Source organism: Pseudomonas sp. B33.4, from assembly GCF_034555375.1.
GTDB lineage: Bacteria > Pseudomonadota > Gammaproteobacteria > Pseudomonadales > Pseudomonadaceae > Aquipseudomonas.
The window spans coordinates 6,526,005-6,582,585 of record NZ_CP140706.1 but is presented as its reverse complement, the minus strand read 5'-3'; the positions used below and the strand labels follow the sequence as shown (position 1 = coordinate 6,582,585).

Sequence of the window (56,581 nt, the reverse complement as noted above, 5' to 3'; positions counted from 1 at the left end):
GATAGTCTGAGCGTGATGTCGTTCATCGAAAACGGTCGCTGGCTCGACGTCGGCAGTGGCGGCGGTATGCCGGGGATCCCGTTGGCGATTCTGTATCCGGATTCGCAAGTGACCTGTCTGGACAGCAACGGCAAGAAAACCCGCTTCCTGACCCAGGTCAAACTCGAACTCAAACTGGATAACCTGCAAGTTATCCACAGTCGTGTCGAAGCCTTCCAGCCTGCGCAACCGTTCAACGGGATCATTTCCCGGGCGTTCAGCAGCATGGAGAACTTCACCAACTGGACTCGCCACTTGGGCGATGCAGATACACGCTGGCTGGCAATGAAGGGCGTTCATCCGGCCGATGAGCTGGTAGCATTGCCGGCAGACTTCAAACTCGATAGCGAACACGCCCTGGCCGTACCCGGTTGCCAAGGCCAACGCCATCTGCTGATACTGCGCCGCACGGCATGATTGGGAACACAAGCAAGAATGGCTAAGGTATTCGCGATAGCGAACCAAAAGGGTGGTGTGGGCAAGACCACCACCTGCATCAACCTCGCAGCATCCCTGGTCGCGACCAAGCGCCGGGTGCTATTGATCGATCTCGATCCACAGGGCAACGCCACCATGGGTAGCGGTGTGGATAAACACGGCCTGGAAAACTCGGTCTACGACCTGCTGATCGGCGAATGCGATCTGGCCCAGGCCATGCACTATTCCGAGCACGGCGGTTACCAACTGCTGCCGGCCAACCGCGACTTGACGGCGGCCGAAGTGGTGCTGCTGGAAATGCAGATGAAGGAAAGCCGTCTGCGCAGCGCGCTTGCGCCGATCCGTGAAAATTACGATTACATTCTGATCGACTGCCCGCCGTCGCTGTCGATGCTTACGCTGAACGCATTGGTCGCCGCCGATGGGGTAATTATCCCCATGCAGTGCGAGTACTTCGCGCTCGAAGGCTTGAGCGACCTTGTGGATAACATCAAACGCATCGCTGAACTGCTGAACCCAAACCTGAAAGTCGAAGGCCTGCTGCGGACGATGTACGATCCGCGCCTGAGCCTGATGAACGACGTTTCGGCGCAGCTCAAGGAACACTTCGGCGAGCAGCTCTACGACACGGTGATCCCGCGCAACATCCGTCTGGCCGAAGCGCCAAGCTACGGCATGCCGGCGCTGGCCTACGACAAGCAATCGCGCGGCGCCCTGGCTTATCTGGCCCTGGCAGGCGAGATGGTTCGTCGTCAGCGCAAAAACTCACGCATCGCCGCCGCTCAGGCAACTTAAGGAATCCCCATGGCCGTCAAGAAACGAGGTCTCGGACGTGGACTGGATGCACTGCTGAGTGGTCCAACCGTCAGCGCGCTGGAAGAACAAGCCGCGCAAGCTGACACCCGTGAATTGCAGCACTTGCCGCTGGACCTGCTGCAGCGCGGCAAATACCAGCCGCGCCGGGACATGGATCCGCAGGCGCTGGAAGAACTGGCGGCGTCGATCAAGGCCCAAGGCGTGATGCAGCCGATCGTGGTGCGCCCTATTGGCGGTGGCCGCTTCGAGATCATCGCCGGTGAACGTCGCTGGCGTGCGAGTCAGCAAGCCGGGCAGGAAACCATCCCGGCGATGGTCCGCGATGTGCCGGATGAAACTGCAATCGCCATTGCGCTGATCGAGAACATCCAGCGCGAAGACCTCAACCCGATCGAGGAAGCGGTGGCCCTGCAGCGTTTGCAGCAGGAATTCCAGCTCACTCAGCAGCAGGTTGCCGAGGCTGTGGGTAAGTCCCGCGTCACTGTGGCTAACCTTTTGCGGCTTATTGCACTGCCGGAAGTCATCAAGACCATGCTGTCCCACGGCGACCTGGAAATGGGTCATGCCCGTGCTTTGCTCGGTCTGCCGGACAATCAGCAGGTGGAAGGGGCGCGACATGTTGTCGCACGCGGCCTCACCGTGCGCCAAACTGAGGCACTGGTTCGCCAGTGGTTGAGTGGCAAACCGGAGCCTTTGGAAGCGACCAAACCCGACCCGGATATCGCCCGTCTCGAACAGCGTCTGGCCGAGCGCCTAGGCTCTGCGGTGCAGATTCGCCATGGCAAGAAGGGAAAGGGTCAGTTGGTGATCGGTTATAACTCCCTCGATGAGCTTCAAGGTGTGCTCGCACACATCCGCTGAAACATTTCCTCATGTAGCGCGCAGTCGGAAATCACTACCTGACAGTTGAATAGGGGCAGAACCGCCCCTATACTCTGCGCGCATTTTGTCGGCACAAATTATGCCAAGTTATTGAATTCTGGCAGCCGACCATTGGAGAGCAATAGTGATGGAAACCCGCAAGCCAAACCGCCTGCCGTTCCATCGCCTGGCGGTTTTTCCGGTGTTGATGGCTCAATTTGTCATTTTGCTCATTGCCGCTTTGGCGCTCTGGCAGTGGCATGGAGTCGTTGCCGGATACTCGGGACTTTGCGGAGGCCTGATAGCCTTGCTGCCCAATGTTTATTTCGCTCACAAGGCATTTCGGTTTTCCGGCGCCCGAGCAGCCCAGTCCATCGTTCGGTCTTTTTATGCCGGCGAGGCAGGCAAACTGATTTTGACGGCAGTGCTCTTTGCACTGGTGTTTGCAGGTGTGAAGCCACTGGCGCCGATAGCTGTATTCGGCGCGTTCGTGCTGACTCAGTCGGTCAGCTGGTTCGCTCCCCTGCTGATGAGAACAAGACTTTCGAGACCTTAGGGCGTTTGAGGCAACCATGGCAGAAACAACCGCTTCGGGCTATATCCAGCACCACTTGCAGAACCTGACCTTCGGTCAGCTACCTAACGGCGGCTGGGGCTTTGCCCATACCGCAGCAGAAGCCAAAGAAATGGGCTTCTGGGCTTTCCACGTCGATACTCTCGGCTGGTCGGTCGCGTTGGGTCTGATCTTCGTACTTCTTTTCCGCATGGCGGCAAAGAAAGCGACTTCGGGTCAGCCGGGTGCTTTGCAGAACTTCGTTGAAGTATTGGTCGAATTCGTCGATGGCAGCGTGAAAGACAGCTTCCATGGCCGTAGCCCGGTGATTGCACCGCTGGCACTGACCATCTTCGTCTGGGTGTTCCTGATGAACGCCGTCGACCTGGTACCGGTCGACTGGATTCCTCAGCTGGCCATCCTGATCACCGGCGACCACCACATCCCGTTCCGTGCCGTGTCGACTACCGACCCGAACGCGACGCTGGGCATGGCGTTCTCGGTTTTCGCACTGATCATTTTCTATAGCATCAAGGTCAAGGGCCTCGGCGGCTTCATCGGCGAGCTGACCCTGCACCCGTTCGGCAGCAAGAACATCTTCGTTCAAGCGCTGCTGATCCCGGTGAACTTCCTGCTGGAATTCGTGACCCTGATCGCCAAACCGATCTCTCTGGCTCTGCGTCTGTTCGGCAACATGTATGCCGGCGAGCTGGTGTTCATTCTGATCGCTGTGATGTTCGGCAGCGGTCTGCTCTGGCTGAGCGGCCTGGGCGTTGTTCTGCAGTGGGCGTGGGCTGTGTTCCACATCCTGATCATCACCCTGCAGGCGTTCATCTTCATGATGCTGACCATCGTCTACCTGTCGATGGCGCACGAAGAAAACCATTAAGGCCAGTCTCGACTAGTCTGATGTCCTTCCCGGTCAAACGGGAAGGGGCTCTTCACAGGGCACCTGAAACGATTTGTTTTACCGCTTTAATCTAAAAAACCTAAACCATACGACGTAAAAGTCGGGAGGAAAGATGGAAACTGTAGTTGGTCTAACCGCTATCGCTGTTGCACTGTTGATCGGCCTGGGCGCACTGGGTACCGCAATTGGTTTCGGCCTGCTGGGCGGCAAGTTCCTGGAAGGCGCAGCGCGTCAGCCAGAAATGGTTCCAATGCTGCAAGTTAAAATGTTCATCGTTGCCGGTCTGCTCGACGCCGTAACCATGATCGGTGTTGGTATCGCTCTGTTCTTCACCTTTGCGAACCCGTTCGTTGGTCAGATCGCTGGCTAATTACCCGGATTCTTCCGAGTAATTTGATGTGATGGACAACGTAACTGCGAGGTGTTGGCGTGAACATTAATGCGACCCTGATTGGCCAGTCCGTTGCGTTCCTGATTTTTGTACTGTTCTGCATGAAGTATGTATGGCCTCCGGTCATCGCTGCTCTGCACGAACGTCAAAAGAAGATCGCTGATGGTCTGGACGCTGCCAGCCGTGCAGCTCGCGACCTGGAGTTGGCCCAAGAAAAAGCGGGTCAGCAACTGCGCGAAGCGAAAGCTCAGGCAGCTGAAATCATCGAGCAAGCCAAGAAACGCGGTAACCAGATTGTCGAAGAGGCCGTTGAAAAGGCCCGTGTCGATGCTGACCGTGTGAAGGTTCAGGCTCAAGCCGAGATCGAACAGGAACTGAACAGTGTCAAAGACAAGCTGCGCGCCCAAGTGGGTTTGCTGGCTGTCGGCGGCGCCGAGAAGATCCTGGGTGCCACAATCGATCAAAACGCGCACGCAGAGCTGGTTAACCAACTGGCTGCTGAAATCTAAGCGAGGGCGATCATGGCAGAACTGACCACGTTGGCCCGACCTTACGCTAAGGCGGCCTTCGAGCACGCTCAGGCCCACCAGCAACTGGCCAATTGGTCAGCCATGCTCGGCCTGGCTGCAGCGGTGTCACAAGATGACACCATGCAGCGCGTGCTCAAGGCCCCGCGACTGACGAGCGCAGAAAAGGCCGCCACGTTTATTGACGTGTGCGGCGACAAGTTTGATGCCAAGGCACAGAACTTCATCAATGTCGTTGCCGAAAACGACCGTCTCCCGCTTCTGCCGGAGATTGCCGCTCTTTTCGACCTGTACAAGGCCGAACAAGAGAAGTCGGTAGACGTTGAAGTGACCAGTGCTTTTGCATTGAACCAAGAACAGCAAGACAAACTCGCCAAGGTTCTCAGTGCACGACTCAACCGGGAAGTGCGCCTGCAAGTTGCGGAGGATGCTGCCCTTATAGGTGGTGTCGTTATCCGCGCCGGCGACCTGGTTATCGATGGCTCGATTCGCGGCAAAATCGCGAAACTTGCCGAAGCATTGAAATCTTGAGTTTGAAGGGGCAGCAGAGCAATGCAGCAACTCAATCCTTCCGAAATAAGTGAAATTATCAAGGGCCGCATCGACAAGCTCGATGTGACCTCCCAAGCCCGTAACGAAGGCACTGTCGTCAGCGTATCTGACGGCATCGTGCGGATTCACGGTCTGGCCGACGTAATGTACGGCGAGATGATCGAGTTTCCGGGCGGCGTCTACGGTATGGCCCTCAACCTGGAGCAAGACTCCGTAGGTGCCGTTGTACTGGGCGCTTACCAGTCTCTGGCTGAAGGCATGAGCGCCAAGTGCACCGGCCGCATCCTCGAAGTTCCGGTTGGTAAGGAACTGCTGGGTCGCGTAGTCGACGCACTGGGTAACCCTGTTGACGGCAAAGGTCCACTGGGCAACACCGAGACCGACGCGGTCGAGAAAGTTGCTCCGGGCGTGATCTGGCGTAAGTCGGTAGACCAGCCTGTACAGACTGGCTACAAGGCTGTCGATGCCATGATTCCTGTCGGCCGTGGCCAGCGTGAGCTGATCATCGGTGACCGTCAGATCGGTAAAACCGCTCTGGCGATCGACGCGATCATCAACCAGAAAGACAGCGGCATTTTCTGCGTCTACGTAGCTATTGGTCAGAAGCAATCGACCATCGCCAACGTGGTTCGCAAGCTGGAAGAAAACGGCGCCCTGGCCAACACGATCATCGTGGCTGCCAGTGCTTCGGAATCTCCTGCGCTGCAATTCCTGGCACCGTACTCCGGTTGCACCATGGGTGAATTCTTCCGCGACCGCGGTGAAGACGCGCTGATCGTTTATGACGATCTGTCCAAGCAAGCAGTGGCTTACCGCCAGATTTCCCTGCTGCTGCGCCGTCCACCAGGCCGTGAAGCTTACCCAGGCGACGTGTTCTATCTCCACTCCCGTCTGCTGGAGCGCGCATCCCGCGTTTCGGAAGAATATGTAGAGAAGTTCACCAACGGCGCAGTGACCGGCAAAACCGGTTCCCTGACCGCACTGCCGATCATCGAAACCCAGGCTGGCGACGTTTCCGCGTTCGTTCCGACCAACGTGATTTCCATCACCGACGGTCAGATCTTCCTGGAATCGGCCATGTTCAACTCGGGCATCCGCCCTGCAGTGAACGCCGGTGTTTCGGTATCCCGTGTGGGTGGTGCCGCTCAGACCAAGATCATCAAGAAGCTGTCCGGTGGTATCCGTACCGCTCTGGCTCAGTACCGTGAACTGGCGGCATTCGCCCAGTTCGCTTCTGACCTGGACGAAGCGACCCGTAAGCAACTTGAGCATGGTCAGCGCGTTACCGAGCTGATGAAGCAGAAGCAATACGCACCAATGTCGATCGCTGACATGGCGCTGTCGCTGTATGCCGCTGAGCGTGGGTTCCTGACTGACATTGAAATCGCCAAGATCGGCAGCTTCGAACAAGCGCTGATTGCTTTCTTCAACCGCGATCACGCCGATTTGATGGCCAAGATCAACGTTAAAGGTGACTTCAATGACGAAATCGACGCTGGCATGAAAGCCGGTATCGAGAAGTTCAAGGCCACCCAAACCTGGTAAGCCGCAGCGGGAGCCGCGAGGCTCCCGCTTGCTAACCTGATAGGTGTTACATGGCAGGCGCAAAAGAGATTCGCAGTAAGATTGCGAGCATCAAAAGCACGCAAAAGATTACCAGCGCCATGGAAAAAGTGGCGGTCAGCAAAATGCGCAAGGCACAAATGCGCATGGCTGCTAGCCGTCCTTATGCGGAGCGTATCCGCCAGGTAATTGGGCATCTGGCCAACGCCAACCCGGAATACCGCCACCCGTTCATGATCGACCGCGAAATCAAGCGTGTTGGTTATGTCGTTGTGAGCAGTGACCGTGGTTTGTGCGGTGGCTTGAACACCAACCTGTTCAAGGCCCTGGTCAAGGACATGGCGGTAAACCGCGAAAACGGCGTCGAGATTGATCTGTGTGTTGTTGGTAGCAAGGGTGCGGCCTTTTTCCGCAACTTCGGCGGTAACGTCGTTGCAGCTATCAGCCACCTGGGTGAAGAGCCGTCGATCAATGATCTGATCGGCAGCGTCAAGGTGATGCTGGATGCCTACCTGGACGGCCGTATTGACCGCCTGTCCGTGGTGTCCAACAAGTTCATCAACACCATGACGCAACAGCCTACCGTGGAGCAGTTGATTCCACTGGTGGCCACCCCGGATCAGGATCTCAAGCACCACTGGGACTATCTCTACGAACCGGATGCCAAAGAGCTGCTTGACGGCTTGATGGTCCGCTACGTTGAGTCGCAGGTCTACCAGGCGGTGGTCGAGAACAACGCGGCTGAACAAGCTGCGCGGATGATCGCGATGAAGAACGCTACCGACAACGCCGGTGATTTGATCAGCGATTTGCAGCTGATCTACAACAAGGCGCGTCAGGCTGCGATCACCCAAGAGATCTCGGAAATCGTCGGCGGCGCTGCCGCGGTTTAACGGTTCAAATATTCAGAGGATCCAGCTATGAGTAGCGGACGTATCGTTCAAATCATCGGCGCCGTTATCGACGTGGAATTTCCACGCGACAGCGTACCGAGCATCTACAACGCTTTGAAAGTAAAAAGCGATGCCGGCACCACTCTGGAAGTTCAGCAGCAGCTGGGCGACGGCGTGGTTCGTACCATTGCGATGGGTTCCACCGAGGGCTTGAAGCGCGGTCTGGAAGTTACCGACTCTGGCGCAGCCATCTCCGTACCGGTCGGTAAAGCGACCCTGGGCCGGATCATGGACGTCCTCGGTAACCCGATCGACGAAGCTGGCCCGATCGACACCGAAGAGCGTTGGGGCATTCACCGTCCAGCGCCTTCGTTCGCTGAACAGGCAGGCGGCAACGACCTGCTGGAAACCGGCATCAAGGTTATCGACCTGGTTTGCCCGTTTGCCAAAGGCGGTAAAGTTGGTCTGTTCGGTGGTGCCGGTGTAGGCAAAACCGTAAACATGATGGAACTGATCCGTAACATCGCCATCGAGCACAGCGGTTATTCCGTGTTCGCCGGTGTGGGTGAGCGTACTCGTGAGGGTAACGACTTCTACCACGAGATGAAGGACTCCAACGTTCTGGACAAAGTGGCACTGGTTTACGGTCAGATGAACGAGCCGCCGGGTAACCGTCTGCGCGTAGCACTGACCGGTCTGACCATGGCCGAGAAGTTCCGTGACGAAGGTAACGACGTTCTGCTGTTCGTCGACAACATCTATCGTTACACCCTGGCCGGTACTGAAGTATCCGCACTGCTGGGCCGTATGCCTTCGGCAGTAGGTTACCAGCCGACCCTGGCTGAAGAGATGGGCGTTCTGCAAGAACGTATCACTTCGACCAAGGAAGGTTCGATCACCTCGATCCAAGCGGTATACGTACCTGCGGATGACTTGACCGACCCGTCGCCAGCGACCACCTTCGCCCACTTGGACGCCACCGTCGTTCTGTCCCGTGACATCGCTTCCCTGGGTATCTACCCGGCAGTAGATCCACTGGATTCGACTTCGCGCCAGCTGGACCCGAACGTAATCGGCCAGGACCACTACGACACCGCTCGCGGCGTTCAGTACGTTCTGCAACGTTACAAAGAGCTGAAGGACATCATCGCGATCCTGGGTATGGACGAGCTGTCGGAAGCCGACAAGCAGTTGGTAAACCGTGCTCGTAAGATCCAGCGCTTCTTGTCGCAGCCGTTCTTCGTGGCTGAAGTCTTCACCGGTGCTTCGGGTAAATACGTTTCCCTGAAAGACACCATTGCTGGCTTCAAAGGCATCCTCAACGGTGACTACGACCACCTGCCAGAACAAGCGTTCTACATGGTTGGCGGCATCGAAGAAGCGATCGAGAAAGCCAAGAAACTGTAATCCCGGCGCCCGGCAACGGGCGCTAATTTAGGTTGAGGCAATCAGATGGCTATGACAGTCCATTGCGATATCGTCAGCGCGGAAGGGGAAATCTTTTCCGGCCTGGTCGAGATGGTGATTGCGCACGGTGCACTGGGTGATCTTGGTATCGCTCTGGGTCACGCGCCGCTGATCACTAATCTGAAGCCAGGTCCGATCCGCCTGATCAAGCAAGGCGGGGAAGCCGAGGTGTTCTACATCTCCGGTGGTTTCCTCGAGGTTCAGCCGAACATGGTCAAAGTGCTTGCCGATACCGTGCAACGTGCCGCCGACCTGGATGAAGCTCAGGCTCAAGCAGCTCTCAAGGCTGCCGAGCATGCTCTGCATGAAAAAGGCGCTGATTTCGACTACAGCGCTGCGTCAGCACGTCTGGCCGAGGCTGCAGCTCAGCTGCGCACCGTCCAGCAGATCCGCAAGAAGTTTGGCGGTTAATCCGTCAGCCGCTTGTTGTGCGATTGATAAAAAAGGGTAGCCTCGGCTACCCTTTTTTCTTTTCCGAATTCCCGAAACCCGGTCGCAGTTGCTGACCACCCAGGATTGGTAGCCAGTCATGTCTCTTGAAATCGTTATCCTCGCGGCCGGTCAAGGCACTCGTATGCGTTCGGCCCTGCCGAAAGTACTGCATCCGATTGCCGGCAATTCCATGCTGGGCCATGTTATCCACAGCGCCCGCCAACTCGATCCACAACGCATTCACGTGGTCATCGGCCATGGCGCTGACGTAGTGCGTGAACGTCTGGCTGCTGACGATCTGAATTTCGTCCTTCAAGACAAACAACAGGGCACTGGCCACGCCACAGCCCAGGCTGTGCCATTCATTACTGCCGACACCGTACTGATTCTCTACGGTGACGTGCCGCTGATTGAAGTCGAAACCCTGCAGCGCCTGCTCAAACATGTCGTGCCTGGGCAGATGGGGTTGCTCACCGTCGAGCTGGAAGACCCTACCGGTTACGGCCGCATCGTGCGTGATGCCGACGGCAAGGTGGCCGCAATCGTCGAACACAAAGACGCAAGCGAAGCGCAACGCGCGATCACTGAAGGCAACACTGGCATTCTCGCAGTCCCGGCCAATCACTTGGCCGACTGGATGAGCCGCTTGTCGAACAACAATGCCCAAGGCGAGTACTACCTGACCGACGTGATCGAGATGGCGGTGAGCGATGGTCTGGTGGTGGCCACCGAACAACCGCACGATCCGATGGAAGTGCAGGGCGCCAATGATCGCAAGCAGCTGTCCGAGCTGGAGCGTCATTACCAGTTGCGCGCTGGCCGTCGTCTGATGGCGCAAGGTGTCACCTTGCGGGATCCGGCACGTTTCGATGTGCGTGGCGAAGTGACCGTGGGTCGTGACGTGCTGATCGACATCAACGTGATTCTCGAAGGCAACGTGGTCATCGAAGATGATGTGGAGATCGGTCCGAACTGTGTGATCAAGGACAGCACCCTGCGCAAAGGCGTGGTGATCAAGGCCAACTCGCACATTGAAGGTGCGGTGCTCGGCGAGGGCAGTGATGCCGGACCGTTCGCGCGCCTGCGTCCAGGCACCGTGCTCGAAGCTCGTGCGCATGTGGGTAACTTTGTCGAGCTGAAAAACGCCCATATGGGTGAGGGCGCCAAAGCAGGACACCTGACTTATCTGGGCGATGCCGAGATCGGTGCGCGTACCAACATTGGCGCCGGCACCATCACCTGCAACTACGATGGCGCCAACAAGTGGAAAACAGTGTTGGGTGCGGACGTGTTCATCGGCTCCAACAACTCGTTGGTAGCACCTGTGGATATCTCCGCCGGTGCGACCACGGCGGCGGGGTCGACCATTACGCAGAATGTGGATAACGCGCAGTTGGCCGTGGGCCGAGCGCGGCAGAGAAACATCGATGGCTGGAAGCGACCGGAGAAGATCAAGAAAAGCTGAGTTATCCACAGCGGCATTTTGAAGATCAAAAGATCGCAGCCTTCGACAGTTCCTACGGGGAATGTTGGGGTTGCGATTTTTTTTGGGATGACGGCTTGACGATTTATGGCTGATAGGTTTTGATTGCTTCCGTTATCTTTCGAATCGAAACTTAAGTCGCTATGTCGAAACGCAACACGCCGCAACGCCGCCACAACATCCTCGCCTTGCTCAACGAGCAGGGCGAAGTCAGTGTGGATGAACTGGCCAAGCGCTTCGAAACCTCCGAAGTTACGATTCGCAAGGATCTCGCCGCGCTGGAAACTCATGGTCTGTTGCTGCGCCGCTACGGCGGGGCGATCACTATGCCGCAGGAACTGGTCGCGGAAACTGCGCAGAGCGTTTCCAAATACAAACAGGCGATTGCCCGCGCGGCGGTGAAACGCATCCGCGAACATGCGCGCATCATCATCGACAGCGGCAGCACCACCGCCGCGATGATCCCGGAACTTGGACAACAGCCCGGTCTGGTGGTGATGACCAACTCCCTGCACGTCGCCAACGCCTTGAGCGAACTCGAGCACGAGCCGGTGCTGCTGATGACCGGTGGCACCTGGGATCCGCATTCGGAATCCTTTCAGGGCCAGGTTGCCGAGCAGGTACTACGCTCTTACGACTTCGACCAGTTGTTCATTGGCGCCGATGGCATCGATCTGGTTCGTGGCACCACCACCTTCAATGAGCTGCTCGGTTTGAGCCGGGTCATGGCTGAAGTGGCGCGGGAAGTCATCGTCATGGTCGAGGCCGACAAGATCGGTCGCAAGATCCCCAATCTGGAACTGCCGTGGAGCAGCGTCCATACCCTAATTACCGATGATCGCCTGCCTAGCGAGGCACGCGATCAGATTCAGGCCCGCGGTATCACCGTGATTTGCGCGGCTGTCAGTCAGGAGAAATAAGCATGTGTGGAATTGTCGGCGCAGTTGCTGAACGTAATATCACCGCCATCCTGCTCGAAGGCCTCAAGCGCCTTGAATACCGCGGCTACGACAGCGCCGGTGTCGCGGTCTTCACCAACGACGAAACCCTCGAGCGCATGCGTCGCCCGGGTAAAGTCAGCGAACTCGAAGCGGCGCTGGCCGAACACCCGTTGGTCGGCCGTCTGGGCATTGCCCACACCCGCTGGGCAACCCACGGCGCACCCTGCGAACGCAACGCCCACCCGCATTTCTCCGGCGACATCGCGGTGGTGCACAACGGCATCATCGAAAACCACGAAGCCCTGCGTGAACAACTGATAGCGCTGGGTTACGTGTTTACTTCGGACACCGACACCGAAGTCATCGCCCACCTGCTCAGCCACAAACTCAAGGACCAGCCAGATCTGAGCGTTGCGCTGAAAGCGACGGTCAAGGAACTGCACGGTGCTTATGGTTTGGCGGTGATCAATGCCAAGCAGCCGGATCGTCTGGTCGCCGCGCGCAGTGGCAGCCCGTTGGTGATTGGATTGGGCCTTGGCGAGAACTTCCTCGCGTCTGACCAGTTGGCGCTGCGTCAGGTCACCGACCGCTTCATGTACCTGGAAGAAGGCGATATCGCCGAAATTCGCCGCGACAACGTGCAGATCTGGGACATCAATGGCAATGCCGTCGAGCGCCAGACCGTGCAGTACAGCGACGGTGCCGAAGCCGCCGACAAAGGTGAATACCGCCACTACATGCTCAAGGAAATCCACGAGCAACCGGCCGTTGTACAACGCACCCTCGAAGGTCGCCTGAGCAATGATCAGGTGCTGGTGCAAGCATTCGGCCCACAAGCGGCCGAGCTGTTCGCCAAAGTCCGCAACGTGCAGATCGTCGCGTGCGGTACCAGTTATCACGCTGGCATGGTCGCGCGTTACTGGCTTGAAGAACTGGCCGGTATCCCGTGCCAGGTCGAAGTCGCCAGCGAATTCCGTTACCGCAAAGTCGTGGTGCAGCCGGACACCCTGTTCGTGACCATCTCGCAATCCGGCGAAACCGCCGACACCCTGGCTGCCCTGCGCAACGCCAAGGAACTCGGCTTCCTCGCCAGTCTGGCCATCTGCAACGTCGGCATCAGCTCGCTGGTACGCGAATCCGATCTGACCCTGCTGACCCAGGCAGGCCGTGAAATCGGCGTGGCCTCGACCAAAGCGTTCACCACGCAATTGGTTGGCCTACTGCTGCTGACCCTGTCGCTGGGCCAAGTGCGCGGCACCTTGGCCAACGGCGTTGAAGCGCGTCTGGTCGAAGAGTTGCGTCGTCTGCCAACCCGTCTCGGCGAAGCACTCGCCATGGACAGCACCGTGGAGAAGATCGCCGAATTGTTCGCCGAGAAAAACCACACGCTGTTCCTTGGCCGTGGTGCGCAATTCCCGGTGGCGATGGAAGGTGCCCTAAAACTCAAGGAAATCTCCTACATCCACGCCGAAGCCTATCCGGCTGGCGAACTGAAACACGGTCCGCTGGCGCTTGTGGATAACGACATGCCGGTAGTCACCGTGGCGCCGAACAACGAACTGCTGGAAAAGCTCAAATCCAACCTGCAGGAAGTCCGCGCCCGTGGCGGCGAGCTGATCGTGTTCGCCGACGAAAAAGCCGGGATGACCAACGGCGAAGGCACCCACGTAGTGCAGATGCCGCACATCCACGACATCCTCTCGCCGATCCTCTACACGGTTCCGCTGCAGTTGCTGTCGTACTACGTGGCGGTGCTTAAAGGTACGGACGTCGATCAGCCGCGTAACCTGGCGAAGTCGGTGACGGTGGAATAAGTTATCCACAGCTGACCTACGCCCAAAAAAATCGCAGCTTCGGCTGCGATTTTTGTATCTGACTCGAGAGGCACCATGGATCGCTTCCAGGAAATGCACATCTTCACCACCGTCGCCCAGGAGCAAGGCTTCTCAGCGGCCGCGCGGCGTCTGGGGTTGTCGGCCGCCAGCGTCACGCGGGCGGTGGCGGCGCTGGAGTTGCGGATCGGTACGCAGTTGCTGATTCGTACCACGCGCAGTGTGCATTTGAGCGAAGCCGGGCAGCGTTATCTGGAGGATTGTCGGAGGATTCTCGCCGAGGTGCAGGAAGCCGAGGATTCGGCGGCGGGCAGTCATGCCGAGCCGCGTGGGCAACTGACGGTGACGGCGCCTGTGTTGTTCGGTGATTTGTTTGTGACGCCGGTGATGGCGCGTTATCTCGCGCAGTATCCGGATGTCACGATCAATGCCGTCCTGGTCGATCGGATGGTCAACATGGTCGAGGAAGGCATCGATGTGGCGGTGCGCATCGGCGATCTGCCGGACAGCAATCAGCATGCGATTCGGGTCGGTGAGGTGCGTCGGGTCATTTGCGGCTCGCCCAAATACTTTGCCAAGTATGGTCGACCGCTGCATCCCCACGCGTTGGCGGGGGCGCCAGTGGTGGCGACTTCAGCGATCGGGCAGCAGCGCAGTTGGCCGTTTCTCGACGGTGGCGAACCGCTCAGTGTGCGTCCTGAGCCGCGTCTGATTGTTACCGCCAATCAGGCTGCAATTACGGCAGCTTGCACGGGGTTGGGGTTGACTCGCGTGTTGTCCTATCAAGTGGCGAGCCAGGTTGCGGCCGGCGCACTGGAAATAGTCCTCGCGGAATTCGAACTGCCGCCGCTGCCGATCCATGTCGTGTATCAGGGTGGGCGCAAGGCGCCCGCGCGGATCCGCAGTTTTGTCGATTTCACGGCTGAGGCTTTGCGCGAACATCCCGCATTGAAAAATGCGGCGTTATTGCACTGAATGAAATAATCGATTGCGGTTGCTGGTTATTCTGTTGTTTTCGCGATCAGCGCAAGATGGCCTCCATCGGCGCTCTCATCCCCGCAGCGGCGCCCCTGTTCAGCGGAGTCGACCATGCAAGCGATCAAACTCTACAACTTTCCACGTTCCGGCCACGCCCACCGTGTCGAGTTGATGCTGTCCCTGCTGCAATTGCCGACCGAGCTGATCTTCGTCGATCTGGCCAAGGGTGAGCACAAGCAGCCGGCGTATCTGGCGATCAACAGTTTTGGCCAAGTCCCGGCCATTGATGACGGCGGTGTGGTGCTGGCCGACTCCAACGCGATTCTGGTGTATCTGGCGCAGAAATACGGCAATGGTCGTTGGCTGCCCGCTGACCCGATCGGTGCGGCACGGGTGCAGCGCTGGTTGTCGGCCGCCGCCGGACCGATTGCTTTCGGCCCCGCTGCCGCCCGTTTGGTCACCGTATTCGGCGCGCAACTGAATGCTGAAGAAGCCATTACCCGTGCGCACAACCTGCTCAAAGTGATGGACGCCGAGTTGGGCAAAACGCCGTATCTGGCCGGCGACGAACCGAGCATTGCCGACGTTTCGGCCTACAGTTACATCGCCCACGCACCGGAAGGCAACGTGTCGCTGGACGACTACGGTAACGTCCGCGCCTGGCTGGCCCGGGTTGAAGCCCTGCCTGGTTTCGTCGGCATGCCGCGCACGGTTGCCGGTCTGCAAAACACCGCTTGATTTTCGCAATCCACACTGTGCCGACGGTGCAGGGGAGAGATCGTGATGGAACGTTCACCGTGGCACGCTGGCGAACAGCAATTGCAGGCCCATGTCGGCGTTGCCGAACGCATGGAAGCCTTCGGGCGCAAGGTGATTCGCACCTGGATGCCGGACCAGCACCGTGAGTTCTATCAGCAATTGCCCTTCATGCTGTACGGCGCCGTCGATGCGCAAGGGCGGCCGTGGGCCAGTGTGCTCGAAGGCGCGCCGGGGTTTGCCCACTCGCCCGATCCCGAGCATCTGCATTTCGCCAGCCAACCGTCGGCCGATGATCCGGCGCAATTGCGCAACGGCGAGCCAATCGGTTTGCTCGGCATCGAACTGCACACCCGCCGGCGCAATCGCCTTAACGGCCATGTCGACAATCTGACCGCGCAGGGTTTCAACGTGAGCGTGGATCAGGCTTTCGGCAATTGCCCGCAATACATTCAACTGCGTCAGTTTCAACGTGTGCCACTGACGGATCCGCAGACTCGCCCGGCTCGGCATCTTGACGGTCTCGACGATGCGGCCATTGCGTTGATCGAGGGCGCCGACACATTCTTCGTCGCCAGTTACGTCGATGTCGATGGCCAGCGTGCGGTGGATGTTTCCCACCGTGGCGGCCAAGCCGGTTTCGTACGAGTGGAAGGCAATCGTCTGACTATCCCTGACTTTGCCGGCAATCTGCACTTCAATACCCTCGGCAATCTGCTGCTCAATCCCAAGGCCGGCTTGCTGTTCATCGACTTTTCCACTGGTGATCTGCTGCAACTCAGCGGGCGTACCGAGATTCTTCTCGATGATCCGCAGATCGAGGCTTTTCAGGGCGCCGAGCGCCTGTGGACATTCGATGTGGAAAAACTGGTGCGGCGCCCGGCGGCATTGGCGTTGCGCTGGCGCTTCGACGGCATGTCGCCGACCAGTCTGTTGACCGGTAACTGGGCCGAGGCGAACGCACGTTTGCAGGCGCAAGCGCTGGGCAATCAATGGCGGCCGCTGCGGGTGGCGAAGATCGAAGCGGAGAGTCAGCACATTCGCTCGATCTATCTGGAGCCCGCCGATGGTGCCGGTTTGCCGGTGTTTCTCGCGGGCCAGCATCTGCCGCTGCGTTTCACGCTCGACGGTGAGGTACACATCCGTACGTATAGTCTTTCGAGTGCGCCGTCGGATGGTTTCTATCGGATCAGCGTCAAGCGCGAAGGCCTGATTTCCTCGCATCTGCATGAGCAGATTCGCGTCGGCGATGTACTGGAAGCGCGGGCACCACAAGGGCATTTCACCGTGGCGCCGCTGGAGCAGCGACCGTTGGTGTTGTTGGCGGCCGGTGTAGGAATCACGCCGTTGTTGTCGATGTTGCGCGAGGTGGTTTACCAAGGCTTACGCACTCGGGGGATTCGTCCGACATTGTTGCTGCAGAGTTCGCGCAGCCTCGTCGATCAGCCGTTTCGCAGGGAGTTGGATCGTTTGCTGGAAACCGCAGGCGATGCTGTACGAGTGCTGCGTTTGCTCAGCCAGCCGGAAGCTGAACTGCAAGAGGGCGAGGATTTTGATGTGCGTGGGCGCATCGACGGCACCGTGCTGAGGAACATACTGGAAGCCGAGGATTTCGATCAGCTCGACTTTGTCCTCTGCGGCCCCGGCGGATTTACTCAAGGTTTGTACGACACCTTGCGTGAGCTGGATGTGCGCGATGCGCAGATTCATGCGGAAACCTTTGGCCCGTCGACGCTGAAACGTCAGGCCGATCCGGACGCGATCGTCATCGAACAACCGCCCGCAGCGACCACTTCGGTGCCGGTGGTGTTCGAGCGCTCGGCGAAAGAGGCGCGCTGGCAGCCCGATGGCGGGAGTTTGCTGGAGCTGGCGGAAAGTCGTGGGCTACGCCCGGAGTTCAGTTGCCGCGGTGGTTCGTGCGGTACCTGCAAGACCCGGCTGGTCAGCGGTGCGGTGAATTATCCACAGCCGCCGGCGGATATCCCGGAAGCGGGGCATGTGCTGATTTGCTGCGCGGTCCCGGCACAAAGCAACCAACCCTTGGTGTTGGACCTGTAAACCGATCCCTGCACTGGAATGTGTTTCTGCCTGAGATCAGGCGTAGGACAGCGATTTCTCTTCCAGCAACTCCTGATACAGCTCTGTCCACTTGCGGCCCATGTCATCGGCTGTGAATAACTGCCGGTAACGCGCTTCGGCTTTCACCCCCATGGCGGCAGCCCGCACCGGGTCTTCCCACAGGGTTCGCATTGCTTCGCGAAACGCCTGTGGATGACTCGGCGGCACCACCAGCCCGGTCTCGTTGTGGATATTGATGTAGCTGGTGCCGGTGCCGATCTCGCTGGAAATCATCGGTTTGCCGTACATCGCGCCTTCCAGCAAGGAAATGCCGAACGCTTCCGAACGCAGATGCGAAGGGAAGACAATGGCGTAGCTCAGTTGCAACAGCGCGACCTTGTCCTCGTCACCCAGGCGTCCGAGGAAATGAATATTGCGCAGGCCCAGCGCCTGCGCCTGCGCGTGCAGCTCCAGTTCCAGCGGCCCGGCTCCGACAATGACCACGGGATAGTCCACGTCTTTCAGGGCCTCCAGCAAAATGTGCAGGCCTTTGTAGTAACGCATCACGCCGACAAACAGGAAAAACTTATCCCCAAGCTGCTGGCGCCATCGATTCATCCGTGCGGAGTCAGGCTGTGGATAACCGGCCTTGTTCAAACCGTAGGGAATCACCCGGGTCTTGTCCTGAAACTGTTGCAGCACGTCGCTGGTGTGCAGGTAGTTCGGCGAAGCGGCAACAATGCGGTCGGCACTGGCGAGGAAGCGATTCATCAGGGGACGGTAGAGTTTGAGCAGGTGCTTCTGGCGAATAATGTCCGAGTGGTAAGTCACCACGCTGGGTTTATTCATCGCACTGGCGAAGTGCACCAAGTCCATGAACGGCCACGGGAAGTGGTAATTGACTACATCGGCCTCGGCCGCCATCTCGCGAAACTGTTTGAACACACTCCAGGAAAACCCGGTGGAGGCGAATTGAATATCGAGTTTGGCGCGGTGCACCTCATGCTGACCGAGTTGCATCACGGGCGGTGTCGGATCGGTACTGAGCGTCAGCACCTGGCCATCGATGCCATGCTGGGCGCCGCTTTCGCAAAGTTGGAAGATCACTTGCTCAATGCCGCCGACCGAGTCAGGCAGGTATGTCTTGAAAAAATGAAGAACCCGCATTCAACCTCCCATGGCCTGGCGGTAGGCACCGGCCGTAGCCTGTGCACAACGCTCCCAGGAAAAAAGCCGTGACTGCTGCAACCCGGCTTCTTGGCATGCCTGCCAATGCGCTTGATCGTCGATCAGTCGGCTCAGCGCATCACGCAGGCCTTCTGCATCGTCAGCTTCAATATAGTTGCCCGCTGCGCCCGCGACTTCCGGCATCGCCGAAGAACGCGTGAGCACCACCGGGGTGCCACTGGCCATGGCCTCCAGTACCGGCAGACCAAACCCCTCATACAGCGACGGAAAAATCAGCGCCCGGGCGCCGGCCAGTAGTTGCGCGAGCTGTTCATCGGGCAGATAACCGAGCAGGCACACATGCCCGCTGGCCAGCGCCTGACGCAAAGGTTCACTGAACTGCTCGCGCTCCCACCCGGCCATACCGACGATCAGCAGCGGAAAGCGCTGACGCACGGTTTCTGGCAACAGGGCATGGGCGCGCAGGGCCAAGCCAAGGTTCTTGCGCGGCTCCAGCGTGCCCACGCATAGAAAATATTCCCGCACCGCCACTGCATGCGCCTTGAGCACTGCGTCAATGACGCTCGCCTCGCGCGGGTGAAAACGCTCGGCGACGCCGAGTGGTGCGACGACGAAACGCTCGGCAGGCAGGCCGAACCAGGCTTGAGCTTCTTCGGCAATGGCTTGCGAGTCGGTGAGAATCACTTGGGCCTGCTGCACACCCACGGCCAATCGGCGCTCGATTTCCTTGAGCCGCGCCGGGGGCTGGGTTTCGGGGAAATGCAGGTGAGTCAGGTCGTGCAGAGTGATCACCGTCGGGCCATCGAAGGCCAGCGGCCACAGGCTCGGCTCGTGATAGAGGTCGATGCCTTGGGCGCGGCCCTGATCGAAGCGTTTCTGCTCCAGCCAGCGGCGCGCCTGATAGGCTCCGGGAATCTGCCGCAGTAGTGGCGTAAGACGCGAATAACCGGGCATAGCCGCTTCCGGCAGCACCGAGCTCCAGCCCCAGCCGTGGAACAACGTCACGTCAATGTCAGGGTCGCTGCGCAAAGCATTGACCAGTTCGGCAACGTAATGGCCGATGCCGGTGCGCGGTGCCTGAAGAATGCGTGCGTTAAGCGCTATGCGCATGCTGCCTCGCTGGCGCCACCGGCGCTTGCAGGACGTTACGCACACTCCGCTCGGCCAATTGCAGACTGGCTTCGCGCCAGCCGATCCACTGCCAATCGGCGACATCGCGAGCGGCGGGGAATTGGCCGCTGCGCTGGAAGCCGTTGATCAAGTCGGCAAGGCTTTGCGGATCCTGCAGATCAAAGTACGCCATGAACTCGCCACCGATTTCGCGAAACACCGCAATGTCGCTACCCATTGCCGGCAAGCCACGTTGCATGGCTTCCACCAAGGGCAAACCAAAGCCTTCGACGAACGAAGGAAACACCAACGCACTGGCGTGGGCGTAGGCGTGTTCAAGGCTGGTGTCACTGAGGTCGTTGAACATGAACAGACGCTGGTTCAGCTCGGGATGATTGCGCACCCGGGCGAGGAGGGCGTCGCATTTCCAGCCGACCCGCCCGGCGATGCACAGCCGTGCCGTTGAGCCAGTGGCCCAGGCGCGTTCGAAGGCATCGAGCAGATACGCGTGGTTCTTGCGTGGTTCGATGGTGCTGACCATCAGGTACACCGGGTCTGTTGTCGTGAACAATTGCTTCAGGCGCGGCTCGACCGTGGCCTGGTTGTTGTGCAGATCCAGTTCGGAACCCAGATGAAAGAAATCGAACCAGCGCTGGTCGGTGTGTTCGGCACCGATTCTGCGCTGCAATTCTTCACGCACCTGATCGCGCACCGTGGCAGAAATGGCCATGTAGCCATCGGCCGTGCGGGTGATCCATTCGAACCACTCGCTGAACACTTCGACCAGACGCGTGTCGTAAAACTGCGGATGAGTCAGCGGGATCAGATCGTAGATCACCGCGATCATGCCGACGCCGTCGCGTTTGAGCCGCTCGACGTGGGCGAAAAAATCCGAGTGCCAGGATGAATCCAGCAACACCAGTTGATCGCCCGGCTGATGTTGCAGGGGTGAACAACGTTTGAGCAGTTGCGTGCGGTTGATCCGTCGGATCAGGCGGATCGGCAGGCCGAACGCGCCGAAGATCGTCAGCCGGTAGCCGACATACAAAATCCGTCGCGCCAGTTTCGAGTTGAGTTGCGCATCACGACGCTGATGCCACTGCCAGAAGCGATGAGCGAGGCGTTCCAGGCGTCCACCGAAGGTTTCCAGCCTGTTGAAAAAAGGCGTATCGAGCGATGCCAGTTGCAGCACGCGATAGAGTTCGCCATTGAGCACCACCACCGGCAGGCACTCTACGCCTTCAGCGCTGGCAGGCAGTTGTTTGATGACATTGCGAACCACGCGCTGAATACCGGAGTTGACTGTCGGGTGTTTGAACACATGGGTGCATTCCACCAGCAAGCGGGTCATGGTGTGCGCTCCACACGGCTGGTTTCGACATCACGGCTGATCGTGGTCTGTGCGTTCAGCCATGCGCAACCGACGAAATCTTCGCGTCGATTGTTGATGACATGAAACACCAGACCGAGATCACGCCATTCGTAATTTCGATCCAGGTGTGAGTCCAGCCTCGACAGGCTCAGGGCCACGGAGTAGTTGCCTTTACCCAACCCCATGACAAATGCAAAGCGGTAGGTGATGCGCTCGCCGGCTCGCAGGTTTTCCAGTGACTGGTTCTGGCGATGGGTGTTGATGCCATACATGGGCTGGCCGAGGCGATCCTTGATCATGAACCCCAGCACCAACCTTTCGATATCCTGACGAACCTCGACGTCGACGGCCAGCACCACAGACTGGCCAACTTCGGCGGCTTCGATGGCGCGTTCGGATTCGTCGAGCAGGCGCACGCGCAAAATGCCCGCCTCACCAGTGCCCGATACGGTTTGCACCTGGCCGTCGCTGAGCGTTTCCTGGCGCACGATCTGGCCTTCACGTTCGGCGAGCAAGGCGTTGTAGTAATCCATCACCGCTTCAGGCCTGTCGTGCATGACCATGCGGCCGCCATCGAGCAGGATCGCCGAATCGCAGATCGATTGAATCGCCGAACGATCGTGAGACACGATCAGCAGGGTAGTGCCAGCCTCGCGGAAACTGCGGATACGCTCGAAGCTTTTATGCTGGAAGTAGGCGTCGCCCACGGACAAGGCTTCGTCGACGATGAGAATATCGGGGCGGCGCGCAGTAGCAACACTGAATGCCAGGCGCATCTGCATGCCACTGGAGTAGGTGCGCACCGGATGATCAATCGCCTCGCCGATTTCAGCGAAGCGCTCGATCTGTGGCATCAACGCGTTGATTTCATCAAGTTGCATGCCGAGCAGTTGCCCGGCCATCACGGCGTTTTGCCGGCCGGTGAAGTCCGGGTGAAAGCCCATGCCCAGTTCCAGCAACGCGGCGACCCGTCCCGACAGCTCAATGTTGCCGCACGTCTGGCGGCTGGTACCGGTAATCATCTTCAGCAGCGTGCTCTTGCCTGCGCCATTGACTCCGACGATGCCCACGGCCTCACCGGCCGGGATTTCGAACGTAAGGTCTTTGAGTACCCAATGCTGGCGGTGACGCAGCGCCGCAAAAGGAATCAGCCATTCGGCCAGGCGACTCCAGCGGCTGGGGTATTGTTTATAGGCTTTGCCCAGCCCGGTAACACGGATATGTCCCATCAGAGCTCATCCACCATTTCACCGACCCGTTGGCGGAAAAGGCGCAGACCGACGGCGCAGAACACCGCACCGATCACGAAAGCCGGCAGCAGTGAACTCCAGAGTGGCCATTGACCGTAGAGGAACACGTTCTGGTAGCTGGCGATCAGGTTGGTCAGCGGATTGAATTGCAGCAGGCTTTGCAGCCAGTCCGGCAAGATGCTGATGGGATAAACGATGGGGGTCAGCCAGAACCAGAATTGCAGACAGATGCCGAAGAGTTGCCCGACATCACGGAAAAATACGTTGAGTACGCCCAGCACCATGCCGAGGCCGGCGCTGAGCATCATTTGCAGGGCAACCAGTGGCACCAGCGCCAGCAATGCCATGCCCGGCCAGCGTCCGGTGACCAGTAGGAAACCGAGAAACAAGCCAATAATGATGGCGAAATTGATCCCGGCATTGATCAGCACGATCACCGGCAGACAGACTCTCGGGAAGCTGATTTTTTTCAGCAGGTTGGCGTTGTCCAGAAACATGTTCTGGCTGCGCAGCGTTACTTCTGAAAACAGACCCCACGCCAGCAGGCCGGCGCACAGATAAATGCTGTAGGCCATGCTGTCATCCACGCCCGGTAAACGGGCGCGCATGATGTGGGAAAAGATCACGGTGTAAACGATGATCATCGACAGCGGATTGAAGATTGGCCACAGAGCGCCAAACAGCGAGTTGCGGTATCGCGCTTGAAACTCTCGCTGCACGCTGCCAAGGATGAAACCTCGGTATTCATGCAACGAGCGGTACAGGGAAAGCAGCATTTAAACCGTCCTGCCGTACTGGTCTTCGAAGCGGACGATATCGTCCTCTCCCAGGTATTCGCCGCTTTGCACTTCGATGATCACCAGATCGATCACGCCGGGGTTTTCCAGACGATGCTTGTGGCCGGCGGCGATGAAGGTCGATTCGTTCTTGGCGACCAGCGTCGTGCCGGAGCCGTTGTTGGTGACCTTGGCCATGCCTTCGACCACCACCCAGTGTTCGTTGCGGTGATGGTGCATTTGCAACGAGAGCTTGCCGCCAGGTTTGACCACGATGCGCTTGATCTTGAAGCGCGGACCTTCTTCGAGAACCGTGTAAGTGCCCCACGGGCGGCTGACGGTACGATGCAGCCGGTAGGCTTCGTGGGATTTGTCCTTGAGCTGCTTGGCCACGCGGCGCACGTCCTGCGCACGGTCGGCATGGGCCACCAGCAAGGCATCGGCGGTGTCGACCACAATCAGGTTGTCCACACCCACCGTCGCCACCAGGCGGCCTTCGCTCTGTACGAAGTTATTGTGGCTGTCGATGAAGATCGCTTCACCGCTGGCGCGGTTGTTGTCGGCGTCGGCCGGGACCAGCGCCGCAACGGCACCCCACGAACCAATGTCGCTCCAGTCGAATCCGGCCGGAACCACGACGACTTTTTCCGAACGCTCCATCAGCGCGTAGTCGATGGAGATGTCGGTGATTTCTGCGAACAGTGCCGGTGACAATTCCTGTTGCAGGCAGCCGACCGTTTCAATCGGCGCGCTGGCGGCCATGCAGGCACGGGTTTGCTCAAGCAACTCGGGTGCGTGCAATTGCAATTCGGCAATCACGCTCGCGGTGGTGAAGCAGAACATCCCCGAATTCCACAGGAAGTTGCCGCTCTCCAGGTAATGCGTGGCGGTTTGCAGATCGGGCTTTTCGACGAAACGCTGCACTTTCGCCGCGCCTTTGGCGTCCAGTGGCGCGCCGGTTTCGATGTAGCCGAAGCCGGTTTCCGCTGCGGTCGGGATCACGCCGAACGTCACCAGATAACCGTCCTTGGCCAGATTGACTGCGTGCTCGACGGCCGTTTTCAGCGCGTCCTGATTGACGATCAAATGGTCGGCGGGCATCACCACCATGATCGCGTCGTCACCGTGCAAGGCTTGCAGCGACAACGCCGCCGCCGCAATTGCCGGCGCGGTGTTACGCCCGGTCGGCTCCAGCAGAAAGTGCCCGCGATGGCGCGATACGTGGGCGGCGCAATAGTGATCCTTGCTCTGGAAGTAGTACTCGCGGTTCGTCACCGTGACAATGTCGCCCCAGCCGTCGAGCAATGCGGCGGCGCGCTGGTAGGTCTTGCCAAGCAGCGACTGGCCGTCGGGCAGGGTCATGAACGGCTTGGGATGGCCCTCGCGGGACACCGGCCACAAACGGGTGCCGGCACCGCCGGACAGAATCACGGGGATCAGCATGGCCTACTCCTTGGCGACGCGTTTCATGTCCGCATCCATCATCATGCGGATCAAGGTATCCAGGTCGGTTTTCGGCTTCCAGCCCAGCACGCGCTGAGCCTTGGCCGGATTGCCGAGCAGCACTTCGACTTCGGCCGGGCGGAAGAAGGCCGGGTCGATCTTCACGTAATCACGGTAGTTGAGGCCGACGTGATCGAAAGCGATGCGGCACATTTCGCGCACCGTGGTGGTGACGCCGGTGGCGACCACAAAATCGTCAGGCTTGTCCTGTTGCAGCATCAGCCACATGGCTTCGACGTAGTCACCGGCAAACCCCCAGTCACGTTTGGCGTCAATGTTGCCCAGGGCCAGCTCCTGCTGTTTGCCCTGTTTGATGCGGGCGGCGGCGTCGGTGACCTTGCGGGTGACGAACTCGATGCCGCGCAGCGGTGATTCGTGGTTGAAGAGGATGCCGCTGCTGGCGTGCAGGTTGAAGCTTTCGCGGTAGTTGACGGTGATCCAGTGGCCGTACAGTTTGGCCACGCCGTACGGGCTGCGCGGGTAGAACGGTGTGTTTTCATCCTGCCGCTCGGCCTGGATCAGACCGAACATTTCGCTGGTCGATGCCTGATAAAACCGGGTGTGCGGGCTGAACTGGCGGATCGCTTCGAGCAGGTGAGTGACGCCCAGGCCGTCGACAATGCCGGTGGTCACCGGTTGATTCCACGACGCGGCGACAAAGCTCTGCGCGGCGAGGTTATAGACTTCGTCCGGCGCCGATTGAATGACCGCACGCTGTACCGAACAGGCATCGGCCATGTCACCGTCCAGGTAGACGATGTCGGCTTCGACCCCCATCTCGCGCAGGCGCCAGCGCGAATCGCTGCTGCGCCTTGCGACGAGGCCATGAACCTTGTAGCCCTTGTCGAGCAACAGCTTGGCCAGATACGCGCCATCTTGGCCGGTGATCCCTGTGATCAGTGCACTTTTTGTCATTCTTGTCTTACTCGCGTCTCCCAGTCGGACAGGATCGCCCGCAGGGATTGTTGTGTAGTGATTTCAGGCGTCCACCCTGTGGTCCGGGTCAGGCTGGCGTGGCTGCCGCAAACGCGACGCTGGTCGGCACGGCGCATGCGCGCGGGGTCCTGAACCAGTTGCATCTCGACCTCGGCCAGATCGCCGAGCTGCTCGATCAGGCTGCGGATGCTTTGCTCACGGCCCGAGCAGATGTTGTAGACCTGTCCTGGCGCGCCTTTTTCCAGCAGCGCGAAGTAGGCCGAAATCACATCGCCGACATCGAGGAAATCCCGCGTCACGTCGATGTCGCCGACTTCCAGCTGCGGGGCTTGCAGGCCCTGTTTGATGCGATTGATCTGGCGCGCGGCACTGGCAATCACAAAACTTGGGTTTTGTCCGCTGCCCATGTGATTGAACGGTCGTGCGACCAGCATTGGCCAGCCTTCGCTCAGGCCCCATTGCAGGCTGAGAAATTCTGCCGAGAGCTTGCTCACCGCGTACGGGTTGCGCGGGCAGGGCGGTTGTTGTTCGGTGATGGGCAGATCGCTTTCGCCGACCTGGCCGTAAACATCGCCAGAGCTGACATACAGGAGCGTACCGGCAAAACCGCGCGCCTTGAGGGCTTGTAACAGATTGAGCGTGCCGAGCAGATTGATTTCGAGTGTGCGTGCCGGATCGCGGAAGGCTTCGGGAACGAAAGTCTGCCCGGCCAGATGAATGACGGCATCAGGCAGTTGTGGCCACAGGTCGGTGAGGCTGTGCGGATCGGTGAGGTCGTAGGGCAACGCGGCAGGCAGCAGCTCCCACGACGAATCCGGCAGCGCCAGACGCGACTGAATATGTTGTCCCACGAATCCACTGAGACCCGTGACGAACAGACGCTTTTTCAAACAGCGACCCCTTGGTCTTGAACTTGCGCCACTTTCCCACAGGCTTTGAAGGAAGGTCTGTCAGACCGGTAAAAAAACCGCTTAAAAGACAGGCGAAGTCAGTTGTTGTAGTTGTTTGTTGCCAATCTGTGCCAATTGCTCGGCAATTTCAACAGGCCAAACCGTGACTGGTCAGTTCTCGTCAGCGTAGTCCGGTTTATTCTCGCCGAGCGGTTCACGAACCCTTTGCGGATGTGTTTAGAATGCGCCTTGTCACGATTGGCCGGGTTCATCGGAATCGTCGTGTCAAAAGGTGAAACTGACCACTAAAACAAGAACAAGACGGAACCGAAGACGAAGAACGGACACCGATCCGATTCAACGCCTGGCCGTCATAGTGTGAGGCTGCCGGGATGGCAGTTTCATCGTGGAATGCCATGAATTTCATTCTTTACTCGGACATCAACGAGCGCTCCATCAGCCAGAATCTGGGGCATCCCGATTCCAGTTATTACTTTGTGCTGAGGGCCTATCACCCGTTGCTCGAAACATTCGGGCGAGTCCATGTGGTGAGTGCTGTGGCCGAGGTCGATCCGCTCTACCGGCAGCTGTTCGCCGCTGGCCAGGGGAGTGTTTTCCTCTCGTTCACCCGACCACAGAAAACCCCTATCGATCTGGAGTGCCCCACCGTCTGCGTTGTGGCGTGGGAGTACGATTCGATCCCTGATGAACAGTGGAACGACGAGCCACGGCAGGACTGGACGCGCATGCTGGCCAAACATGGCCGCGTGATCACGCTGTCCAGCCATACGGCCCGAGCGATCCGTCGCTCCATGGGCGAAGACTTCCCGGTGTTGGTCTTGCCGGCACCCCTGTGGGAACGCTTTGCAGCGATTCGCGAGCAACCTGTCAGCGCAGCGGTCAATGCGGGGGCGACCTTGACGGTCAAAGGTTGCATCTTTGATTCTCGCCAGATGAACCTGCACCCGGATAACCTGCTGCCCAAGCCGATCCCGCCTGAAGAACTGGCCGAAATCGAAGCCCGCCTGGAAGCCTCACGGCCACCGCCGCTGACCTTGAAGCGGCGCTTCGTGATTGCCCGGCATTACTTGCGTTTGTGGCTGTTGAATCCAGGCCACGAGCAAGAGCCACCGGTTTCACGTGTGAAGTTCCTGCAGAACTTGTACTGGGAAGGGATTCGCGACCTGGTTCCGGACACGTTGCATGACTGGCTCGGCAAACGCCTGCCCAATATCGCCGGCCCACACCCAGTGCCTGTGACGGTGCAACCGCCGCCGCGAGACATGCCGGACAGTTCATTAGAGGTTCAAACCCGTGTGGACGGTGTGGTCTACGTGACGGTGTTCCGCCCCGATGACGGGCGCAAGAACTGGCTACAGATCCTGACGGCTTTTTGCGCAGCGTTTCGTGACACCCCCGACGCCACACTGGTGATGAAATTCACTCAGAGCGATCTGGAGGCCGTCTACGCACACCTGATGACGCCGCTGGCGCAATTGGCACCGTTTTCCTGCCGGGTCGTGATGATTCACGGCTATCTGGACGATGCTGAATATGCGCGGCTTTATCAGGCGGCGAGTTTTTACGTCAACGCTTCGCATTGTGAAGGCCTGTGCTTGCCGTTGATGGAGTTCATGGCGTGCGGCAAACCGGTGATCGCTCCCGATCACACGGCGATGCAGGATTACATCGACGCATCTGTGGCGTTCGTGGTCGGCTCCAGCGTAGAGGCGTGCACCTGGCCCCATGACCCGCGAATGCTGTTTCGCGCTCACCGTCATCGACCGGACTGGGGGTCGTTGAAAAAGGCTTACGAAAACAGCTACCGGATGGCCAGGACACAACCACAGGATTATCAGCGCATGTCGCTGGCAGTAGCCGAGCGCATGCGCGATTACTGCGCGCAAGCGGCTCTGCAAAATCGTGTGGAAGATTTTTTCGGGCTGACATCACAGGCCGGCAACGTTGCTCTGGTTACGGATAACGCCTCATGCTGATCATCATCCATTCCGAAACCAACCAGCACACTATCAGCCGCAACCTCGGGCGTTCGGAATACAGCTATTACTTCGTTCTCAAGGAGTACCGGCCGGTGCTGGAACGCCTCGGGCGGGTGATCGAGGTCCTGGAGCCGAACACCGAAGTCGATGCGTTGTACGCCGACTGCCAGTCCCGTGGCGAGCCTTGTGTGTTTCTCTCATTCTCGCCACCGCACCGCACCCCGGTGCATCTGGCCTGCCCGACGTTGCCGGTCTTCGCCTGGGAGTTCAGCACCATCCCCAACGAACCGTTTGCCGGCGATCCGTTGAACGACTGGCGCACGGTACTTAACGCCTGCGGTGCGGCGATCACCCATTCCACTTACACGGTCGATGCGGTGCGCGAAGCGATGAGCGCCGATTACCCGATTGTTGCCGTGCCCGCCCCGGTCTGGGATCGATTCGCGGCGCGTGGCGTGCAGTTGCAGGGGCAACCTGTGGTCGATTCGGTACGATTGACGATCAAAGGTCTGGTGGTCGACAGTCGCGAGGTTGATCTGGATGCATTCGGTCCGGCTCATCTGCGTCGTGGCCCGGGCATCGACTTCCTGGCACCGATCACCGAGCAGACGTTGTTGCTTGAAGGTGTGGTGTACACCTCGGTGTTCAACCCTCGCGACGGCCGCAAGAACTGGGAGGACATGATCAGTGCCTTCTGCGCGACTTTCCGTGAAGATGATGACGCGACGCTGGTACTCAAACTCACCCACCACGACGCCGAAGAAGCGCTCACCGACATCCTTCATCATCTGTACAAAAACCAGCCTTATCGCTGCCGCGTCGTGTTGGTCTATGGCTATCTGGCGGACGCAGATTATGAACGGCTGGTGCAGGCGACCCGCTACGTCGTCAATACGTCCTACGGCGAAGGTCAGTGCCTGCCGCTGATGGAATTCATGTCCTGTGGCAAACCGGCGGTCGCACCCTGCACGACAGCGATGATCGATTATCTGAACGTCGATAACGCGTTCCTGATCTCGTCGACCGAGGAGTTTACGGCCTGGCCGCATGATCCGCGTTCGGCTTACCGGACACTGCGTTATGCGGCCAATTGGGCGTCGATCTGTACGGCTTATAGAGCCAGCTACGAGGTGGCCAAAAACGATCCGCAACGTTATGCGCACATGTCGGCGCAGGCTGTGGAAAGTCTCCAGGGGTTTTGCAGTCAAGCCGTGGCCGAGGAGCGCTTGCAGGCATTTTTCGCGCAGCTGTTCGAGCGGCACGCCGAACTTGCAACGGAGGTTGCTGGAGCATGATCCGTCGATTGTTCCAGCGATTTTTAGCCGAGCCGCAAGCGCCGCAAGCCGTTGAGCCTGACGCCGAAGCGGTGCTTGAACCGACGCCTGAATCCGAACCGGAACCGTTGTTCACTTGGTCGCCACGCGATGTCGGTTTACGTGACGCGGTCCTCGACGGCTGGTTTCTCAATGACAGTGGTGAATTGCTCAAGGGCTTCGCCATAACGCCTGAAGACACCTTGCTCGACGTCGGTTGTGGCGAGGGGGCCGCGACGTTGTTTGCGGTACGCCAGGGCGCTTCCGTGATCTTCACCGACAGCGAGCACGACAAAGTGAGCGAGCTGGCCCGGCAGGTTGAAGCGCGCAGCACCAAGCCGAGTCTGGGCGTGGTCAGCAACAGCTTGCCATTGCCATTGACGGATGGCTGCGCGAGCCGAGTGGTGTGCATGGAGGTGTTGGAGCACGTCGACGAGCCCGAACCGTTCATGGCCGAACTGGCGCGTATGGGCCGGCCTGGTGCGTTGTATCTGCTCAGTGTGCCAGCGCCGGTTGGCGAGCATTTGCAGAAAGGCATCGCCCCTAAGAGTTATTACCAGTCACCCAACCATGTACAGATTTTCACCCCGGAGCGCTTCGAGGCGATGATCGAGGATGCCGGGCTGGTCATCGAACATCGGCAAGCCACCGGGTTCTTCTGGGTGATGGGGATGATTTTCTTCTGGGCCAGCGAAAAGGCTGCCGGCAAAGATCCGGGCGGTGCGGTGCGCGATCGCATTCAGGCACCGTTTCCGCATTTGATGGGCGGCTGGGCCAGAACCTGGGAAGAGATGCTTGACCGGCCTGACGGGCTGGCGATCAAACAGATCCTCGATCAGTTCATGCCCAAGAGTCAGGTGATCATTGCCCGTAAACCGCTGGATGCGGGGGAGTCGAATGAGCGGTAAACGAATCATGGATATCGAAGTACTGCGCGCCTTTGCAGTGCTTGGGGTGGTGTTTCATCACTTGCAAGGTCTGTTCAGCGACCCCGTGCCGCTGCTCGCAGTCCTGCGTGACTGGATGGGGTTGTGGTGGGGGGTGGACCTTTTCTTCGCGATTTCCGGGTTCGTCATTGCTCGCAGTCTGATTCCTGTTCTGCGCCGTTGCAGCAACCGTCAGGAGTACTGGGAGCAGACGCGTAACTTCTGGTTGCGTCGGGCCTTTCGCCTGCTGCCATCGGCGTGGTTGTGGCTGGCACTGATGCTGCTGTTGTGTGTGTTCTTTAACCGCTCTGGGGCCTTCGGCACGGTGCAAGCCAACGTGCAGGCCACGCTTGCGGGGGTATTTCAGTACGCCAACTTCCGCTTTGCCGATGCTATTTTTCATTACGAGTACGGCAGCAGTTTCGTTTACTGGAGTCTGGCGCTGGAGGAGCAGTTCTACTTGCTGTTTCCGCTGCTGATTCTGCTCTGTCGCAAACACCTGGTGTGGGTGCTGCTGGCGCTGGTTGCAGTGCAACTCTTCATGGCGCGTTCGTCGCTGTTGATGAGCGTACGAACCGACGCGCTTGCCCTCGGTGTGCTGTTGGCAATGTGGAGTGTTCAACCAAGTTACCAACGCTGGCAACCGACGTTTCTGCGCCGGTCGTGGACCGGGATTTCAGTGCTGGTGATTATCGGGCTGCTGCTGAGTTACCTGGGCACCGACCGGTTCACCACGGCACCCTATCGCATCGGCGCTATCGCCATCCTCAGTGCGGTGCTGGTATGGATCGCGTCTTACAACAGAGATTATCTGATGCCACCCGGACGCTTGCAGCGGGTGATGGCGTGGGTGGGCAGTCGTTCCTACGGGATCTACCTGATCCACGTTCCGGTGTATTTCCTGGTACGCGAAGTGATTTTCCGTTTGCAGGGTGCAGGCCTGCCGAGCCCGGCCGGGCACCCGATCGTCACTTTGCTGTGTGCATGCGTCCTGATCGTATTGTTCAGCGAACTGAATTATCGCTTCGTTGAAACGCCTATGCGCAAACGCGGTACCACGCTGGTACAACGCCTGAGGACGTCGCGAGGGACTGTCGCGTCTACTGAAGTTACTTCCTGATTGCGACTTGTGGGAGCGAGGCCGGCAGGGTTTTGTGTAACCTTGCAGCCTTGTGGTTCAGGGATCTGGAAGGTATGCGGTTTATCGTCAGTCTGTTTGCTTTGATGGTGCTGTCTGCTTGCAAGCAGCAGGACGCGCTCCCTCTCGATCAACAACTCTACATCTGGCAACGTCAATGGACGCAGGCCCATGAATTGGCACTCCGTGACAGCCACGACGACTTCTCGACGCTGCGCGTGCTCGCGCTGCAGGCCTTTCCAAACGCAGGATGGAGTCGCGCCCGGATCGATGCGCCGTTGTTGAAAGCCGACGGCCGTCCGTTGATCGCGGTGATTCGTCTCGATGGCCAGTTGAAGGCGCTGGACCAGGATCAAGTCACCACGCAGATTCTCCAGGTGCTTGCCGATTGGCAGGCGCAAGGCCTTGTATTGAGCGGCGTCGAGATTGATCACGATGCCGGTAACGCACGTTTGCCGGCCTACGCGCAATTCCTCAAACATTTGCGCTCGGCATTGCCGACGTCCCTGCCTTTGAGCATTACCGCACTTCCGGCCTGGCTCGGCAGTGCGCAATTGCCAATGCTCCTGCAAACCGTCGACAGCAGCGTGCTGCAAGTCCACGCCGTCAGCGATCCGCGTCGGGGATTGTTCGATTCTGATCAGGCGTTGCAGTGGGCCAAAGCCTGGTCGCGAATCACCGATAAACCGTTTTATCTCGCGCTGCCGGCGTACGGTGTCGCGCTGTTGCCGGATGACGGCGGGGCACCGGTGGTGGAAAGCGAAGTGCAACTTGAGCGCGGTGGCGAGCGTCAGGAACTGCTCGCCGATCCGCTGCTATTGAGCCGACTCGGCAAGGCCTTGCGCGAAGACCCGCCGGCGCACTTGGCCGGGTTGATCTGGTTTCGCCTGCCGCTGGCCAACGACCGCCGCGCCTGGAGCCTGACCACCCTGCGCGCGGTTGCCCGTGGCGAGCAACTCGTCAGTCAGCTCGGCGTGACGGTCAGCGAACACAACGGTCTCTACGACATCAAACTCGACAACCCTGGCAATCTCGACAGTGTCTGGCCGGCGCGCATCACGCTGAAGGCGCAAAGCTGTGAAGGTGCCGATGCACTCGCCGGTTACTCGTTGCAACAAAGCCCGGATCTGCTTACCTTCACCCGCCTGCGCGACGGCCGCTTGCCGGCGGGCGGACAACGCGCCATCGGTTGGGCGCGTTGCGCACATATTGATCAAGGAGGTTCGCATGTTGACCCGTAACTGGCCCCGCCATCTGCTCTGCCTGAGCCTCTGCATGCCATTGGGTTCGGCGCTGGCCTGTGGCCCTGACTTCCCGATGCGCCTGCTCGACAATCGCGGGCAAACCCTGGCGGATCTGCCTGAGGGCAACTTCAACTTCGAACTCAGTCGCCTCGGCAAAACCATCGCCGGTCTGAGAAATGTCACGGCTGCGACGCACAATCCCGACGACCTGTACGGCGAGGAAAACGCGGCCGCCGAGGCGCGCGAAAAAGCCGAGCAGGCCGGCCTGAGTGCCGAGCAGCAAACGCTGGTCAAGCAACTGCGTGAGCTGACTGATGCCCGTCAAGTCGAGATGCAGGGCGCCAGTCTGCCGGCAGAAATCCGTTTGTACGTGGCCGGCGCGGTAGCGTTTGCCACGGGCGATCATCAACTCGCCGTTGAATATTTCAACAAGTTGCTGGCGCTGCCGGCGGATCAGCGTCCGTCGCGCAGCACCTGGGCTGCGTATTCTCTCGGGCGTACTTTGTTCGCCATGAGCAGCGAGGCCGGGGATAAGGTCGTCGCGCTGGAGCGATCGCGTGACGCATTCCGTCAGGCCCGGCAACTGAGCATCGACGGTTTCAGCGATCCGCTGGAACTGGGTGTTGCCAGCCTTGGCGAAGAGGCGCGGGTGGTCCGCGCCGCCGGCGACTGGAACGGCGCCATTGAATTGTATGAAGCGCAGAATCTGCACGGTTCCGCCGTAGGTTACACCTCGCTCAAACAGTTAATGAACGAACTGGCAGAGTTGCCCGAGGCCGAACTGGCCGAGTTGCTCCAGCACCCATCCGTGCAGCAACTGGTGACTGCATCGCTGGTCAGCCGTCAGGGCTGGTCGTTTGGCGACGAGCCGCCGAACGAGAAGAAGATGGTCAAGCTGCTGCAAAACAGTACCCGTGGCAGCCTGGAAAACGCCGATCGTCTGGCGGCAATGAGTTATCAACAAGGCGATTACGCCGGCGCCAAGGCCTTCCTCGAAAACGCTGGCGACGGCGGACTGGCGTGGTGGCTGCGGGCGAAACTGGCGGTGCGTGACGGTGATAAAAATGCTGCCGCTGCTGCCTATTCGAAAGCTGCGCAGGCCTTCCCGCAGAAAGAAGATTGGGGTTATCGCCGCACGCCGGACTGGGCTTACGAAAGCCTGCAGCCGAAATGCCGGGTCGAGGGTGAAAGCGCGATCCTTGCGTTGCAGCGCGGCGAATATCTGCAAGCGTTTGTGCAGTTGTATCGCAGCAACAGCACCTATTGGTTTGATGCCGCCACCGTCGCCGAACGTGTGCTGACAGTCGAGGAGCTGAAAAAATACGTCGACGATAACGTGCCGGCGCCGCCCGCATTGACCCAACAGGAGCGCGACAACTACGTGCCGTTGCCGGTCGCCGCCAGCCTGCGCAATCTGCTCGGCCGGCGCCTGTTGCGCGAGGGGCATTACGCGGACGCGGTTGCTTACTTTGACAATCCCGATCTGCAGAACAAAGCGAATGCTTATGCCCAACAACGGCTCGCTGCAGAGTCCGCTTGGTGGCCAACCAAGCGTGCAAGCGCATTTTTCAATGCAGCATGGATGGCGCGGGATTGGGGGATGGATATCCTCGGCTATGAGATGGCGCCGGACTACGCAACGTTTGGTGGCAACTACAGTTTGGAGACCACCGAGTTGAACGTCGGGCCGCTGGTTTCCGACGCTGAGGTGCAACGCCAAAAGAATAGCGCTGCGCAGCCGGATCAGCGTTACCACTATCGCTTTGTCGCCACCGCGTTGGCCAGCCGCGCCGCTGATAATTTGCCACACACCAGTCAGGCATTTGCGGCCGTGCTCTGTACTGCCTATAGCTTCAATAGCAGCCTGCAAGAACAGAGCGGTTTGTATCAACGCTACGTGAAAGAAGGCCCCTATGTTGATTGGGCTGGTGATTTCGGGCATCAGTGCCAGCACCCGGATTTCGAAAGCGCGGACAAGCGTTACGTGACTCAGGTAACCGATGCCGTGCGTTCATCACTGCGGCCGTACAAGTGGCCGGTGCAGGTCGGCGCCATTGTTTTGGTCACGGCTGCTGCGTTGTTGCTGATCAGCCGTCGCCAACGCAAGACACGCAGAGACTAAGCCTGCTGAACGAAGGTCAAGCGCACCGCAAAACCGATCAACAGGCTGCCGAACAGCCATTGTTGTACGCGTTGGGCCGTTGGACTGTGTTGCAGCCAACGGCCCAGCGCGGCGCCGGTGAGGGCGTAGGCGCTGTCGAACAGCAGCCCGATGCCGACCAGAAGTGCGCCGAGCACGGCGAATTGGCTCAGCACCGGAGCACCGTCGGTGACGATGAACTGCGGCAACAGCACTGAGCAGAACAGCAATGCTTTCGGGTTGAGCAGGTTGGTCAGCAAACCGCGACGGATTGCTTCGCGCCATTGCCCGTGGGTGTTGGCCACATCGCCCGTCGTCAGGTTCGGCAGCAGTGTGCTGCGCAGGCATTGAATGCCGATCCACAACAGATACGCCGCACCGGCCAGGCGCACCACGTCGAACGTCCACGGCGCCGCTTTGAACAGTGCCGCCAGTCCCAACGCGGCCAATGCCACGTGACAGCCACGGGCAATGCCCAGACCGATGGCAGTGGCCAGTGCCGCACCGCGTCCTTGCCGGGCACCGGTTTGCAGGAGCAGGATCATGTCCGGCCCGGGCAATAGATAAACCACCGCCAATGCGAGGAAAAACAGCCAGAGACTTGCCACGTTGCACCCCCTTTCGTTGTCGATTCGGTGATCGTCAGTCTATGGCTGAGGGGCAGGGCAGGTGCTTGCGAAGTCAGCTTCAAAAGGTCGAAGAATTGGCATAACCTGCTGGTTTTAAGCGCCATGACTAGCGGAATCTGCCAAACATGAAACTCGATGCCTTCGACCGCAAGATCCTCGCGGCCCTGCAACGCAACGGACGCCTGAGCAATGTCGAACTGGCAGACGAAATCGGTCTGTCGGCCTCGCCGTGTCTACGCCGCGTGCGGATGCTGGAAGAGGCTGGAGTGATCCGTGGCTATCAGGCCAATCTCGATCGTGATGAAGTCGGGCTGGGGTTGACGGTGTTTGTCGGGGTCAAGGTCGAGCGCCACAACGATGAACAGGCCGAAGCGTTTTACACCGCGGTGACGGCATTGCCGGAGGTGATTTCCGCGTTTCTGGTGTCGGGGGAGTCGGACTTTTTGCTGCAAGTGGTGGTGCCGGATTTGCGTGCCTATGACCGTTTTCTCAGTGGGTGTCTGTTGAAGTTGCCCGGGGTCAGCGATATTCGCAGCAACTTTGCCATTCACACGGTGAAGACGCCGGGGGCGTTGCCGCTGGGGCATCTTCCGCTTTAGATCGAGTCGCATCCTTCGCGGGCAAGCTCGCTCCCACAGTGACCGCGCTCTTTCAAGCGTATCAAGGTCAAATGTGGGAGCGAGCTTGCTCGCGAAAGCGGCAGTCCGGTCAAAAAAGATTTCAGAACCCTACATCTGCGTCGCCATCCCCTCGACATTCATCGCCGCCTGGCGCAACGCCTCTGACCGCGTTGGATGCGGATGGCACGTCAACGCAATGTCCTCGGCCGACGCACTGAACTCCATCGCCACACAAAACTCGCCAATCATTTCACTCACACTCGGGCCGACCAGATGCACGCCGAGGACTTCATCGGTGCGCTCATCAGCGAGGACTTTGGCAAAACCCTCGGTCTCATGGTTGATTTTCGCCCGGCTATTGGCGGTGAACGGAAACTTGCCGACCTTGTAGGCGCGCCCTTCACCCTTCAGTTGCTCTTCGGTCTTGCCGACGCTGGCCAGCTCCGGTCGGGTGTAGATCACGTTGGGGATCAGGTCGTAGTTGACTTCGCCAGCCTTGCCGTGGATCTGCTCGACGCAGGCCATCGCCTCGTCTTCAGCCTTGTGCGCCAGCATCGGGCCTGACGTCACGTCGCCGATCACCCAGACGCCAGCGGCTTCGGTGCGATGCTGTTTGTTGGCAAGCATGCCGCGCTTGTCGGTGCTCAGGCCGACGTTTTCCAGACCCAGGCCTTGGGTGTACGGACGACGGCCGATGGCCACCAGCACGTAATCGGCCTCGAGCAGTTCAGCGCTGCCACCCGCCGCAGGCTCGACGCTGAGCTGTACACCGTTGGCGGAAGACGTGGCGCTGGTGACTTTCGAACTCAATTTGAAGGCGATGCCCTGTTTGCTCAGTGAGCGTTGCAGGGTTTTACCAGCCTCGCCATCGACGCCGGGGCAGATGCGGTCGAGGTATTCGACCACGGTGACCTGCGCACCCAGCCGCCGCCACACCGAGCCCAACTCCAGTCCAATGACGCCGGCACCAATCACCACCAGATGCTTGGGTACTTCGCCCAGTGATAGCGCGCCGGTTGAATCGAGGATGCGTTTGTTATCGATCTCGACGCCGGGCAGGGGAGTGGGCTCGGAACCGGTGGCGATGATGATGTCCTTGGCAGTCAGCTCCACCTTGGCGCCCTGAGCGTCAGTCACCGTGACTTTGCCGGGGCCGTCGATGTGGCCCCAGCCTTTGATCCAGTCGACCTTGTTTTTGCGAAACAGAAATTCGATGCCTTTGGTCAGGCCAGCCACGCTTTCGTCTTTCTGTTTCATCATTTGCGCGAGGTTCAGCGTCGGTTTGACCTCGATGCCAAGGTTGGCGAATTCCGCACCCATCGCCGCGTCATACAGCTCCGAGGCATGCAACAGGGCTTTGGAGGGCATGCAACCGACGTTCAGACAGGTGCCGCCGAGGGTCGCGCGACCTTCCACGCAAGCGGCCTTGAGGCCCAGCTGGCCGGCGCGGATCGCCGCGTTATAACCGCCGGGGCCGCCGCCCAGAATCACTACGTCATAGTTGCTCATGCGCTTGCTCCTGATTGATGGATGCGGATCGCTAAAAGTAGTTCCGGATAAAAATTACGAACGTAATATGTGCGTTTCGAGGCTTTCCGGTCAAGGCTTCAGCCAAGCGACAGGTGGGGCATCTTTGAATAAGGGTAATTGTGTACGAATATTTCACGCCTTTCGTTATATCGTAACGAGATGAACAGCGAACCGTTGAATTTGGGGTGATATGCAAGTCGATCTGGAGGTGGATGGCACGCAAGTGACCGGACTACCGCGCTTTCAGCAGGCGGCCGTGCAGAGCCGGCACTTGCGGCGTTGGGCGATCGCTCTCGGAGGATTGGCCGGGGCGGGGTGGATACTGGCGTTTTTTGTCGGGCTGTTTGCCCCGCAGTCGTTATGGTTGCCGTTGCTGATCAATCAGAGTGCGGCGCTGCTGGTGATGGTTGCCGGGTTGCAATCGGCCTGGTGGGTCACGCAATGGCGCGCACGGGCGATTAGCCCTGTCGCGGTGACGATGGTTGCTGTGGACGAAGAGTCTGCGCCGCAGGGCTGGTACGAGCGATTATTGGATCGCTTGAGCCAGCGCAGTTTGCATCTGCTCGGCCAGATCGGTGCGTCGACCCTGTGGTTGGGCGGCTGGGCGCTGCTGGTGGTGTCAAGCATCGACCCGGTGTGGAACCTCGCCTTGCCTGCCGCGGCCGTCGGTGTATCCGCCACCGTGGGTGCGGCGCTGACATTGTTACTGGCGTTCGGTTTGCTGGTGCTGGAGCGACAACTTGCACAGGAAAATCCCGCGCAATGGCCGGAAGCGGGCTCACTGGCACAACTGACGCGCGTGGCGATCATCACGCTGGTGCTTGCGGCGCTGTGCTTACTGTTTGCAGGCGAGAACGCCGTTTGGCCGGTTCGCGTCGCCGTTCTGCTGGGAATATTGCCGGGATTGGTGGCGATTGAGCTGTTATTGCGCGCTGTTCTTTCGATTTTCAGTCCCCGCCGCGAGCAGCTTGAACCCACCTTGCTGGCGCGCAGTTTTGTCGCCGATATGCTGCGTTGGCCGCCACAACCGTTACTCGCATTGCAGCATGAATTGCACAACCGCTTTGGTATCGATCTTCGACAAATCTGGGCGTTCAGCTACATGCGCCGGGCGTTTCTGCCGGTACTGGCGTTGGTTGCGGCCGTGGGTTGGTTGCTGACCGGCATTCATGAAGTCCCCCTGCAAGGCCGAGGCATTTATGAGCGTTTCGGCAAACCGGTGCAGGTGTTCGGCCCGGGATTGCACACAGGTTTGCCGTGGCCACTTGGGCGCGTGCTGATCGTTGAAAACGGCGTGGTGCACGAACTGGCAACCAGCGTCGGCGAGAACCCGGTGCCGCTGCAAGCCGATCCCGCTGAAGGTCCGGCGCCGTTCACAGCCAATCGTTTGTGGGACGCCAGTCACGTCAATGACAAATCGCAAGTCATTGCCAGCAGCCGTGGCGATCTTCAGAGCTTTCAGATCGTCAACATGGACGTGCGCTTCGTCTATCGCATTGGCCTGACTGATCAGGCAGCAGTGGCGGCGACCTACAACAGCGCCGACGTGCCGACACTGATCCGCAGCACCGCCAGCCGGATTCTGGTGCACGACTTTGCCTCGCGCACGTTAGACGGTTTGCTCGGTGAAGATCGGGTAGGGCTCGGCGAAGAGATCGGTCGTGCGGTGCAAAGCGATTTGCAACAACTCAACAGTGGCGTGGAGATTCTCGCCACGGTCGTCGAAGCCATTCACCCGCCGGCCGGTGCCGCCAATGCCTATCACAGCGTGCAAGCCGCACAGATCGGCGCGCAAGCGTTGATCTCCCGCGAACGTGGTGCAGCGGCTGAAGCGAGCAATCAGGCGCAGTTGCAGGCCAGCCTTGCTCGCGATCAGGCCAGCGCCAATGCGCGGGAAACCAGTGCCACGGCGCAAGCGGCGGATCTGAAATTCACTGCCGAGCAAAAAGCCTACGCCAGTGCCGGTCAGGCCTTCGTGCTCGAGCAATACCTCGGCCAGCTCAGTCAGGGCCTGAGCAAAGCCAAATTGCTGGTACTCGATCATCGCCTCGGTGGCAGCAGCAATGCGCCGACCATCGACCTGCGTACCTTCACGCTGCCGGCTGACCCGACGCCCGCGCGCACCACCGCTCAACCAGGAGTCGCCCATTGAGCCAGTCGCACACGCACGAACCGCATGATCACAGCGGCCACGATCACGGCCACGGCGGACATCACCATCATCACGGGCATCATCACCATCACCACGGTGCGCCGGAAGAGGCGGGGCCGTTTCCGTGGCGACGCATGGGCTGGGCCGTGTTGCTGGTGGCGTTCGCTATCGCGGCGGCGAGCCTGGTGCAAGTGCGCTCCGGTGAAGCCACGGTCATCACCCGTTTCGGTAATCCGTCGCGGGTGTTGCTCGATCCGGGTTTGAGCTGGCGTTGGCCGGCGCCGTTCGAAGCAGCGATCCCGGTGGATCTGCGGCTGCGCACGACGTCAAGCGGCTTGCAGGATGTCGGTACGCGTGACGGTTTGCGCATCATTGTCCAGGCCTACGTGGCGTGGCAGGTTCAGGGTGATCCGGACAACGTGCAGCGATTCATGCGCGCCGTGCAGAACCAACCGGATGAGGCAGCGCGGCAGATTCGTACCTTTGTCGGCTCGGCACTGGAAACCACCGCCAGCAGTTTCGATCTGGCAAATCTGGTCAACACCGACGCCAGTCAGGTGCGCATCGCTGACTTCGAAGCGCAGTTGCGCCAGCAGATCGATCAGCAATTGCTCGCGACCTATGGCGTGCGTGTCGTGCAAGTCGGCATTGAGCGTTTGACCTTGCCGTCGGTAACGCTTACCGCCACGGTCGATCGCATGCGCGCCGAGCGTGAAACAATTGCCACCGAGCGTACGGCGATCGGCAAGCGCGAAGCCGCGCAAATTCGTTCCGCAGCCGAGCGCGATGCGCGAATTGTGCAGGCTGACGCCACGGTGAAAGCGGCAGAAATCGAAGCGCAATCTCGCGTCGAAGCCGCGCAGATTTATGGCCGTGCCTACGCCAGTTCGCCGCAGTTGTATAACTTGCTGCGTTCGCTGGACACCCTTGGCACCATCGTCACGCCTGACACCAAACTGATTCTGCGCACCGATGCCGCGCCATTCCGCGTGCTGGTTGACGGCCCGCCGACACTCGACAGCAAATCCGGATCGCAGCCATGAGTGAAGAAGTTCCACGTGGAACACATGCGCTGAACAGTCCGTGGATTCAGGCTGGGCGTTTGGCATTTTTTGCGTTGTATGCGGTGACGGTACTGGCCGCATTGGCTTGGGCGTTTTCCAATGTGCGGCAAATCGATCCGCAGAATCGCGCGGTGGTTTTGCACTTCGGCGCGCTGGATCGCATCCACAACGCCGGACTTTTGTTGGCCTGGCCACAGCCATTCGAACAAGTGATTCTGTTGCCGGCAGCCGATCGGGTTATTGAGCGTCGCGTCGACAACCTGCTGCGCAGCGATGAGGCGCTAAAGGCTGATCGGGTCGCATCTTTCGCGACACCCCTTAGCGATGCCCTGGCCGGTTCTGGTTATTTATTGACCGGTGATGCGGGGGTGGTGCAACTGGATGTGCGGGTGTTTTACAAAGTCACCAATCCGTACGACTTTGTCTTGCAGGCTGATCATGTGCTGCCAGCACTGGATCGATTGGTCACCCGCAGCGCTGTGGCACTGACTGCCGCGCGGGATCTGGACACCATTCTGGTCGCTCGACCTGAGTTGATCGGCGCCGACAATCAGGCTGCCGAACGTCGTGAGCGGTTGCGCGGTGATCTGGTACAGGGCATCAATAAACGCTTGGCCGAGTTGAAGGCGAGCGGGCAGGGCATCGGCATCGAGGTAGCGCGGGTGGATGTGCAATCGAGTCTGCCCGATCCGGCGGTCAGTGCTTTCAATGCGGTGTTGACTGCCAGTCAGCAAGCCGACAAAGCCGTGGCCAACGCACGCACCGACGCTGAGAAACTCACGCAGACCGCCAACGAACAAGCCGACCGTACGTTGCAAGTCGCTCACGCACAGGCCGGGGAGCGCCTCGCCAAAGCGTCGGCCGACACCGCCACGGTATCGAGTCTGGCCAGCAGCACCGACCCGCAAATGCTCCTGCGCCTTTATCGCGAGCGCATGCCGAAGATTCTTGGTCAGGCGGGATCCGTGACCACGGTCGACCCGAAAGACGATTCCCGCTTGATCATTCAGGGAGCCAGTAAATGACCGCGACCATCGCCGCACCAAGTCTGTTGTCCTCGGCCGAACAACGCCGCGCTGCCCGACAACTGACCTTGGCCATGCTTGCACTGGGCTTGCTGGGGCTGGGCTTGATCTGGCGCTGGCTGGTGCCGGAGCAAACCGGTGTCAGCCAGTTGCTGTTGGGTTTCGCTTCTTTATTGGTCGCCGTGCCGGTCATGCGTTCGGCGTGGTACAGCCTGCGTTATCCGAGTCTGCATGGCATCACCGATCAACTGATTGCTCTGGCCATGCTCGGCGCGTGGGCAACCGGTGATCTGCTGACGGCGGCGTTGCTGCCGATCATCATGATTTTCGGCCATGTGCTGGAGGAACGTAGCGTCATCGGTTCGCAGGAAGCGATTCATGCCCTCGGTCAACTGACCCGCAGCCATGCGCGTAAGGTACTGACGGATGGCTCGATCATCGAAGTGGACAACGGCACGTTGAAAGCAGGCGACACCGTTGAGGTGCGAGCCGGTGATCGGGTGCCGGCAGATGGGCGAATCTTGTCTGGCCAGGCCAGCCTCGACACCGCTTCGATTACCGGGGAATCAGTGCCGGTCGAGACGGGCGTCGGAATGAGCGTATTCGGCGGCGCGATCAACCTCGACGGCCTGTTGCGCATCGAAGTGACGCGAACCGGCGATGAGTCGACGCTCGGCAAGGTCATCGCTCTGATGCAGAACGCCGAGCGCTCGAAGCCGCCGATCACGCGTTTGCTTGAACGTTACGCCGGCAGCTACATGGTGCTGGTGTTGTTGCTGGCGGCGGTGACCTGGTTCATCACCAATGATGCTCAGGCAATGCTCGCCGTGTTGGTAGCGGCGTGTCCCTGCGCGTTGGTGTTGTCTGCTCCGGCGACGGCGATTGCCGGTGTGGCGGTGGCGGCACGCCACGGCATTCTGATTCGCAGCTCGGCGTTTCTTGAAGAGCTGGCGGACCTGACTTCGCTGGTGGTCGACAAGACCGGCACGCTGACTTACGGCACCTTGCGCTTGCAGTCGATCGACAACCCGCGCGCAGAGTCGTCCGCGATCATGGCACTCGCCGCCAGTCTCGGGGCGGCGAGCAGCCACCCGGTCAGTCGTGCGCTCGCAGGGCTGGTCACTCAAGACCAATGCTTACCGTTGAGAGATATCCACGAGCGCCAGGGACTCGGGGTTGTGGCCATGACCGGGCAGGGCGAAGCGGCGCTTGGCCGCCCGGAGTTGTTCGCGCAACTCGGCATTATTACGACAACTATTCCCGATCATGACGGCCCCATCGCCGGGCTGGCACTCAACGGTGAGTTCCTTGCCTGGCTGCTGCTGGCTGACAGCGTCAAACCGGAGGCGCGCTTTGCCCTCAGTGAATTGCGTGAATTGGGTCTGGGTCGACAGCTGTTGCTCACTGGTGATCGCCAGAGTGTGGCTCAGTCGCTGGCCAGGGATGTCGGGTTGCATGAGGTCGAAGCCCAGGCGCTGCCAGAAGACAAACTCAATCGCGTGCTCAAGGAAATCGACAACGGCTTCCGGCCGATGGTGGTCGGTGACGGCATTAATGATTCGCTCGCGCTCAAGGCGGGCGTGGTCGGTGTGGCAATGGGTGCCGGTGGTGCAGACATTGCGCTGGCCTCGGCGGACATCGTCTTGATCGGCAGCGACCTGCGCCGCCTCGGCACCTGCGTGCGCCTCAGTCGTCAGTGCCGCAGGACGTTGCAGGTCAACGTGATCATTGGTCTGGGCTGGACGCTGGGCATCGTCGTGTTCGCTGCATTCGGCTGGCTCGGCGCTGCCGGGGCGATGATCGCCGCGCTGCTGCACAACCTCAGCACGCTGCTGGTACTGGGTAATGCCGGGCGGTTGCTGCGCTTTCAGGAGCCGCTATTGAAGCTCAAGGCAGACCGTTGAATATTATTTTTAATCTTCTGTAACGCCGTCGGGGGCGCTCTCTCTAGTGCTATGTCGGGACTGCACAAACCTTCCAGCCGACACCCCTGACGATTACCGAGGATAAGAAAAATGACTATCAAGACTGCTGCTGCTGGTGCCGCTCTCGCTTTGGCCGCCGCCACGATGTTTGCCGGTGTTGCCACCAACGCGATGGCTGCCGACGCCAACGTTCACTGTTATGGCGTGAATGGCTGCAAAGGCCAGAACGACTGCAAAACCAAAGACCACGCTTGCAAAGGCATGGGCTCGTGCAAAGGCCAGGGCTTCAAGGCGATGACTCAGGCGGCTTGCGAAAAAGCCGGTGGCAAGGTCGGCGAATAACTGACCGGTTAGTGTCGCCGCAGTGGTTTGCGCCACTGCGGCCACTTTTATCAGGAGTCCGCTTATGTCAGCTTCTGTGCCTTTCCTGGGTTACGGCCTCGGACTGCGTAGCGCTTACTACCAACAGATCCTCGAGCAGTCGCCTAATGTCGACTGGTTCGAAGTGGTCTCGGAAAACTTCATGGTGCAGGGCGGCAAAGCCCTGTATTACCTCGACGCCATCGCCGAGCGTTATCCGCTGGTGATGCATGGTGTATCCCTGTCCATCGGCGGGCCGCATGCCCTCGATCCGGACTATCTGCAACAACTCAAGCAACTGGCCGATCGGGTTCGACCTGCATGGATCTCCGATCATCTGTGCTGGAGCCGTGGCAATGCCCATCAGTTACATGATCTGCTACCACTGCCATACACCGAAGAAAGCCTGGATTACATTGCCGGCCGGGTGAGGCAGGTGCAGGACATACTGCAGCGTCCATTGGTGCTGGAGAATGTCTCCAGTTACGTGCGTGCTGCCTCGGATGACTTCAGCGAGTGGGAGTTTCTCGCCGTGCTGAGTCGGATAACTGGCTGCGAGCTGCTGCTGGATGTGAACAATGTCTATGTCAGCTCACGCAACCACGGCTTCGATCCGTGGGCGTTCATTCGCAGCTTGCCCGTCGACAAAGTCCGCCAACTGCATCTGGCGGGGCACAGTGATTACGGCGATTACGTGATCGACACCCACGACCATCCGGTGAGCGATCCGGTCTGGGCGCTCTATCAACGCACACTGGAACACTTCGGCCCGGTGGCCACATTGCTGGAACGCGACGACCATTTTCCGCCTTTCGAAGCATTGCTCGATGAGTTGCAAAAGGCACGTGAACTTGGCGACAAGGTCTTGGCCGGGAGGCAGCAATGCGCCTGAAAGAATGGCAACTGGCGTTCGAGTCGTTTCTGCTCGACGACGACGCTACGGCGAATCTGATCCTGGGCAAAAGCCTGATCGGTGGCCCGACGCTGGATGTCGGCACGGGACTGGCGATCTATCACAATGCCTACAGGGCGCGTCTGCTCGAAGTCCTGCGCAATGACTTCGTGGCGATCTTGCACTGGATGGGGGACGACGAATTCGATCGGCTCGCCAGGTCTTATCTCCGCCAGTACCCGTCAGGGCATTACAGCCTGCGCTGGCTGGGCAAAGGTTTCGCAGGCTTTATCCGCGAGCATCTGGTGCCGGAACAAAGCGCGCCACTGGCCGAACTGGCTTCGCTTGAATGGGCATTTACGCTGGCGTTCGATGCGCCGGCGGGTCAGCCATTGACGCTGCAATCAATGGCGACGATGGCCGCAGAGGAGTGGCCTGAGCTGCGGGTGAAGCCGACGCCTTCGCTGCAGTGGCTGGAATGCCGCTTCAACAGCCTTGCGCTATGGCGCTCGGTGAAAGAAGAATCCGAATACCCTGACAGCACAGCGCTCGAAATCCTCCAGACCTGTCTGATCTGGCGCAGCGAACTGATCTGTAATTACCGCAGTCTCGATTTAGCCGAAGCCACAGCCCTCAATGGCTTGCTCGACGGTGGCTGGAATTTCTCCGAACTGTGCGCAGAGTTAGCAGTCATTTATGGTGAGGGCGCGCCACTTCAAGCTGTTACCTGGTTGAAACAATGGGTTCAGGACGGTTTGCTGGAGCGTCTGCAACGATAGATACGGCTAATCAAATCGATAGCCTGCTATTTTTCCGGGATGGTCTACCCTCAGATCTGACGTCTGAAACAAGGGGGATTTTCCATGCTTGCGCAACTTCCACCGGCCTTACAGAATCTGCAGCTACCGCTTCGCCTGCGACTCTGGGACGGCCATGAGTTCAATCTGGGGCCGACGCCCAGCGTCACCATCGTGGTCAAGGACCCGCAGATGGTCACCCAGTTCACCCACCCAAGCCTTGATGCGCTCGGAGCGGCATTCGTTGAAGGCAAACTGGAACTGGAGGGCTCGATCAGCGAGGTCATCCGGGTCTGCGACGAATTGAGCAATGCCTTGCTCGGTGACGATGACGACAACCAACCGGTGCGGGCCTTGCACGACAAGGAAACCGACGCCAAAGCCATCTCCTATCACTACGACTTGTCCAACGCGTTTTACCAGCTCTGGCTGGACAGCGACATGGCGTATTCCTGTGCGTATTTCGAAACGGGCAGCGAAACCCTGGAGCAGGCGCAACAAGCCAAATTCCGCCATTTATGCCGCAAGCTGCGTCTGCAGCCTGGCGACTATCTGCTGGATGTCGGCTGCGGCTGGGGTGGTCTGGCACGTTATGCCGCGCGCGAATTCGGCGCCAAAGTGTTTGGTATCACGCTGAGCAAGGAACAACTGGAACTGGCGCGTGAGCGGGTCAAGGCCGAAGGTCTGGAAGACCAGGTCGAACTGCAACTGCTCGACTATCGAGATCTGCCCCAGGACGGGCGTTTCGACAAAGTGGTCAGTGTCGGCATGTTCGAACACGTCGGCCACGCCAATCTCGCCGAGTACTGTAAAACCCTGTTCGGCGCGGTGAAGGAGGGCGGTCTGGTGATGAACCACGGCATCACCGCCAAACACACCGATGGCCGTCCGGTGGGACGCGGTGCCGGGGATTTCATTGAGAAGTACGTGTTCCCCAACGGCGAGTTGCCGCACTTGTCGATGATCTCGGCGGAGATCAGCGAGGCGGGCCTGGAAATTGTCGACGTTGAAAGCCTGCGCCTGCACTACGCGCGCACGCTGGATCACTGGAGCGAGCGGCTGGAGGACAACCTTGAGGCCGCGGGCAAACTGGTGCCGGATCAAGCGCTGCGCATCTGGCGCCTGTATCTGGCCGGCTGTGCTTACGCTTTTGCCCGGGGCTGGATCAATTTGCACCAGATCCTCGCGGTGAAGGCGCATCCGGATGGCAGCCATGAACTGCCATGGACCCGTGACGACATCTACAACCCTTGAGCCTTTTCTCTCTTCCTTTGGGAGAGGGTTTCAAAGAATCGGCGAAATCAGCCGGGCGATCCGCATGCCAACCTGTTGCAGGCGGTGGATTTCCCGGCTTTCTTCTTTGGCGATTTCGTAGGCTTGCTCGAAATCCGCAATGAGCATGTTTTCCACACTGGCGGCAAAGTCACTGTCGACGGTCAGCAGCATCACTTCGAAATTCAGCCGGAACGAACGGTTGTCCAGATTGGCACTGCCGATGGCGCTGATTTCGCTGTCGATCAACACCACTTTCTGATGCAGGAAGCCGGGTTCGTAGCGGAACACCCGCACACCGGCACGCACCGCTTCGAATGCATAGAGGCTGGAAGCGGCGTAAACGATGCGGTGATCGGGTCGCGAGGGTAGCAGCAGACGCACATCGACGCCGCGCAACACCGCCAATCTCAGTGCGGCGAACACAGCCTCGTCGGGGATGAAATATGGGCTGGTGATCCACACTCGTTCGGTTGCCGCGTGAATGGCTTCGACAAAGAACAGTGAACAGGTTTCATAGGCGTCGGCCGGGCCGCTGGCCAGCAGTTGGCAGAGCACGCCGTCATCCGGGTATTCGTCGGGCAGGATCAGCGGCGGCAGCGTGCGTGCGGCCCAGAACCAGTCTTCGGCAAAGGATTCCTGCATGCACGCGACCACCGGGCCGCGCACCTTCACATGGGTATCGCGCCACGGTGCCAGCGGTGGTTTCTCGCCCATGTATTCATCGCCAACGTTATGCCCGCCGACGAATCCCACCACGCCATCGACCACGACGATCTTGCGGTGGTTGCGGAAGTTGACCTGAAAGCGATTGAGCCAGCCGCTGCGCGTGGCGAAGGCTTTCACCTCGACGCCAGCATCGCGCAGCGTCTGCACATAGCTGTGGGGCAGGGCGTGGCTGCCGATGCGGTCGTAAAGCAGATGAATCGATACGCCTTCGGCGGCCTTCTTCAGCAGCAGGTCGCGCAGACGTTGGCCGAGTCGATCATCGTGAATGATGAAGAACTGGATCAGCACCGCTTCTTTCGCTTGATCGATGGCCTGGAAAATCGCCTCGAACGTCGCCGTGCCGTTTACCAGCAATTGCACCTCGTTGTTCGCCAGACAAGGCATACGTCCCAGTTTGGGCATCGCGCGTAACGAGGCGTAGGCATTCGAGGCGCGCGCGGTCAGGGCTTCTTCCACCCACGGGCGCCAGTTCAGTTCGGAGATGGCCTGACGCATCTGTTCATTGGCCTGCCGCCGCGCCTTGATGTAACCGTCAAACGTGCTGCGGCCGAACACCAGGTACGGAATAAGCGTGAGGTAGGGAATGAAGATCAGCGACAATGCCCAGGCGATCGAGCCTTGAGCCGTGCGTACGGTGAGCACCGCATGAATCGCGGCGATCAAGCCGAGGGTGTGTATCAGGGCAATCAGATAACCGAAAATGTGCGGTCCAAAATAATCCATGGGGCAGCCTTGCTCCGGAAGATTCAATGCTTAACAGACCATGTTCTGTCGCGATTGTCGCTATTTAATTGGTGCATGAACCGAAGCAATCGGCCGACGTCTAACGGCCACTACTGATCAGGAGTTTTTCGATGAATGTTCGTCTGCTGGGTTTGGCGCTGGGCTTGGGTTTGGCATTGCCGGTGGTTGCGCAGGCGCAGATGCTGCAGCCGGGGCTGTGGGAAATGACATCGAGCAACGTCAAGGTCGATGATCAGCCGATGGATGTGCAATCGATCCTCGGCCAGCTGCAAGGCCAGATGACCCCGCAACAGCGCGCGGCGCTGGAGAAGAACGGGATCAATATTGGCGGCAAAGGCATCCGCGCCTGCCTGACGCCAGAGCAGGTGGCGACCAACGATATTCCGTTGGCCGACCCGCAATCGGGCTGCAAACAGCAGATCACCGATCGCACCGGTAACCAGTGGAAGTTCCGCTTCAGTTGCCCGAAAGCGCAGGGTACCGGCGTGGCGACGTTCCTCAGTGATCGCGAGTTCACCACCGTGGCCAACGGCACGTTCAATGCGATCGGGATCAACCAGAAGGGCAGTCTGGAGACGCGTGCAGTTTGGCTAGGCCAAGACTGCGGCGCGGTTAAACCCCGCGCCTAAATGTATCTCCTGTAGGAGCTGCGGCACGCTGCGATCTTTTGATCTTGATTGTAAAAAACAAGATCAAAAGATCGCAGCCTCGTTTCACTCGTCAGCTCCTACTGGGTTTTTTGAATCAGCGCATAAATCGTAGCGCCAACCCCCGACACCCCTCATTCACCCGACCCTCCCGCCACGCAATCTGCCCCGACACAAACGTCGTGCTCACCCGATGCCGAAAGCTGCGCCCGGCAAACGGCGTCCATCCGCACTGCGACAGAATCGGTTGCCGATCGACCTCCAGCGTCTGCGCCTCAACCAGCACCAGATCCGCCCAATACCCCTCACGCAAATAACCACGATCCGGAATCGCAAACAGATCCGCGACACGATGGCTGGTCTTCGCCACTAACGTCGTGACCGGCAAAACCTTATCTGCCACCAACTCCATCAGCGCCGGCAACGCATGCTGCACCAGTGGCAATCCCGACGGCGCCTGCGCGTAAGGCCGCTGCTTTTCTTCCCAGGTATGCGGCGCATGATCGCTGCCAATAACGTCCAGCCGATTGCTGTTCAAAGCTTCACGCAAAGCATCGCGATCATTCTGAGTCTTGATCGCCGGGTTGCACTTGATCAGGTTGCCGAGGTTTGGATAGTCGCGATCATCGAACAACAAATGATGCAGACACACCTCAGCGGTGATGCGTTTCTGCGCCAACGGTTTGTCCTCGAACAACGCCAGTTCACGCGCCGTGGTCAGGTGCAAAACGTGCAGACGAGTGCCATGACGTTTCGCTAGTTCCACCGCCAATGAAGAGGAGCGATAACACGCCTCGGCATTGCGGATCAGTGGGTGAGCTTCCGGCGGAACTCGCTCGCCGAACAGCTCTTTCAGATTGGCCGCGTTGGCGTCGATGCTCGGCGTGTGTTCGCAGTGCGCCAACAGAATGGTCGGGACCTCGGCGAACAGCCGCTCGAGAATCTGCGGATCATCCACCAGCATGTTGCCGGTGGATGCCCCCATGAACACTTTCACCCCGGCCACTTCACACGGATTAAGCGTAGCCACCGTATCGAGATTGTCGCGACTAACGCCAAAGTGAAAGCCGTAATTGGCCACCGAGTTGATCGCCGCCCGGCGTTTTTTATCCGCCAGGGCTTCGAGGGTGAGGGTGGCCGGATTGGTGTTGGGCATGTCCATGAAGCTGGTGATGCCACCGGCAACTGCCGCACGCGACTCAGTGTGAATGCTGCCCTTGGCCGGCGCGCCTGGTTCACGAAAATGCACCTGGTCATCGATCATCCCCGGCAGTAACCATTGGCCGTTGGCGTCGATTTCTACCGTGGCGTTTTCTCCTTCAATGCTTCGCGCAATTTTGACGATGCGACCGTTGCTGACCAACAGATCGCCATCGAACTCGCGCCCTTCGTTGACCAGCCTGGCGTTGCGAATCAGCACGCTGCTCATGGTTAGAACTCGTTCTGCAAGGCTTTGTAGCCGCGCACCAGATCGACGTTGGTGCGTGCCACATCTTCGGAAAACTCCGAGGCGCTGACGCTCACCGGCGGGAATAACGAGAGGTCGGTGTTCGGGCCGATGCGAGTGGTGGAGGGCACGTAGAACGCGTCCGGCAAATCGCGACCATCCACCACCGAGTTGTGCCGCACCACGCAACCGTTGCCGACGATGCAGTTGAACAGCACGCTGTTGAAACCGATGAACACGCGGTCGCCGACCACGCATGGGCCATGCACGATCGAGCGGTGGGCGATGGAACTGAACTCGCCGATGGTCACCGCTGCACCGGATTTCGAGTGGATCACCACGCCGTCCTGAATGTTCGAATTGGCGCCGATGGTGATCGGCTCCATCTCGCCCGAGGCGTCCACTTCGTCGGCACGGATCACCGCGTAGGGGCCGACGAACACGTTCTCGCCAATCACCACTTTGCCGCAGATGATCGCGGTTTTATCGACGTAGGCCGACTCGGCGATTTGCGGTAAATCACCTGAAGGATTCTTGCGGATCATGGTCGGCTCAGTGCGTTGTAAAGGGTGTTGAGGTTGTATTCGAACAGACCGGTGAAAGTGCTGGCAGGGCCGCTGGCGGCGAGCGCGTCGGAGTACAACGTGCCTCCGATGCGCGCGCCGCTTTCATCGGCGATCTGTTTGAGCAGGCGGGCGTCCTTGATGTTTTCCATGAATACCGCTTTGACTTTGGCCTGGCGAATCTGGGTGATCAGTGCTGCGACTTCGGCGGCGGAGGGTTCACGTTCGGTGGACAATCCCTGCGGTGCCATGAAGTCGATACCGTACGCTTGGCCGAGATACCCAAAAGCATCGTGGCTGGTGACGATCTTGCGGTTGCCCGGTGGCAGCGAACCGAGTTTGGTTTTGGCTTCGGCGAGCAGGGCGTAGATCTGCTTCAGATAGGTTTTGCTGTTGCGTTCGTAGTCGGCCTTGTTCGCCGGGTCGGCAGCGATCAGCGCCTTGGCGATGTTGGCGACGTACAACTCGGCGTTCGCCAGATTGTGCCAGGCATGCGGGTCGGGAACGGTTTCACCGTCTTCATCCAGTGAACGGGGAATCACGCCATGGCTGGCACTGATAACCGTGGCTTTGGTCTCGGTACTGGTCACCAGTCGATCCAGCCACGGTTCGAAACCGAGGCCGTTCTTGATGATCAGTTTGGCGCTGAGCAGCGCTTTGGCATCGTCCGGTGTCGGCTCGTAGGTGTGTGCGTCAGCGTCCGGGCCGACCATGTTGGTGATCTGGATATGTTCGCCGCCGACCTGATGCACCATGTCGGCGAGAATGCTGAAGCTGGTCACCACCGGCAATTTTTCCGCCGCCGATAATGACATCGACAGCATCAGGCTGAACAACACGACTAGAACGCGCATCGGGAAACACCTCATTGGGATGTGAGCAACGGTGGGCGGCGTAGTAGGCCGTGAACCGGCCCGAACACCACTGACAGCAGATAGCCGATACCGGCGACCAGCACGATGGCCGGGCCGCTGGGCAGCGAGTAGTAGAACGACAGCAACAAGCCAAACCATACCGAGAGGCAGCCGATGACCGCAGCGATGCCAATCAGGATCGGTAATTGGCGGCTCCAGAATCGTGAGGCAGCGGCGGGGAGCATCATCAGTCCGACGACCATCAGTGCGCCGATGGCCTGGAACCCGATCACCAGATTAAGCACGACCAGCGTAAGGAATACGCCGTGGGCGAGTGGGCCGAGGCGGCTGACGGTTCTGAGAAAAAGTGGGTCGAGAGTGTCGAGTAGCAGCGGTTTGTAGATCAGCGCCATGGCGATCAGGCTGAATCCCGAGACCCACAACATGCCGGTGAGGGTTGGGCCATCGACGGCTAATGCCGAACCAAACAGCAGGTGAAGCAGGTCGAGGCGTTTGCCGGCCATGCCGAGAATCAGCACACCGCTCGCGAGGGAAATTGGGTAGATCGCAGCGAGGCTGGCGTCTTCGCGCAGACCGGTGCGCCGAGTGATCCAGGCGGCGAGTCCGGCCATGCTCAGACCGGCGCCCAGGCCGCCGAGTGTGAGGGCAGGCAGACTCAAACCGGCAAACCAGAATCCCAATGCGGCACCGGGGAGGATGCCGTGGGCGACGGCGTCACCGATCAGGCTCATTCTTCTCAAGATCAAAAACACGCCGAGCGGTGCGGTGCTGCACGCCAATACCAGGCCGCCAAGCAGGGCGCGGCGCATGAACACGAACTCGCTGAACGGTTGCCAGAAGTGGGTGACGGCAAGCATCAGGCCACCTGCATGTGAGGGGTTTGCTGGATCAGTTCGACGCTGGCGCCGTACACGCATTCGCGGTTTTTGATCAGCAAGGTTTGCGGGATGTGTTGGCGTACGGCGACGAGGTCATGGCAGACCACGACGATAGTTCGTCCTTCGTTATGCCAGGCATGGATATGCTGCCAGAGCAATTGTTGACCGAGTTCATCGAGGGCGGCATGGGGTTCGTCGAGGAGCAGAACCGGGGCGTCGGTCAGGCTCAAACGAGCGAGCAGGGCGCGTTGTAATTCGCCGCCGGAAAGGGCCATGAGCGAGCGCCGTTCGAGTCCGCTCAAGTGCCAGTTTTCCAGTGCGGCGTTCAGTCGTTGTGCGCGCAGTCGGGTTGAGAGTCGACGTCCCCAGAAACCGGCGGCGATCAGGTCTTCGAGGCTGATAGGGAACTGGCGATCGAGGTGCTGTTGTTGGGGCAGGAAAGACAATCCGCTTTGGCGTGGAACACTCAGGCAGACTTTGCCAGACAAGGGTTTTTGCAGCCCGGCGATAACTTTCAAAAGGCTGCTTTTTCCACAGCCGTTGGCGCCAACGATTGCCGTGAGGCTGGCGCTTTCTAGCTCAAGATTCAGGGGGGCGGTGAGCGGTTGGCCAGGGGCGCCCCAGCTCAGGGATTGGCAACGGATCATGCTTGCTCACGCTGCCAATGACTTTCCGCGACGGCGTCGTGGGCGTGCAGGCTTTCGGCGTGGATCACTCGCAGGTGGAATTGATTAACTCCGGGGGTGTGGCGAAGTGCGAGATTCAACCGGCGTGCGGCGTCTTCGCAGAACATCAGGTTCTGTCCATTCGCCAGGGCAAAGGCTTGCTCGTCCGCGCGTTTTACTGCGGTTTGCACGGCAGTGCCGAGGGCGGTTTCGGCGTCATTGATGATGACGCTCAGCGGGAGCTCATCGATGAATTCGTCGAGATGTAAATGCAATTGTGCAGCGCTGCGTTGACTGTGAGGCGTGGCGACGATGCCTTGTGTTGAGCCGAGCCAAGCCAGAATGTCTGCATGCTGAAGAGTTTTATTGGCGAAGTCGTCGATGAATTGCTGCTGGATCAACTGGCGCGCCAAAGCTGCGGAGCAGGGGCAAGTTGAGGAGTAGGGCACTTCGATTTTGAGTTCCACGTGGAACATCTTGTTTTTCAGGCTGGCTGAAATCGTCGCGGGATAGGACTTCCATCCGGCCAATGGACTGATCAACGCGGGTCTTTTAAGCAGCAGATCGGTGTGTATGTTCAGGTAGGCACAGTTGGATAAACCGTCGTGGCTATCCAGAAAATGGTTCAGTACCTGGTGCAGAAGAGCAGGGGAAAGTCTTTCCTGTTCGAGCGTCTCCAAGGCTAGATAAAGTCGCGACATGTGAATCCCGCGAGCCTCGCCGTCATCCAGACTCACTCCCGCATCTGCCTTCGCACTCAAGCGTTGGCCTTCCAATAAAACGGGTAACGCGATGCCGTGCATACCCACCCATTCGAGGGGTAAGGCTTGGCGAGCGGATTGCGCGGCGATATCCGGGAGTGTCAGCGAATTCATGTTTGGAACCATCGTGTTGATTGAAATCAATGTTACATTATAACAATACAAATCACGATGCCTTTTTCATGAACAGGCTTTCATATGCACAGACGCCATCTGCTCAATCTGATTCTGGCCAGCACGGCCTTCGCCTTCCCTTTCGGGGTTTCGGCCACGCAAATTCGCAATGCGCGGCTTTGGCGTTCTGATGAAAAGCTGCGGTTGGTCTTCGATCTGAGCGGGCCGGTGCGCTACAAAACCTTCACGCTCAGTTCGCCTGAACGACTGATTGTCGATGTGTCCGGAGCCAATCTAAGCGCTGATTTCAGCCAGTTGGCTTTGAATGGCACAGTGATCCGTTCCATTCGATCCGGGCCTTTTGGTCAGGGAGATACGCGGATTGTTCTCGATCTGAGCAATCCAGTGTTGCTGAACAGCTTCCTTTTGGCTCCGCAAAACGGCCAAAGTCATCGGTTGGTTCTGGATCTCATCAGCACAAAAACGCCTCAAACAGCCCCAATGGTTCCACGTGAAACACCCAGAATCGACGTTCATCTCAAGCGTGACATCATCGTAGTCGTCGACCCAGGACATGGTGGGAAGGATCCTGGTGCGGTTGGCGCCAAGGGTGAGCGGGAAAAAGATGTGGTGCTTTCCATTGCACAGCTACTCGCCAAGCGACTGAAAAAAGAGAAAGGATTCGATGTGAAACTGGTGCGCAATGACGATTTTTTCGTACCTTTGCGCAAGCGAGTGGAGATCGCTCGTCAGCATAAAGCCGACATGTTTATCTCTGTGCATGCCGACGCGGCGCCAAGGCTGACGGCTTCTGGTGCCTCCGTGTATTGCCTCTCTGAGGGTGGCGCGACATCAGCGACGGCACGTTTTATGGCGCAGCGTGAGAACGGTGCGGATCTGCTCGGCGCTACCAGTCTGCTTAATCTCAAAGATAAAGATCCAATGCTCGCCGGAGTGATTCTCGACATGTCGATGAACGCTACCATCGCTGCCAGCCTTCAATTGGGCAACACGGTATTGGGCAGTCTGGCGGGCATCACTACGCTGCATCAGAAACGTGTGGAACAGGCTGGATTCGCCGTGTTGAAGTCGCCAGATGTGCCTTCAATCCTGGTGGAAACCGGCTTTATTTCCAATGTTCGCGACAGTCAGCGACTGGTCACTGCGCGGCATCAGCAGGCCGTGGCGAATGGTTTGTTTGAAGGGTTGCAGCGTTACTTTGAGAAAAACCCACCGATCGACAGCTATCTCGCTTGGGAGCAGGAGCAAAAAGCCGCACGGGTTTAGCAACCGGCAATCCGGCTACAGGTGAACTTTGCACTGCTGCCGCCCGAGCTGGAAAAGCGATTGATGGTTGTCCAGCCGACGCGGCGGGTGTAACCGACCCAGGCTTCTCCGTCAGAGGCAATGCCGGTAAAGAACGTCAATTGACCGAAGCGGCTATTGGTTTGTGCCCAATAACGCTGCCTAGCCTTTTCAAACCCACGGAGATAAAGCGTGCTGCCGACGGTGTTGACGCTATACGCGTTGCCCTCGGCATCGACGCACGCCAGCAGATTAGCGCTACGTGTGCAGCTCGCAAGCGCCGGAATCTGCGCCCACGTATCGCCAGCAAC

At 59.2% G+C, this 56,581-nt stretch carries 53 protein-coding genes (2 of these 53 only partly in view); 35 read left to right on the top strand and 18 right to left on the bottom strand.

Annotation, left to right across the window (positions count from 1 at the left end; translation table 11 throughout):
* From rsmG to U6037_RS29195, 18 genes are all read left to right on the top strand, one after another.
* A protein-coding gene (rsmG, locus tag U6037_RS29280) for a 16S rRNA (guanine(527)-N(7))-methyltransferase RsmG (protein ID WP_064116544.1) crosses the window boundary here: on the top strand, positions 1-456 show its 3' portion. It extends 189 nt beyond the left edge of the window; the window shows 456 of its 645 coding nt (coding positions 190-645); the start codon falls outside the window, past its left edge; it ends in the stop codon at positions 454-456.
* Between the two features lie 18 nt (positions 457-474).
* Positions 475-1,272 carry a ParA family protein gene (locus tag U6037_RS29275; protein WP_007911909.1) on the top strand — a complete coding sequence of 266 codons (798 nt, stop codon included), beginning with the start codon at positions 475-477 and terminating at the stop codon, positions 1,270-1,272.
* A 9-nt stretch (positions 1,273-1,281) separates the two neighbouring features.
* Positions 1,282-2,154 carry a ParB/RepB/Spo0J family partition protein gene (locus U6037_RS29270; protein ID WP_322845371.1) on the top strand — a complete coding sequence of 291 codons (873 nt, stop codon included), beginning with the start codon at positions 1,282-1,284 and terminating at the stop codon, positions 2,152-2,154.
* Positions 2,155-2,302: 148 nt separating this feature from the next.
* Positions 2,303-2,710: a F0F1 ATP synthase subunit I gene (locus tag U6037_RS29265; RefSeq protein ID WP_003229783.1), complete on the top strand. Its 408-nt coding sequence runs from the start codon at positions 2,303-2,305 to the stop codon at positions 2,708-2,710.
* Positions 2,711-2,726: 16 nt separating this feature from the next.
* The gene (atpB, locus tag U6037_RS29260) at positions 2,727-3,596 is read left to right on the top strand and encodes a F0F1 ATP synthase subunit A (RefSeq protein WP_034152183.1); all 870 of its coding nucleotides are present in this window, start codon (positions 2,727-2,729) and stop codon (positions 3,594-3,596) included.
* Positions 3,597-3,729: 133 nt separating this feature from the next.
* Entirely contained in the window at positions 3,730-3,987 is a 258-nt protein-coding gene (atpE, locus tag U6037_RS29255) for a F0F1 ATP synthase subunit C (RefSeq protein ID WP_003097235.1), read from the top strand.
* Positions 3,988-4,046: 59 nt separating this feature from the next.
* Positions 4,047-4,517: a F0F1 ATP synthase subunit B gene (locus U6037_RS29250; RefSeq protein WP_003229781.1), complete on the top strand. Its 471-nt coding sequence runs from the start codon at positions 4,047-4,049 to the stop codon at positions 4,515-4,517.
* A gap of 12 nt (positions 4,518-4,529) precedes the next feature.
* Positions 4,530-5,066: a F0F1 ATP synthase subunit delta gene (locus tag U6037_RS29245; RefSeq protein WP_007911956.1), complete on the top strand. Its 537-nt coding sequence runs from the start codon at positions 4,530-4,532 to the stop codon at positions 5,064-5,066.
* Between the two features lie 21 nt (positions 5,067-5,087).
* Positions 5,088-6,632 carry a F0F1 ATP synthase subunit alpha gene (atpA, locus tag U6037_RS29240; protein WP_016984064.1) on the top strand — a complete coding sequence of 515 codons (1,545 nt, stop codon included), beginning with the start codon at positions 5,088-5,090 and terminating at the stop codon, positions 6,630-6,632.
* 50 nt (positions 6,633-6,682) lie between these two features.
* Complete coding sequence (gene atpG / locus U6037_RS29235) at positions 6,683-7,543, top strand: F0F1 ATP synthase subunit gamma (protein ID WP_007911960.1); 861 nt, start codon at positions 6,683-6,685, stop codon at positions 7,541-7,543.
* Positions 7,544-7,570: 27 nt separating this feature from the next.
* Complete coding sequence (gene atpD, locus U6037_RS29230; protein ID WP_016984062.1) at positions 7,571-8,950, top strand: F0F1 ATP synthase subunit beta; 1,380 nt, start codon at positions 7,571-7,573, stop codon at positions 8,948-8,950.
* A gap of 45 nt (positions 8,951-8,995) precedes the next feature.
* Entirely contained in the window at positions 8,996-9,421 is a 426-nt protein-coding gene (locus U6037_RS29225; protein ID WP_053125284.1) for a F0F1 ATP synthase subunit epsilon, read from the top strand.
* A gap of 118 nt (positions 9,422-9,539) precedes the next feature.
* Positions 9,540-10,907, top strand: coding sequence for a bifunctional UDP-N-acetylglucosamine diphosphorylase/glucosamine-1-phosphate N-acetyltransferase GlmU (gene glmU / locus U6037_RS29220; protein ID WP_322845370.1), 1,368 nt, complete (start codon positions 9,540-9,542; stop codon positions 10,905-10,907).
* 161 nt (positions 10,908-11,068) lie between these two features.
* Positions 11,069-11,845, top strand: coding sequence for a DeoR/GlpR family DNA-binding transcription regulator (locus U6037_RS29215; RefSeq protein ID WP_127930332.1), 777 nt, complete (start codon positions 11,069-11,071; stop codon positions 11,843-11,845).
* A 2-nt stretch (positions 11,846-11,847) separates the two neighbouring features.
* A complete protein-coding gene (glmS, locus tag U6037_RS29210; protein ID WP_322845369.1) occupies positions 11,848-13,680 on the top strand; it encodes a glutamine--fructose-6-phosphate transaminase (isomerizing) in 1,833 nt (610 codons plus the stop codon).
* Positions 13,681-13,755: 75 nt separating this feature from the next.
* Positions 13,756-14,673, top strand: a complete 918-nt coding sequence (locus U6037_RS29205; RefSeq protein ID WP_322845368.1) for a LysR family transcriptional regulator — start codon at positions 13,756-13,758, stop codon at positions 14,671-14,673.
* 114 nt (positions 14,674-14,787) lie between these two features.
* Positions 14,788-15,414 (top strand): glutathione S-transferase, encoded by a 627-nt coding sequence (locus U6037_RS29200; protein ID WP_322845367.1) that lies wholly within the window; start codon positions 14,788-14,790, stop codon positions 15,412-15,414.
* A 45-nt stretch (positions 15,415-15,459) separates the two neighbouring features.
* Positions 15,460-17,490, top strand: coding sequence for a pyridoxamine 5'-phosphate oxidase family protein (locus tag U6037_RS29195; protein WP_322845366.1), 2,031 nt, complete (start codon positions 15,460-15,462; stop codon positions 17,488-17,490).
* A gap of 36 nt (positions 17,491-17,526) precedes the next feature.
* On the opposite strand, the gene U6037_RS29190 is transcribed toward U6037_RS29195, so the two are convergent.
* The 8 genes from U6037_RS29190 to U6037_RS29155 are packed head-to-tail and all read right to left on the bottom strand — an operon-like array spanning position 17,527 to position 26,515.
* Positions 17,527-18,657 (bottom strand): glycosyltransferase family 4 protein, encoded by a 1,131-nt coding sequence (locus tag U6037_RS29190; protein WP_322845365.1) that lies wholly within the window; start codon positions 18,655-18,657, stop codon positions 17,527-17,529.
* Positions 18,658-19,788, bottom strand: coding sequence for a glycosyltransferase family 1 protein (locus tag U6037_RS29185; RefSeq protein WP_322845364.1), 1,131 nt, complete (start codon positions 19,786-19,788; stop codon positions 18,658-18,660).
* On the bottom strand, positions 19,772-21,139 hold the full coding sequence (locus U6037_RS29180; protein ID WP_322845363.1) for a glycosyltransferase family 1 protein: 1,368 nt from the start codon (positions 21,137-21,139) through the stop codon (positions 19,772-19,774). The genes U6037_RS29185 and U6037_RS29180 overlap by 17 nt, the downstream gene beginning before the upstream one ends.
* Entirely contained in the window at positions 21,136-22,389 is a 1,254-nt protein-coding gene (locus tag U6037_RS29175) for an ABC transporter ATP-binding protein (protein WP_322845362.1), read from the bottom strand. The genes U6037_RS29180 and U6037_RS29175 overlap by 4 nt, the downstream gene beginning before the upstream one ends.
* The gene (locus tag U6037_RS29170) at positions 22,389-23,186 is read right to left on the bottom strand and encodes an ABC transporter permease (RefSeq protein WP_322845361.1); all 798 of its coding nucleotides are present in this window, start codon (positions 23,184-23,186) and stop codon (positions 22,389-22,391) included. The genes U6037_RS29175 and U6037_RS29170 overlap by 1 nt, the downstream gene beginning before the upstream one ends.
* Positions 23,187-24,629: a mannose-1-phosphate guanylyltransferase/mannose-6-phosphate isomerase gene (locus U6037_RS29165; RefSeq protein ID WP_322845360.1), complete on the bottom strand. Its 1,443-nt coding sequence runs from the start codon at positions 24,627-24,629 to the stop codon at positions 23,187-23,189.
* Positions 24,630-24,632: 3 nt separating this feature from the next.
* The gene (gmd, locus tag U6037_RS29160) at positions 24,633-25,604 is read right to left on the bottom strand and encodes a GDP-mannose 4,6-dehydratase (RefSeq protein ID WP_322845359.1); all 972 of its coding nucleotides are present in this window, start codon (positions 25,602-25,604) and stop codon (positions 24,633-24,635) included.
* The gene (locus tag U6037_RS29155; RefSeq protein WP_322845358.1) at positions 25,601-26,515 is read right to left on the bottom strand and encodes a GDP-mannose 4,6-dehydratase; all 915 of its coding nucleotides are present in this window, start codon (positions 26,513-26,515) and stop codon (positions 25,601-25,603) included. Before U6037_RS29155 ends, gmd begins: the two co-directional genes overlap by 4 nt.
* Positions 26,516-26,931: 416 nt before the next feature.
* Here U6037_RS29155 and U6037_RS29150 point away from each other — a divergent pair, with 416 nt between their 5' ends.
* The 6 genes from U6037_RS29150 to U6037_RS29125 all read left to right on the top strand — a co-directional run bounded on the left by U6037_RS29150 (position 26,932) and on the right by U6037_RS29125 (position 35,258).
* Positions 26,932-28,512 (top strand): glycosyltransferase, encoded by a 1,581-nt coding sequence (locus U6037_RS29150; protein ID WP_322845357.1) that lies wholly within the window; start codon positions 26,932-26,934, stop codon positions 28,510-28,512.
* Positions 28,506-29,810: a glycosyltransferase gene (locus tag U6037_RS29145; RefSeq protein ID WP_322845356.1), complete on the top strand. Its 1,305-nt coding sequence runs from the start codon at positions 28,506-28,508 to the stop codon at positions 29,808-29,810. The genes U6037_RS29150 and U6037_RS29145 overlap by 7 nt, the downstream gene beginning before the upstream one ends.
* Complete coding sequence (locus U6037_RS29140) at positions 29,807-30,736, top strand: class I SAM-dependent methyltransferase (protein WP_322845355.1); 930 nt, start codon at positions 29,807-29,809, stop codon at positions 30,734-30,736. Before U6037_RS29145 ends, U6037_RS29140 begins: the two co-directional genes overlap by 4 nt.
* Positions 30,726-31,874: an acyltransferase gene (locus U6037_RS29135; protein WP_322845354.1), complete on the top strand. Its 1,149-nt coding sequence runs from the start codon at positions 30,726-30,728 to the stop codon at positions 31,872-31,874. The genes U6037_RS29140 and U6037_RS29135 overlap by 11 nt, the downstream gene beginning before the upstream one ends.
* A gap of 74 nt (positions 31,875-31,948) precedes the next feature.
* Positions 31,949-33,133 (top strand): DUF3142 domain-containing protein, encoded by a 1,185-nt coding sequence (locus tag U6037_RS29130; protein WP_322845353.1) that lies wholly within the window; start codon positions 31,949-31,951, stop codon positions 33,131-33,133.
* Positions 33,120-35,258 (top strand): hypothetical protein, encoded by a 2,139-nt coding sequence (locus U6037_RS29125; protein ID WP_322845352.1) that lies wholly within the window; start codon positions 33,120-33,122, stop codon positions 35,256-35,258. Before U6037_RS29130 ends, U6037_RS29125 begins: the two co-directional genes overlap by 14 nt.
* Here the strand turns inward: U6037_RS29125 and U6037_RS29120 are convergent.
* Entirely contained in the window at positions 35,255-35,884 is a 630-nt protein-coding gene (locus tag U6037_RS29120; protein ID WP_322845351.1) for a LysE family translocator, read from the bottom strand. The two genes, U6037_RS29125 and U6037_RS29120, sit on opposite strands and share 4 nt — an antisense overlap.
* A 146-nt stretch (positions 35,885-36,030) precedes the next feature.
* Between U6037_RS29120 and U6037_RS29115 the strand changes: the two genes are divergently transcribed.
* Complete coding sequence (locus U6037_RS29115; RefSeq protein ID WP_141126007.1) at positions 36,031-36,504, top strand: Lrp/AsnC family transcriptional regulator; 474 nt, start codon at positions 36,031-36,033, stop codon at positions 36,502-36,504.
* Between the two features lie 129 nt (positions 36,505-36,633).
* On the opposite strand, the gene lpdA is transcribed toward U6037_RS29115, so the two are convergent.
* Positions 36,634-38,034 (bottom strand): dihydrolipoyl dehydrogenase, encoded by a 1,401-nt coding sequence (gene lpdA / locus U6037_RS29110; RefSeq protein WP_322845350.1) that lies wholly within the window; start codon positions 38,032-38,034, stop codon positions 36,634-36,636.
* Positions 38,035-38,245: 211 nt separating this feature from the next.
* On the opposite strand from lpdA, the gene U6037_RS29105 reads away from it, so the two are divergent.
* The 8 genes from U6037_RS29105 to cfaB all read left to right on the top strand — a co-directional run bounded on the left by U6037_RS29105 (position 38,246) and on the right by cfaB (position 47,524).
* Complete coding sequence (locus U6037_RS29105; RefSeq protein ID WP_322845349.1) at positions 38,246-40,207, top strand: protease modulator HflK; 1,962 nt, start codon at positions 38,246-38,248, stop codon at positions 40,205-40,207.
* Positions 40,204-41,250, top strand: a complete 1,047-nt coding sequence (locus tag U6037_RS29100) for a protease modulator HflC (protein WP_322845348.1) — start codon at positions 40,204-40,206, stop codon at positions 41,248-41,250. Before U6037_RS29105 ends, U6037_RS29100 begins: the two co-directional genes overlap by 4 nt.
* Positions 41,247-42,296, top strand: coding sequence for a protease modulator HflK (locus tag U6037_RS29095; protein ID WP_322845347.1), 1,050 nt, complete (start codon positions 41,247-41,249; stop codon positions 42,294-42,296). The genes U6037_RS29100 and U6037_RS29095 overlap by 4 nt, the downstream gene beginning before the upstream one ends.
* Entirely contained in the window at positions 42,293-44,200 is a 1,908-nt protein-coding gene (locus U6037_RS29090; RefSeq protein ID WP_322845346.1) for a heavy metal translocating P-type ATPase, read from the top strand. The genes U6037_RS29095 and U6037_RS29090 overlap by 4 nt, the downstream gene beginning before the upstream one ends.
* A 111-nt stretch (positions 44,201-44,311) precedes the next feature.
* Positions 44,312-44,563: a hypothetical protein gene (locus U6037_RS29085; protein WP_322845345.1), complete on the top strand. Its 252-nt coding sequence runs from the start codon at positions 44,312-44,314 to the stop codon at positions 44,561-44,563.
* Between the two features lie 64 nt (positions 44,564-44,627).
* Entirely contained in the window at positions 44,628-45,473 is an 846-nt protein-coding gene (locus U6037_RS29080) for a DUF692 domain-containing protein (RefSeq protein WP_322845344.1), read from the top strand.
* Entirely contained in the window at positions 45,464-46,252 is a 789-nt protein-coding gene (locus U6037_RS29075; protein ID WP_322845343.1) for a DNA-binding domain-containing protein, read from the top strand. The genes U6037_RS29080 and U6037_RS29075 overlap by 10 nt, the downstream gene beginning before the upstream one ends.
* An 84-nt stretch (positions 46,253-46,336) precedes the next feature.
* Positions 46,337-47,524, top strand: coding sequence for a C17 cyclopropane fatty acid synthase CfaB (cfaB, locus tag U6037_RS29070; RefSeq protein WP_322845342.1), 1,188 nt, complete (start codon positions 46,337-46,339; stop codon positions 47,522-47,524).
* 30 nt (positions 47,525-47,554) lie between these two features.
* Here the strand turns inward: cfaB and cls are convergent, their stop codons facing one another.
* Positions 47,555-48,994, bottom strand: a complete 1,440-nt coding sequence (cls, locus tag U6037_RS29065; protein WP_322845341.1) for a cardiolipin synthase — start codon at positions 48,992-48,994, stop codon at positions 47,555-47,557.
* A 131-nt stretch (positions 48,995-49,125) separates the two neighbouring features.
* Between cls and U6037_RS29060 the strand changes: the two genes are divergently transcribed.
* The gene (locus tag U6037_RS29060) at positions 49,126-49,644 is read left to right on the top strand and encodes a DUF3617 domain-containing protein (RefSeq protein ID WP_034152149.1); all 519 of its coding nucleotides are present in this window, start codon (positions 49,126-49,128) and stop codon (positions 49,642-49,644) included.
* Between the two features lie 115 nt (positions 49,645-49,759).
* On the opposite strand, the gene U6037_RS29055 is transcribed toward U6037_RS29060, so the two are convergent.
* Genes U6037_RS29055 through folE2 form a run of 6 tightly spaced genes read right to left on the bottom strand, consistent with a single transcriptional unit; the run spans position 49,760 to position 54,965 of the window.
* Complete coding sequence (locus U6037_RS29055; RefSeq protein WP_322845340.1) at positions 49,760-51,091, bottom strand: dihydroorotase; 1,332 nt, start codon at positions 51,089-51,091, stop codon at positions 49,760-49,762.
* A 2-nt stretch (positions 51,092-51,093) separates the two neighbouring features.
* The gene (locus tag U6037_RS29050) at positions 51,094-51,654 is read right to left on the bottom strand and encodes a carbonate dehydratase (RefSeq protein WP_053125220.1); all 561 of its coding nucleotides are present in this window, start codon (positions 51,652-51,654) and stop codon (positions 51,094-51,096) included.
* The gene (locus U6037_RS29045; RefSeq protein ID WP_322845339.1) at positions 51,651-52,526 is read right to left on the bottom strand and encodes a metal ABC transporter substrate-binding protein; all 876 of its coding nucleotides are present in this window, start codon (positions 52,524-52,526) and stop codon (positions 51,651-51,653) included. Before U6037_RS29045 ends, U6037_RS29050 begins: the two co-directional genes overlap by 4 nt.
* A gap of 11 nt (positions 52,527-52,537) precedes the next feature.
* Positions 52,538-53,404, bottom strand: coding sequence for a metal ABC transporter permease (locus tag U6037_RS29040; protein ID WP_322845338.1), 867 nt, complete (start codon positions 53,402-53,404; stop codon positions 52,538-52,540).
* Positions 53,404-54,072, bottom strand: a complete 669-nt coding sequence (locus U6037_RS29035) for a metal ABC transporter ATP-binding protein (protein ID WP_322845337.1) — start codon at positions 54,070-54,072, stop codon at positions 53,404-53,406. The genes U6037_RS29040 and U6037_RS29035 overlap by 1 nt, the downstream gene beginning before the upstream one ends.
* Complete coding sequence (gene folE2, locus U6037_RS29030; protein ID WP_322845336.1) at positions 54,069-54,965, bottom strand: GTP cyclohydrolase FolE2; 897 nt, start codon at positions 54,963-54,965, stop codon at positions 54,069-54,071. The genes U6037_RS29035 and folE2 overlap by 4 nt, the downstream gene beginning before the upstream one ends.
* A gap of 84 nt (positions 54,966-55,049) precedes the next feature.
* Here folE2 and U6037_RS29025 point away from each other — a divergent pair, with 84 nt between their 5' ends.
* On the top strand, positions 55,050-56,252 hold the full coding sequence (locus tag U6037_RS29025) for an N-acetylmuramoyl-L-alanine amidase (protein WP_322845335.1): 1,203 nt from the start codon (positions 55,050-55,052) through the stop codon (positions 56,250-56,252).
* On the opposite strand, the gene U6037_RS29020 is transcribed toward U6037_RS29025, so the two are convergent.
* Positions 56,249-56,581, bottom strand: the 3' portion of a protein-coding gene (locus U6037_RS29020) for a glutamine synthetase (protein ID WP_322845334.1). Its footprint extends 45 nt past the window's final position; only the last 333 of its 378 coding nucleotides appear in the window; the start codon falls outside the window, past its right edge — the gene reads right to left on this strand; its stop codon occupies positions 56,249-56,251. The two genes, U6037_RS29025 and U6037_RS29020, sit on opposite strands and share 4 nt — an antisense overlap.

Excerpts from the sequence above, each read along its gene's own strand:
- U6037_RS29060 (WP_034152149.1), top strand. The coding sequence starts at position 49,126 with ATGAATGTTCGTCTGCTGGGTTTGGCGCTGGGCTTGGGTTTGGCATTG.
- U6037_RS29115 (WP_141126007.1), top strand. The coding sequence starts at position 36,031 with ATGAAACTCGATGCCTTCGACCGCAAGATCCTCGCGGCCCTGCAACGC.
- cfaB (WP_322845342.1), top strand. The coding sequence starts at position 46,337 with ATGCTTGCGCAACTTCCACCGGCCTTACAGAATCTGCAGCTACCGCTT.
- cls (WP_322845341.1), bottom strand. The coding sequence starts at position 48,994 with ATGGATTATTTTGGACCGCACATTTTCGGTTATCTGATTGCCCTGATA.
- U6037_RS29195 (WP_322845366.1), top strand. The coding sequence starts at position 15,460 with ATGGAACGTTCACCGTGGCACGCTGGCGAACAGCAATTGCAGGCCCAT.
- U6037_RS29245 (WP_007911956.1), top strand. The coding sequence starts at position 4,530 with ATGGCAGAACTGACCACGTTGGCCCGACCTTACGCTAAGGCGGCCTTC.
- U6037_RS29225 (WP_053125284.1), top strand. The coding sequence starts at position 8,996 with ATGGCTATGACAGTCCATTGCGATATCGTCAGCGCGGAAGGGGAAATC.
- atpE (WP_003097235.1), top strand. The coding sequence starts at position 3,730 with ATGGAAACTGTAGTTGGTCTAACCGCTATCGCTGTTGCACTGTTGATC.
- U6037_RS29275 (WP_007911909.1), top strand. The coding sequence starts at position 475 with ATGGCTAAGGTATTCGCGATAGCGAACCAAAAGGGTGGTGTGGGCAAG.
- U6037_RS29180 (WP_322845363.1), bottom strand. The coding sequence starts at position 21,139 with ATGACCCGCTTGCTGGTGGAATGCACCCATGTGTTCAAACACCCGACA.
- atpA (WP_016984064.1), top strand. The coding sequence starts at position 5,088 with ATGCAGCAACTCAATCCTTCCGAAATAAGTGAAATTATCAAGGGCCGC.
- U6037_RS29190 (WP_322845365.1), bottom strand. The coding sequence starts at position 18,657 with ATGCGGGTTCTTCATTTTTTCAAGACATACCTGCCTGACTCGGTCGGC.
- U6037_RS29125 (WP_322845352.1), top strand. The coding sequence starts at position 33,120 with ATGTTGACCCGTAACTGGCCCCGCCATCTGCTCTGCCTGAGCCTCTGC.
- U6037_RS29185 (WP_322845364.1), bottom strand. The coding sequence starts at position 19,788 with ATGCGCATAGCGCTTAACGCACGCATTCTTCAGGCACCGCGCACCGGC.
- folE2 (WP_322845336.1), bottom strand. The coding sequence starts at position 54,965 with ATGAATTCGCTGACACTCCCGGATATCGCCGCGCAATCCGCTCGCCAA.
- U6037_RS29045 (WP_322845339.1), bottom strand. The coding sequence starts at position 52,526 with ATGCGCGTTCTAGTCGTGTTGTTCAGCCTGATGCTGTCGATGTCATTA.
- glmU (WP_322845370.1), top strand. The coding sequence starts at position 9,540 with ATGTCTCTTGAAATCGTTATCCTCGCGGCCGGTCAAGGCACTCGTATG.
- U6037_RS29170 (WP_322845361.1), bottom strand. The coding sequence starts at position 23,186 with ATGCTGCTTTCCCTGTACCGCTCGTTGCATGAATACCGAGGTTTCATC.
- U6037_RS29145 (WP_322845356.1), top strand. The coding sequence starts at position 28,506 with ATGCTGATCATCATCCATTCCGAAACCAACCAGCACACTATCAGCCGC.
- U6037_RS29090 (WP_322845346.1), top strand. The coding sequence starts at position 42,293 with ATGACCGCGACCATCGCCGCACCAAGTCTGTTGTCCTCGGCCGAACAA.
- U6037_RS29095 (WP_322845347.1), top strand. The coding sequence starts at position 41,247 with ATGAGTGAAGAAGTTCCACGTGGAACACATGCGCTGAACAGTCCGTGG.
- U6037_RS29205 (WP_322845368.1), top strand. The coding sequence starts at position 13,756 with ATGGATCGCTTCCAGGAAATGCACATCTTCACCACCGTCGCCCAGGAG.
- U6037_RS29105 (WP_322845349.1), top strand. The coding sequence starts at position 38,246 with ATGCAAGTCGATCTGGAGGTGGATGGCACGCAAGTGACCGGACTACCG.
- U6037_RS29200 (WP_322845367.1), top strand. The coding sequence starts at position 14,788 with ATGCAAGCGATCAAACTCTACAACTTTCCACGTTCCGGCCACGCCCAC.
- U6037_RS29150 (WP_322845357.1), top strand. The coding sequence starts at position 26,932 with ATGAATTTCATTCTTTACTCGGACATCAACGAGCGCTCCATCAGCCAG.
- U6037_RS29025 (WP_322845335.1), top strand. The coding sequence starts at position 55,050 with ATGCACAGACGCCATCTGCTCAATCTGATTCTGGCCAGCACGGCCTTC.
- gmd (WP_322845359.1), bottom strand. The coding sequence starts at position 25,604 with ATGACAAAAAGTGCACTGATCACAGGGATCACCGGCCAAGATGGCGCG.
- U6037_RS29135 (WP_322845354.1), top strand. The coding sequence starts at position 30,726 with ATGAGCGGTAAACGAATCATGGATATCGAAGTACTGCGCGCCTTTGCA.
- U6037_RS29265 (WP_003229783.1), top strand. The coding sequence starts at position 2,303 with ATGGAAACCCGCAAGCCAAACCGCCTGCCGTTCCATCGCCTGGCGGTT.
- atpD (WP_016984062.1), top strand. The coding sequence starts at position 7,571 with ATGAGTAGCGGACGTATCGTTCAAATCATCGGCGCCGTTATCGACGTG.
- U6037_RS29050 (WP_053125220.1), bottom strand. The coding sequence starts at position 51,654 with ATGATCCGCAAGAATCCTTCAGGTGATTTACCGCAAATCGCCGAGTCG.
- atpB (WP_034152183.1), top strand. The coding sequence starts at position 2,727 with ATGGCAGAAACAACCGCTTCGGGCTATATCCAGCACCACTTGCAGAAC.
- U6037_RS29130 (WP_322845353.1), top strand. The coding sequence starts at position 31,949 with ATGCGGTTTATCGTCAGTCTGTTTGCTTTGATGGTGCTGTCTGCTTGC.
- U6037_RS29080 (WP_322845344.1), top strand. The coding sequence starts at position 44,628 with ATGTCAGCTTCTGTGCCTTTCCTGGGTTACGGCCTCGGACTGCGTAGC.
- U6037_RS29140 (WP_322845355.1), top strand. The coding sequence starts at position 29,807 with ATGATCCGTCGATTGTTCCAGCGATTTTTAGCCGAGCCGCAAGCGCCG.
- glmS (WP_322845369.1), top strand. The coding sequence starts at position 11,848 with ATGTGTGGAATTGTCGGCGCAGTTGCTGAACGTAATATCACCGCCATC.
- lpdA (WP_322845350.1), bottom strand. The coding sequence starts at position 38,034 with ATGAGCAACTATGACGTAGTGATTCTGGGCGGCGGCCCCGGCGGTTAT.
- U6037_RS29040 (WP_322845338.1), bottom strand. The coding sequence starts at position 53,404 with ATGCTTGCCGTCACCCACTTCTGGCAACCGTTCAGCGAGTTCGTGTTC.
- U6037_RS29075 (WP_322845343.1), top strand. The coding sequence starts at position 45,464 with ATGCGCCTGAAAGAATGGCAACTGGCGTTCGAGTCGTTTCTGCTCGAC.
- U6037_RS29165 (WP_322845360.1), bottom strand. The coding sequence starts at position 24,629 with ATGCTGATCCCCGTGATTCTGTCCGGCGGTGCCGGCACCCGTTTGTGG.
- U6037_RS29055 (WP_322845340.1), bottom strand. The coding sequence starts at position 51,091 with ATGAGCAGCGTGCTGATTCGCAACGCCAGGCTGGTCAACGAAGGGCGC.
- U6037_RS29175 (WP_322845362.1), bottom strand. The coding sequence starts at position 22,389 with ATGGGACATATCCGTGTTACCGGGCTGGGCAAAGCCTATAAACAATAC.
- U6037_RS29035 (WP_322845337.1), bottom strand. The coding sequence starts at position 54,072 with ATGATCCGTTGCCAATCCCTGAGCTGGGGCGCCCCTGGCCAACCGCTC.
- U6037_RS29215 (WP_127930332.1), top strand. The coding sequence starts at position 11,069 with ATGTCGAAACGCAACACGCCGCAACGCCGCCACAACATCCTCGCCTTG.
- U6037_RS29085 (WP_322845345.1), top strand. The coding sequence starts at position 44,312 with ATGACTATCAAGACTGCTGCTGCTGGTGCCGCTCTCGCTTTGGCCGCC.
- atpG (WP_007911960.1), top strand. The coding sequence starts at position 6,683 with ATGGCAGGCGCAAAAGAGATTCGCAGTAAGATTGCGAGCATCAAAAGC.
- U6037_RS29270 (WP_322845371.1), top strand. The coding sequence starts at position 1,282 with ATGGCCGTCAAGAAACGAGGTCTCGGACGTGGACTGGATGCACTGCTG.